This is a genomic window from Bradyrhizobium sp. LTSP857, from assembly GCF_000938285.1.
Classification (GTDB): domain Bacteria; phylum Pseudomonadota; class Alphaproteobacteria; order Rhizobiales; family Xanthobacteraceae; genus Bradyrhizobium.
Map to the genome: position 1 here is coordinate 316,579 of NZ_JYMS01000027.1, position 55,539 is coordinate 372,117.

The window sequence follows — 55,539 nt, forward strand, 5'->3', positions numbered from 1 at the left end:
GACTCAAGGGGCGCGCAATCGCCGGGACGCATGACTATGAGCAGATTCCGGCGCTCGTCGAACGCGGACGGCTGCGTGTGACGGATTTCTACGCCGATCTTGAGGCGAGGCTTGCCGAGTTGCCCTTTGTTGCGGGCAACGAATTTAGCGCGGCCGACATTACCGCGATCGTCGCGATCGATTTCGCCGGTAAGGCACTGAACCTGCCCATGCCGGAAAGCCATCAGGCTTCCAAGCGCTGGTATGCGGCGGTCGCTGCCCGGCCGAGCATGTCGGCATAGCGTCCGGACCCGAGCCGTTGTCAGCCCTGCGTTGATCTCCTGAGACCGGTCTCCCTCCGCATGGATTAAGATGCCATGGGTCGTACTATCGATGTGGCCATAATTAATAGCGACGCCGTTTGCACCCGGTCCACTCAGGCCGGACGACTCATCCGCGTCTACGCGCGCTCCTGAATTCCCGATTTGAAATCGGTCTGCACTGGCGACTATCCCTTCGGAAGGGACGACATCGCCGTTCTGACCGCGGCAAGGAAACGCCAGTTCCGGACCGCATCGTTTGCGCAGAAATCCCAACGCCGGATTCTCCCCAGCTTCTCTAACGTTTTCCGCGCGAATAAATCTTGTTTGAGTGAGTCATCGTGGTTTCGGGGGTCTCTCGAGGGCTCGCAACATGCCAACGGCTCCCTCCATCTAGCGACAACAAGTTTGGCGAGGTGATTTCTCACGCGCGACGTCCGCTTTGGGTGGCGGCCATCGCGCACCAGGCTGCGATAGGTCTGCTACGGGCCAATAGAAGACGTTGTCGTGCGCTGAAGTCAATTTATCGGAAATACCGACGATCGCGGCAAGGCCGTGTCGCCAAGGTAAGGGGACCTCCGCGCTCACAACGCTCACGTGAGCGCTGGAGGGTGCTAAGTGCCAACAATCGTGTACGTTCGGCAACTAAATTAACCTCGTTGGTAGCCTGTAAGACCTCACCGGAACAACCGACGTCGACGAAGGTTTGGCTTTCGTGAAATTGCCCCCGCAACCATCACGAGGCCTCGCGATAACCTGGTTTGATTGGCGACGGCCCGAAGCCAGAGACGCCGTCGTCCTTGTTACGGCGGCAGTGCTCGCTTACGTTGTCGCCCATATCTACGATCTTGCTCCCAAGCTGTTTCAACTCGGCATTGACTACGCCGAATGGGAGCTCGACGACGCGATTTTCGTCGTGTTCGTCATGAGCATTGGCATGATGATTTACGCGTTTCGGCGTTATCGCGACCTTTCCCGGGAAATAAAATCTCGCATCGGCGCGGAACTCGAAGCACGCAAACTTGCCCGTCACGACCCGTTGACGGGGCTGCCGAATCGCCGATTCTTCGAGGAAAGGCTTGAAGAATATCTTGGCACCGCCAGTGCCACGCATCAGGTGGCCGTTCTCATGATGGACCTCGATGGTTTCAAGGTCGTCAACGACACCCACGGCCACGCCGTCGGTGACAAAGCGCTGAACGAATTTGCCCGGCGGGTCTCTGTCATTGTGCGCGCGGACGCATTTCTTGCCAGAATTGGCGGGGACGAATTCACGATCGTCATGCCCAAAATCGACACCCTTGATGACCCCACAAATCTGGCGCGACGCATCGCGGCAGCCGTTGCCGAGCCCTTCGTCGTCGAGCACGTCACAGCGGAGTTCGGTGTCGGAATTGGTATCGCCATCGCTCCGAATGATGGCGTTCATGCTGACGAGTTGGTCAGGCGCGCAGACCGCGCACTCTATCGCGCCAAGGCCGCTGGGCGATCATCGGTTCGTTTCTTCGAGCGGGAGATGGACACCCATGTCGAGCGGCGCATCCAGATCGAGCAAGCGCTCCGATGCGCCATTGCGTCCAATGGCATTGTGCCACATTACCAGCCTCTGGTGTCGCTGGACGGCAATCGCATCATCGGGTTTGAGGCGCTGGCGCGTTGGGAGAATGCCGATTTAGGATTCGTTCCGCCCGACGTGTTCATTCCGATTGCGGAGGAAACCCATCTCATTAACGGGCTCAGCGATCAACTTTTCCGGCGGGCGTGTCTTGATGCAAACACGTGGCCTACAACCTTCGTACTCGCCTTCAACGTCTCACCGGTTCAGTTACGCGATCCGACGCTCGGGCTGCGCCTTCTATCGATTCTGGCACAGACCGGATTCAACCCGCGCCGTTTAGAGATTGAAATCACCGAGAGCGCGCTCGTTGAAAATATCGAGGTTGCGCAGACCGTGATCGATCAGCTTCGTCAGGTCGGTGTGCGTATCGCGCTCGATGATTTTGGCACAGGTTACTCTACGCTGAGCCAATTGCTCTCGTTTCACCTCGACAAGATCAAGATTGACAGGAGCTTTGTCTCGCGTCTCGAACAGAGCGAGGAAAGCCAAGTGATCGTCCGCGCAATTCTCGGTCTTGCAAAAGGATTTGGCCTGACGACCACAGCCGAGGGCGTCGAAGACGCCGGGCAGTTGGCATATCTCCAAGCCAACGGCTGCACCGAGGGTCAAGGCTATCTCTTCAGCAAGGCCATCCCTGCGGCGGATATTCCCGCACTTCTGAACCGTTTGCCCTACGACGCTGCCGCTGCCTGAATCGGTGTTGGAGAACAGGACGATTCGAGCGCGAATGTCCGTTTCGGGTCAAACGCGGCGATCATCGGTCGAACCCAGAGCCATCTGCTATACCTTCGACACCGGACATTTTGCCAGGCACAGCGAAACCTGCTCCCCCAACGACCACGGCAAGAACCGCTGCATCCCGGTCACCGGCCACAAGCAGGTCTGCGTCCCGCGCTAGAATACCGAAGCGGCGCCGCAGTCGCGCCTATCAGAGATCATCCAACCGCGTCCCGCGGTCTCCCGAATAGCGGACGAATGTCACAAGACCTCTTCCACGAGACCGAGGGTTTTCGCTTCGTGTGCCTCCAGATACCAATTTGACGGCGCTTTTCTGAGGACCTCCTCGAGCGTCACGCTGGATCCGACGATAAGGTTTTCGAAGCCTTCGTTCTGGATGGCAATCGAACACTCGATCTCATTGAGAGTTGCCTTCACGACCGCGATGCAAGTGGTCAGAGGCCCATCGATGACCAGTTTCTTCGAAAGCTTTCGCTCGTGGATCATGAGACGCGTTCCTCGGGCGAGGTAGCGGTTCTGCCGGGCGAAAAAGCTCATGAACGTCGTGCCGGCTGAATAGATGGCAGCCTTGCCAAGGAACACGAACCGCCGCTGCGGCTCCATCTCGCTCGCAAAGCGAATGTCTTCCCCCATCATGCGCGCCACCTCCGGGTCACCGCCAAGGGTCGAAAGCTCGGTGACCACGATGTCCTCGTCCGAGGCCTTATCGAACTGTGTCCTGAATTTTGTGTACATGTCGTAGTCGACAACGCCTGAAAGCGCGATCGCGGGTGATTTGAATGCGGTGGACGGAAGTCTTTCCAGCTGCATGACCAGTCCTCTCGTTTCACTCAGAGCATGCAGATAACGTGCCCCGACCTCACATGATGCCAAGGGTGACTGCCCAAAAAGGATGCGTCCGACCATAGGAACGAGGGGTGATGTGCGGAGATTGACTTTGTGGGATCGCCATCCATCGCCCCCACCCGCCTTTTGCATAGGACAGGTCCCGCGACGACCGCCGCGCTCGCGGGAGATACTCAAAGATGGTGATTTCGGTTGCCACTTGTCTCGCAACGGAGCGGACAATGTTCTTGATGTTTGAATCACTGTCTACCAGGACGATGCGCCATCAAGAGTTCAGGTGCCCGCGGTGTGAGCGATGGCCCCGGCTTGTCAGACTCGACCCGAAACCATTTGGCTCTGACAGCCTGTACGAATGCCGGTGCGGCGTTCAGATCTGGTATCGGGGTCCAGGCGAAGCGACTTCCCGTTAGAGGGCCAGCCCCCTACGGCACCGGCAACGAAACCTGCTTTAGCCCCCGCCGACGACGGCAAGAACCGCTACAACCCCGCCACCGGCCACATGCAGGTCTGCATCTCGCGCTAACCACGCCCGCGCTCCGGATGCCCCCACTGCGAACCTGAGCCGAGCGTCGCGCGATGGCGGCTAAGGGCCATGAACAGTCATGCGCATGCGAGACGAGCGACTTCATATTCGGTGACACCTTCGCTATCAGCTTGGGCAAACGCGGCAACCGTGCGGGGCGTGGTTAGGCTGTTGAAGTGATAGACCGCGCTGACACTTCCGGGGCCGGCACCGGAATGGCCGAAGGTGGCGCCCGCTGATGCCATTCGACCGATCATCAAACCAAGCCCGTAGCCAGTCGTCTCCCATGGCCGATCAGGCAGAGGCCCACCAAGCGGGACGCATTTGGTCATTTCAGCTAGAAGCTCACCTGGTAAAACCTCACCCAACATCAGCCTGTGTAGAAAGCGTGCCGCATCATCCGCGGTTCCGGCCAGAAGACCGTGGTAGACCCAACCTGGATCATAACCACCATGGTTGCCCCACGCGGTATTGGCGAGGTCGCCTGCGGTAGTGACGATGTGCACGGACTTTAGGCCGAGCGCATCGAAAACAAGATGCCGTAGAGCACTGCTGATATCATGACCGGTGGTTTCTTCGATTTTCCGGCGGATGAAAAAGTACCGACATTTGAATATCGCCAACTATGGCCCGGCTCAAAGTCGAGGCGGTCAGCCCCGACCCGGTCAAGCAACTGCCCAACATCCCACGGCTTCTCGCCGCGCTGAACGGCTGCATGATAGGATGGAAGGCCGCCATAGTCTGGCACACCGGCCTGGTGCTGGAGCAGTTGACGAAGTGTGTAGGGTCGACCGTCGAAAGGTTCATCTAGTCTCAAGCGTTCTTGCGCGACGAGGCGCAGAGCCGCCGTTGCAAGCGCGGTTTTTGTGAAGCTCCACCAAGGAATGCGCGATTGCTGGGCGCAATCTACCTGCCCTTCGGTTGAGTCAATTCGCGCGGTTATGAAGCTCGGGTTCATACAGCCGAGCTTAGCAGCGACGAGTGACGACGTCGAAGGTAGATGTCGCCTTTGGGTCACAAGTGGAAGTGAAGCAGATGAATGACAACGTCCGCTTTACCCTTAGAAGCAGACCTCCATTACCCAAAAAAGAATCCAGATATCGCCATCATTGACCAATGAGCAGTGCCTGCGCTGTTCTTACCCGCCACGCCTAGTGGCTTTCCTCGGACGAGATTCGGGATGATCATACGGAATGTCCCCTCGCATCATACCCATCCCGCTGTCCGGCGACCTGAGGAAAGCCCAAGCCAAAGGCGTTCGGTATGCCGACGGGCTGCACAACACCTATTTCGAGCAATCGAAGCTGATCCGGAGCGCCGCGGAGACAAAGATCCGTGAAGCTGACAGACTGGAATGTGAGGCTTGGAATGCATTGATGTGGGCTTGGGCCACTGGTGAAATGCGTCCGGTGATCGATGATCAGCAGGCCAACCCCACGATCGGCAAGGCGATCAACGCCGGTTACGACCTGCTCGAGGCTAAGTGCAAACGCTGCCGTCGTCTTTCGTTAGTGTCATTGCGTGCCGTGAAGCGCCCGGGACGCACGCCGATCTTGATGCTCGAGGACGCGTTATTCTGCGAGCCGTGCAGCGAGGGCAAGCACTATACCCATCGCCAGCGCGCGTTTATTGTGGGCCTCACGTATGCCAAACCGGACGACCCGTCGGCCGGCAAAGCAACCGTTGGGAAGCGACGACCATGACGATCTTCCGATTAGCCCCGATCGACATCCGCGCCAACGACGAGAAATGGGCGACCTCCACGATACAGGAGACCGTGTGGGTCGAAGCGAGCGACGACCTTCATGCTCGACATCTTGTGGAAAATGCGACCCTCAAAATGGCCGAGAGACAGCCCGAGCGTAAAATCCTGTATTCGCCCTGGCTTGATCCGGTCATCACAACGTGCTTCCCAGACAAAGACGAGAAGCATCCGCCTAAGGGCAAGTTGCTGACAGCCGAAGGCAAAGCGATTGAAATTCCGGGCGTCGAGACTGACTGACCGTGTGCAATCTTTATAGCATCACCACCAACCAGGCCGCGATCAGTGCATTGTTTCGAGTCGTCAATCGCTATGTCGGCAACCTTGCGCCTATGCCTGGCATCTTCCCGGATTACAAGGCGCCGATCATTCGGACCGGTAAAGAGGGCCGCGAGCTCGCTACTGCACGATGGGGCATGCCGTCGTCGTCCAAGGCGCTCATGGATGCCACCAAGAAGCGAGCCGAGAAGTTGCAAGCCAAAGGCAAGACAGTCGACTTCAAGGGATTGCTACGGATGGAGCCTGACGGCGGCACGACCAACATCCGCAACGTGAAGAGCAAACACTGGACGAGGTGGCTGGGGCCGGAGCACCGCTGTGTGGTGCCGTTCAACTCATTTAGCGAGTTCAACAAGGCCGAAGGCGGCGACATCTGGTTCGCGCTTGACGAAACCCGACCTCTCGCCTGCTTTGCCGGCATCTGGACCAACTGGACGTCGGTCCGAAAGGTCAAGGAAGGCGAGACGACGAACGATCTCTATGCGTTCCTGACGACGGAGCCGAACGCCGAGGTCGGGGCGATACATCCGAAAGCGATGCCGGTGATCCTGGCGACGCCGGCCGAGGTTGAGACTTGGATGACCGCGCCATGGGATGAAGCTAAGGCCCTACAACGCCCTTTTGCAGACGGCGCGCTGCGAATCGTGGCACGAGGGGTGAAAGAGGATCAAGCTGCTACATGAAACACGCTGAGGCACGTCCGTACGCCGATCCAGAAGCCGCCGCGCGCAAGCTCGTCGAACTCGCCACGAGCGCTCCACCGGTCCAGGACGGTCGCATCCACATCGAGAAGATCAACGCGCCGTTTCTGTCCACGTTCAAGGCGACAGGGCCGGAGTTCGGAGCAGGCATCAAATACGCGATTGAAAAGGGTTGGCTCGAGCTGCACGAGAGCGGCACCTATGTGCGGCTACTCGCGCCCGAGGGTCTGCTCGCAAACTAAGCCGAATCTTTCGGCGGCGATTCGGTCTTCTTCGTCTGCTGCTTCTGAAGTTGCTCCTCCGCATAAGCCACGATCATCGTCGTATATCCGGATCGCTTATTTTCTGAAACGTCTTGATCAAGCGAAGCATCTGCAAATCTTCGACGCCGTTCGGCATGGCAAAGACCCATCGTTGGGAAACGGCTACAGCTAAAATGCGAAAATTATGCAGCGGTTATTCCTCAAAGGGAACGTGGAACTCGGCAGAAGGTTAAACCGTGCCAGCCTAGCTGGCGGAGCGGCCCACTGAATGGCAGCTTGCCCGTAAAGACGCCTTTTCAATCGCGTCGGCGACGGCGCCAGACGGCCCAATCAGCCAGAACACCAACCTCACAAAAATGATCGCGGCCGTGATCTGGATCCAAACGAAACCTCCGAGCTCACGCAAAACAATCTCGGCCTGGGCACCCCAATAACTTGGAAGCGCATCGCCGACTGCTTCAATACCATGCGTGCCAGTGCGCAAAGCCCATCTGATCCACTCAGGCTTGTAGAAAAGCGCAGCGCCGAGCAAAACCCACGTCAGGATAGCAGTGCTGATCCTAAAGGAGTGCACCTTGGCGTGATGTTTGAAAGCCGAGAACCTCTCGCTTTTGTCGGCCCGAACCATGTCGCTTTCCGGGACCCACGCTTGAATGGCCTTGAGAGCTTCTGGAACGAATCAGCCCGCGTCAAATTGAATCCCGGTTCCGTTACGTGGAGTTGGATATGCGTCAGTCCCGTTGGACCCCGTCTATCATCCCGGCCGACGAGCCGACCGTTTACCTGGTGGCGGATGATTTTGGGCGAGCGGGGAGCGCGTGGCGTGAAGCTGACTTAGAGACCGCGGACCTCGAGACGGTCATCCAAGATCTGATCGCCGGGGAATATCGCAGGCCGATCAGGATCATTGCTTTCAACACGGACGAACGCTGGTCAGAAGACGTCTCCGAAGATGTTGCCCGCGAGATCCAGCGCCGCTGCAATCTGCAACTGAGCGATGTCCCTTTATCTACAGGAGTTCGTCGATCGCGACGCCGCGCAGGACACGCGGCAGTTTAGCTTGCGCCTGGTTTAGCCGAAGCGGTTCAGTGAAGCACGCAGCGTCAATGCGTCATTTTTCTGAGTTCGGTGTCGCAAAGGCTGCACTCATTGACTCACAGCAGGTCCCTTAGGACGTCTACGACTAGTCCTGCCGATAGGAGAGCAATCGCAATGTCGGCAAGGACGATCAGAACTCGACGCTCGTCGTCTTCAATAACCTCAAAGAACTTCCGCATTCCAATTCCAGCAGTCGGCCCCTCTTGTCCGTCTCAACAAGCGTCACTGAGGTTCAACAGGAACCAACTCGCTAATTCGCGGCTTGGTCTTCTTTAGGAGGAACCTATGGCCGTCAACAGACCCACTGGAGACAACGCACGCAAGGGCGCGGTGAAGAAGCGCACGCAGCTCAAGAACCCGCTGACGAAAACATCGACCAAGCGCAACAAGAAGGGCGGGCAGTTCATGGCCGTCAAGAAGAGCGCGAAGAAATTCAAGGGCGTCCGACGAGAGAAGTAGTGGGAAAATTCCTCATCATCTTTGCGATCATCCTCACCGTGCTCATTGCGTTTTCGGCTTGGGTGATTGCTCTATGACCTCAGAAGTGTCGGGCTCGTCGACGCCATTCAAGTCGCCTTGACATTCCCAGGGCATTCCCGCGCCGCACTGACAGCTGAATTCGTAAGACCACGCCAGTTTGGGATGGTTCTCGCAGACCCATCCCAGGCCGCGGCAAGACGCGGCAAGCGGGATTCAGCAAACGACGACCTCCAGCCCTTTGCGCTCCGCCCGGAATTTCCTGTAGTCGCTAATGGCGGTGTTCGAGAGCATCAGCATGCGACGCTCGCCTGTTCTCACCCTTGCCTCCACCGAACTCAGCAGGACGCGACTGGCGGTTTCGGGATCCCCGAGATCGCCTGTCCGTTCGAGAAAATCCCAAGCGATTTGGATGGAGTTTTCCATCATGACTGCTAGCGGCTGTGACATGCAAGGAAAACCCGATCGGAAACGCCTTGTTCCCTGGAATGGGGCGGCGTCTGAGAGACACATTTTTCTTCGACGGACTCCCGTCGGAGGAACGGCAAATCTCCAGTCCCGTTGGCTTTGATAACTCAACTCAGGAGGAACACCCATGAAGACAATCACTGCCGCCACCGCCGCTCTCGCCTTGATGTTCGGCTCTGCCTTTGCCCAGACCAGCACTGGCCCCGCCCCGCAATCCGACAGCATGAACAAGCCCGGCACGTCCAACGGCATGGACAAGGGTTCGATGGAGAAGGGCTCAATGGACAAGAGCACCACCGGCATGAATTCGGGTAGCTCCACGGGCGGCGCGAGCGCGCCGACCACCCCGAGCGGCGGCAGCTCGATGCAGGGCGGTCAGGGCAAGGCCGGCGTCGCGGGCGGAAAGTAACAGGCAAGACACCAGGGCGGCCTTCAACAGAGGCCGCCTCACCTTCCTTTGGACAGTCCCTTGAACGAACTCGCCCGCAGCAATCCTTCTGATGTGATGTCCCGATACTCGATGTCTGCGTAAAACGTCGGCTCTACCCATGTTGCCTTGGGCTTCTTGATTGCCCGGGTCAGCTTGGCTTTCGGACTGACAACGGTATCGAGCTTCTTGCGGATCTCGCTCGAAACTGTGCGCGACCAACCCGTGCCGACTTTGCCAATGTAGACCAGCTCCTTCCCCTCCTTCTTCCCCAGGTAGAGAGCGGCAACTCCTGTAGGGTCTTTGATGAATCCTACCACGGGGAATTTGCCCGTCTGGATGGTTTTGATTTTGAGCCAAGCCTCATTGCGATCGGAGCGGTATGGCGCGTCCGTCCTCTTCGACACGATACCCTCGTAGTTCAGCCTCGCAGCGGCCTCGAATAATTCGTGCCCATCCCCTTCAAGGTGCTCGCTGTAAAGGACCAGGGGTTCGAGCATGTCGATCAGCTCCTTCAAAATCTCCTTGCGCTTGATCTGGGGCTTGCTCCGAAGGTCCTCGCCGTTGTGGAAGAGGATATCGAAGGCATAGAACAGCATTCTGTCCTGACGGCCTTTGGCAAGGTCTGCTTGCAGTTCGGAAAAGTTTGTCCGTCCTTCGTGAATGACGACGACCTCGCCATCGAAGATGGTCTGGCTACGGGGTTTGAAAGAGCCGGCGATGGCCGAGAACCGTTTGGTCCAGTCGTGGCCGTTGCGGGTGAATATCCTAGCGGTGCCTTTGTCCACGTGCACCTGAGCCCGATAGCCGTCGTATTTGATTTCGTGAATCCAGCCCTCAGAGGGGGCTTTCATCTTCAGGGTCGCGAGCTGGGGCTTGATGAATCCCGGCATCGCCGCCTTTGCACGCTTATCCATACGCAACTCGAACTCAACAAATGATACGGAGGGCGACTAAAATCGGGATTATTGGGCAATCCCATGAACGATGATTTTAACAAAGAGCGGGCAGTTTTGATCCGTGACCTGGCGGACAAAGCCGACCCAATCACCAGGAAGTGGCTGCTCGACCTGTCGATCCGATATGAAGCTGGCCTGTCGGCCAAAACCGGACCACTGCCGTTACAGACGAAAACGAAAAGAATTCCCAAGCCCCGCGATTCGGTTGGACGACAAGGAAACGGCCTCAGCGGCACCGGGGGGTATGCTGAGGCCGGATCAAAGTCTCCCGCACGTGGGAAGCTGAAACAGAACGCCGGTTGCCGCAGCTTGTTCCGCCGCCATTAGCTCGTCATCGGAAAGACGGTCGAGACTAAGACTAGGCGAAGCGCTGGTCGACGCGCAGTGCAGCTTTAGACGTGGCCTCACCATTCGCCTCAGTGGGAAATGTCTTTCGGCACATAGCAGCCTAGCGATTTCGTTGGGGCAGATAGGAGCATCGACCCAAGTCGAACACGAATAAATACCTCGACATCCCAGCACTGTTTCTAAACCGTGACCTCTGAGAAAGAGCAATCGCGGAAACCCGGTGGGCTGGGACACCGGTCGGAGCATCGGACTCATCGTCCGGTTCACTCCTGGAAATGCACGACCCAAGCAGGCAGCGGTCGCTAAACGAAGCCTGACGAGAGACGGGGAAGCTTTAGACCGTCGAGGGTGGCACGATCGTCGGATCGGTCTTGCCGAGACCCTGCGCAGACAAGCAGAGAGTAACGGGGCTCACCGCACTGCCGGTCCCGACCACAGAAGTGGTTCCTCTGGTCCGATGATGCCGATGCCGTTACACGCACGGGTCATTTTGCCGGCAAGGCAAAGTGATGACCTCCTCCGTAACCGCACGTCGAGCTTGGTCGTGAAGTCAAAGATACAAGATTCAATCGGTGGTCCGAAGGCTCGCCCGAACGAAGTGAGGGCGAGAAGGCAGAGCTAATGGGTTGCTTGTTTGTCTACCGCTCGAATTCCTTCGAGTCACCGAAGTGATCAAGCGCTTCGTCGAGGTACTTCTTTATCGTCTTTTCGTTGCCTTCGAGTTTCGCCCCGCTCAATCGAGGTCGTAGGTCATCCAGCACACTAGCAATTCGTGTAGCCACGCTGAAGGTAGAGTGCCGAGGTGATCCGAGATGATGATGTCGCCACGCGAGGGCATAAATGATTCCCAACAACGTCCGGTGCTGGCGAAGGTCCGAGCCGCCCGGTTGATCTTCCGGCTGGCTTGCGCGAGCAGGTAAGCGTGGTGTTCGGTAATGGGTGAGTTCCGAGGTTTGGCCGAGGTTGGGACTGCGACTTGGCTCGGAGCCCTTATTGCTGGCTTCGGCTGAATCCTCGGATGCCTCTTCTGTCTCGGCCCCATTCATCCGAACGATCATTTTATTGAAGTTCGATCGAACCTTTTCCGCCAGGACGGGCGGAAAAGGCACACGGCACCCCTCCGTCCAGTCAATATACATTTTAGCCGGGATCGGAGTGGCGAGCGTGCCGGCGGACTGAGCCGCTAGAATGGTCTCCCTTAAACGACAAAAGTAACTCGCGAACTCCGAAGAACCGTCCATCTCCCGCATGTACTGGTCGTAGCGTACGACTGAGGGCGATCGACCAAAGGAGAGTGCGGCGGCTTCATCGACCGACCAGAAGAATTTGTAGGTCCATTCGTCTTCCCATACGGTGTCGGTTAGAAATTCGGCATCCGGGTGGCCGTAACCGAATTCAAGTTCGTAGCGATACTCACCCGCTTCGTCATACATCCAGTAATTCCAGACCGGCCAGTTTTCCATCACCAAGTGACTCCTGCTTGGAACGATAACGTTACGCCGTGAACTATTGGAACGACTCTCGGTCAAGTGGAAGTGGGTGAGCGAAGATTTTCGGTAATTGGCGTCCAATTACCGAAACGCCGGCAGCTCTAGGTCTAGCAGTACGGCCGTCGGAAACCATCCGACTCACCTATTGCATGGAGATAGAACATGTCGTCGAATACTTCTCTTTCGTCATCTGAATCTAACGCGACTGACGGGGCACTTGACGTGCGTCCCGAACGGGCATCGCTGGTTAAGCATAGCATCCAGATGCCCGACAGCGATCACGCTTACGACGAGCATAGGCTGAGGCAGCTCAGCGAGCGTGACTTGTACGATGCAAGCCGATTCGAAACCGAGCTTAAAGACACTTTCGGCTTTGGATGGGTCGACGATGAAGTGCGCGAGCCACTCGAGGACGCGATCAATCAATTCATTTCAATGAGCGAGCAGGGAGACGCCACGCCGGCTGGGATCTTTGCAACTGCCCTGAAGGTGTTTCTTAAGGCGCACCCGCGTGGGTTTGGCAGGTACTATAGCGGTCATGATCCCTGGCCTCGCTCGCCCGAGCTTATCCGGGCGGAGATCGACGCTCGCATGCCGATCGCGCTTAGTTGGTTGCAGGACGAACTGGATGAGGCGCTTGAGCGGGCGTCGTTTAAGGGGAGCGATGACCGACCCTACGAAGAAAAGCCTTTCGACAACGAGGCTACTACGATGCTGCGAATGCGCAGCGAGAAGCCTGATCCAACCGATGGCATGATTGTGGTTGCGGCGAATCGAGCGAGGCACACTGGTGATCCCGCGATTATTTCTCGCGAACGCCTAAACCACTGGTGGGCCGATTGCTGCGCTCGTTTCTCTCGTCCAGACGTCGATTGGTGCAAGGCAGGTGCAGTAATGTGGGACCATGTGCAGATCGAGGTGCCGCCTGATTGGATCGCGTTCATGATGTCACTCAAAAGCGTCGACGCGGACCTGGCCCGTGCAACGATGGCCGGACTCTTCGGCGCAGTGGCGACCACCGTCGGCCCAGTGGACATGGATTCCATCATGCATGGAATCACAACCTTCGTGCATACGCACCCGGCGTTCAGCGCCATCACCAAAGAGGGGGAGTGGCATCTCCCATATGGGGAAAACACAGCATACAGCGTACTTGTTGCGCCGGGGCAAGACGAGAACCAAAGCTGATCGCACCCGACTTTCGATGAACTCCATCGCCGCCCGTAGGGCGGCGATTTCATTAGAGCACGACTCAACGGATCGTCATCATGTCTACCGACAGAAAAAGGTATTCGATTAGCGTTAACAAGAGCATCGTAGATAAACCAGCGCAATCCGAACGCGCCGGCTTCGGCGCTGGCTTCGAGCCGGTCGAGGTGACGATCGACGAATTCATGAACCACATTCAATCAGGACACGCCTACGCTCCGCAATTCAAGAACGGCCGGCGCAAGGCGACCCATTTCTCGCGCGCTGGCTTCCTGGCCGCGGATGTCGACGGCGGCATGACGATCGAGGAAACCAAGGAGCACGCTCTCGTCCGCCATCATGCCGGCTTGATCCACACCACCGCGTCGCATACTCCGCAGAGCCACCGCTTCCGAATCATCGTTCTGCTCGACGAGGCCATCCAGGTCGCCCCGGACTGGGCCGACGCGCAGCTCGGCCTCGCCGTGACGCTGGACAGCGACCGTTCCGTTTCAGATGCGGCCAGAATGTTCTTCGGCAACACGAAGGCGGTGTTCTTTAAAATCTCCCGCTCGATGCCGCCATCGATCGTGGCGGACTTGATCGCTCGGGGGCGCGACGCCCGCGCCCAAACGGCGGGTATCAAGGGCCGCCTGCCGGTCGATTCAGCTAAGCAGATAGGGCCGGGCGCCTTGATAAAGCTCGCAGGCGGCGACCAGTGCCGCATGGACGAGCTCAGCGTCGGCGCGAGCGTACATTGCCCCTATCACGACGACACGAACGCCAGCGCCTTCGTTACCCGATCGAAAGCCGGGGCGCCCGTCATCCACTGCTCGGCCTGCAAGGTCACGTTTTGGCCGGATAACAAGCGCGACGAGTATGATTTCGAGGCGTTTGAGAAGCTAGTTGAGCAGCGTCGGCTGTCGGAAGCGCCGACGAATGATGACGCCGTCGGCCTTGAGCGCTTCTTTCCGCCGAAGCCGAAGCTCGTGAAGTTGAACCAGCCGTTCCTTCCGCCGATCGACTACGCGCCGGGCATCACGATGGTCAAGAGCTGGAAGGGCTCGGGCAAGACAGCGTCGTTAGAAGTCATGATATTGAAAATCCGTTCCGGCATGATGGCCGGGATCGACGCCAAGGATCGGCCGAAAAGGATACTTCTCGTCGGGCACCGGCGCACGTTGATACGGGAGGCCGCTGAAAAGCTCAGCTTGCGTTGCTACTTGGACCCAGACGACGGAGACCCGGACGGTCTCCTGACGCTAGCAGTGTGCTTGGATAGCTTGCCCAAGTTTGGCGAATCCTTTGCTGCGGACCGAGGCGTATCTGGTTGGCGGCGAAGGGGCCCATTCGATCTCGTGATCATCGACGAGGTCGAACAGGTCTTGAAGCACCTCAGGAGCGATACTATCGAACAGAAGGCAGGGCTGGAGCGCTGCTACGACGCGCTCGCTTATGAAGTAACCCACGCGAAGGCCGTCGTGGTGCTCGATGCTGACCTCGGGCTGCTCACCGCCCACGCTATGAGGCTGTGGCGGCCGCGAGACTGGGAATCGCGGTGCCGCATCATCTACAACGAACCGGTCACTTCGGCGGCACGTAGGACGATGCGTCTGTTTAAGGATCGGAAGAGGCTCGAACGTGAAGTCATCGATGCCATTCGATCGGGGCAGCGCTGCTTCATCACCAGCAACTCAAAGAACTTCGTGAACGTCATGGAGCGCATGATCCGCAAGGAGTGCGGGGAAGACGTCGTTATGCGCGTGGTCACGGGCGACAACTCTCAGGAAGACGCCGTCATCAACTTCGTCAAGAATATACGGACGGACTTTTTGAGGGTGCAAGTCGTGCTGGTCACGCCGTCTATGGGGACGGGCGTGGATATCACGTTTCCCAACGGGGCGTGCCACGTCGATCGTGTCTTCGGCTTCTTTTACTCGATGATCAACGCGCACACCGATATCGATCAGCAGCTCTGCCGCGTCCGCAACCCCGGGGCTGTCGATGTCTGGATCGACGGGGCGACGTACAATTACACCTGCAACGTCGAGATAGTTAAGGATGATCTGGCTCGGGCGTATACTGTTAAGCGCGCCGTAAGGGGTAAGCGGCCTGACGGCATGGTCGACTACGAACGAGACGATCCGTTATTGATGTTATGCGCGCATGTGACCGCACTTGAACGAGCGTCCAAGAATCGTTTAGTCGAGTTGTTCTGTAAGATGCGCGAGGCGAACGGCTGGGACATACAACGTGTCGGCGAGAAGGACCGGGATAGTGCTTATGACGACGCTCGTGACGAGCTTCGACAAGAGCGGGCGGAAAGGCTGCTAGGCGCGCCTCGCTTGAACCAGTCGGATTTCATTGATCTGGACATGCAGGTCAGTGCGCGGGCAAATCTCAGCCTTGAGGAGCGAGCCGCCTACGAGAAACACGTCTTCGAGAGTGACGTCGGGGTAGAGCTGGACGCCGATATCGTCGCATTGAATGTAGATGGTCGGCTCAAACAGCGTATCGCGACGCTGGCTGAGATGGTTTCGTTCTGGGATCGACCCCAATTCGATGTCACTGAGGCGTTGATCGAACCGACCACCGAAGCCGAAGGGCGCCTCCAGAAGATGACAGCCCCCTGGATGCTGGGAGTCTTGATGCGCATCGCAGGGCTCACGACGGCTTCGGGACTTAAATCCGAACTTTTGCTCTCAACGGGGGATTTATCGGAATTCGTTAGTGTGTGCCGGATCAATCGAACGGTGATCGAGGAAATCTTCTCGGAGGCGCTGAGGTCTGATCTCGAACAGAAACCAGTTCGGCAACTGAATCGGTTCCTAGCGCGCATCGGGTTTAGTCTAAACGTCACGCGCTCGCTGAAACGCTCGGGTGAAAAGGTCCGTTACTACGCACTCGATCTCGATATGGTTAACCAAATGTTACGCTTGGCTCGTTCGTATCTCGTGGTGCAGGAACGCAAGGAGACAGAACGAGAGATGGCGGGCGGTAAGATGCGCGCCGGGCCGGGCCAGGACCCACAACAGGGGACAAAAGAAAATTCACCGTATATAGCCACAAATACGGGGCTATTGTCCCTCCTGCCTCCAAAAACTGGGGGTTAATTTTCCCCACTATTGCGAAGGCCGGCAGGCCCGGGGCGACCTGCACCTGCACGTCGACCGCGCGGGCCTCGATCCCCTCAAAGGCGACGGTAGAAACCCGCTGAACCATACCCAAACCAGCCTGCCCTCTTGCACAATCGAGGGTAGCAGAGCCCGACACACTCTGCAAGAACAATACGGGAACATTTCCGGAGGCCCGGCAAGTCCTAATCAATCGTAAACAAGGCGCAGACACTACGCCTCGAATGCGAGCGGCTCCGATCAGCACATTCCAACGAATGTCCGCTACTCCTAGAGCCGCGGGATGGGCCGTGATCTAACAAGTGAACAATCAAAATGCTTGCAAATCGCCGCAGAAGCGAACGTCGGGGATGCACTCGGCTCGCCAAGATTCATTTTGGCGCGGGCTCGCTGCCGAGGGACTGCACGATCACGGATATCTCGGACGGGGGCGTGAAAGTGGTGGCGGAATTTCTCGAAGTGCCCCCGCAGTTCACCATCATCTTCGCGCCGGACTATTCCCGCCAGTGCCGCCTGCGCTGGCGCATCGGCTGCGAATTCGGTGCTGAATTCACCGACTGACCCCGACCGGCGCGTTTCCTTAACGGGAATTTAGCGTTAATCGGCAAAGCATCTCTGATCAGTCCGCCGGCGGTGATCAGAGTATGTCCAAGCGTTCGTGCCTCGCCTGTCCCCCGGCGAGATTACTGTTTCCCGCGCTTCTGGTGCTCGTTCTCGGCGGTTGTCAGACCACGAGCCTCGAGGACATCACCGGTGCGCTCGGCAGCAAGCCGGAATCAGCTAGCAAGGCCGACGCGAAGCCGGACATGGATGCCCTGCGCGAGCGCTATCGTGCCAAGCCGAGCGATGCCAACGTCGCCCTCGACTACGGCAAGGCGTTGCGCGAGACCGGCCAGCGCGCTCAGGCGGTCGCGGTGCTGGAGCAGGCCGTGCTTGCCCATCCCAGCAACAAGGCGCTGCTCGCCGGCTATGGCCGCGCGCTCGCCGACAATGGCAATTTCCAGCAGGCCTACGATGTGCTCAGCCGCGCGCATACGCCGGAGGATCCCGACTGGCGCATCCTGTCGGCGCAGGGCGCGGCGCTCGACCAGCTCGGCCGCAACGAGGAAGCGCAGCAATATTATGCGACCGCGCTGAAGATCGTGCCGGACGAGCCGCAGGTTTTGTCCAATCTCGGCCTGTCCTATGTGCTCCAGAACAATCTGCCGAGGGCCGAGGATACCATGCGCCGCGCCTACGAGCGCAACGCCGCCGATCCCCGCGTGCGCGCCAATCTCGCGATGGTGCTGGGACTGGAAGGAAAGCAGGCCGAGGCCGAGACCATTGTGAAGGCCGATCTGCCGCCGGATCAGGCGGCGGCAAAGGTCACGGCGTTGCGGCAGCTGCTGACGAAGAAGCAGCAGCAGCGGGCGGACAAATAATCCGCTAGCTGCATTGATTCTCGGTTGACGCGTTTTCTTGACGCGAACCGGTATCCACTTCGCTCGAAAACGCTCCGGCGCCTACGACGCCTTGCGATGTGGCGCAGACGGGCGCCCCGATTTGCCCTTCAGCTTCTTCAAGAGCGGTCCGAGCAGCGAACGCTTCGGCTTCTTCACCTCGCCGCGCCCGGCGAGGCGGTTCGCCATGTTCTGAAACAGCTCGGTGGTGCGGTGGCTCTTGGAGACCTCTGCGATCATCTGGCCGTTATTGGCCGCGGTCGAGAACAGCTTCGAATCGAACGGGATCACCGCGAGCGGCTGGCTCTCCATGGTCTTGGCAAACGACTTGACGTCGATCTCCGCCCGCTTGTGCATGCCGACCTGGTTGATGCAGTAGAGCGGCGGCCGGTCGTTCGGCCGCGCCGCCTTCAGCACCGTGAGCATGTTCTTGGTGTTGCGCAAGTTGGCGAGATCGGGCTCGGCCACGATCACGATGTCGTCGGCATTGACCAGCGCGCGCCGCGTCCAGCCCGACCATTGATGCGGCACGTCGAGCACGATGCAGGGCGTGGTCATGCGCAGCGTGTCGAACACTGCGTCGAAGGCTTCCGCGCCGAAATCATAGACGCGATCAAGCGTGGCGGGCGCCGCCAGCAGGCTCAGGCGTTCGGTGCATTTGGAGAGCAGGCGCTCCATCAGCGCCGTATCCGGCCGGTCCTGCGACAGCACCGCGTTGGCGATGCCCTGCGCCGGGTCCTGGTTGTAATCGAGGCCCGCGGTGCCGAAGGCGAGGTCGAGATCGATCACGACTGAATCCAGCGCCAGGTCGCGCGCGATGGTCCAGGCCACGTTGTGCGCGACGGTGGAGGCGCCGACGCCGCCCTTGGCGCCGACCACCGCGATGACGCGGCCGGTGATGATGGTCTCGGAAGCCGAGAACAGGCTACAGATCGAGCGCACCACGTCGATGGTCTCGACCGGCCCGATCACGTAGTCGTTGACGCCGCGGCGCACCAGCTCGCGATAGGGCGCCGTGTCGTTGGGATTGCCGATCACGACCACGCGGGTGCCGGGATCGCAGACGCCGGCGAGATCGTCGAGGCCCTCGAGAATGTCGCGCGTGCCGTCGGATTCGATCACGATCACGTTCGGCGTCGGCATCGTTTCATAGACTTCGATCGCCGCGGCAAGGCCGCCGTCTTTGGCGGTGAGATGCGCCTTGGCGAGACGGCGGTCCTGGCCCGCCGCGGTCATTGCGGCGAGCGTCTGCTCGGTCTCGCAAAATGCCTGCACCGAGATGCGAGGCACCGGCGCAATGTGTTCCTCGGGGTGCTGCGGATCGCCCGCTTCTTCGTCGTGGACGCTTGTCATTTGCCTGTGTCGCTGAGTTTGGCCTTTTCAGCCTCGGGATAGGTGGTCGTGGTTGCCGCGCCCTTGCGGTAGCGCTCGAAGGCGATGTCGCGGCGTGCGGTGTAGGCCGGCGTCTCGGCGCGCGGCTGCTCGAGGTCGGCGGGGTTGTCGATCATCGCCGCGAGATTGCGCTGGGTGGCGCAGCCGAGATTGAAATAGGGCCGGTTCTCGTTGTAGCCGGGGTTGAGGATGGACGGACCCACGTCCTCAGGCCACAGCCCGCAGGGGCCGGCGACCGCGGCGATCCTGGAATAGCTCAGGCGGATGGTCGGCAGCAGCCCGGGATCTTCGGGACGATAGGGATGCTGGACGATGGCGCGCGACGGCACGCCGCTGGCGCCGAGCACGGCGCGGATTTCGTGATAGGTCGCAGCAGCCGCGCGCGAATTCGCTGTGTCGATGGGCACGTCGACGATGACGGAGCCGGTGCCTTCGCGCGTCCAGTCCTGGGCAATGCCCGCGACGTCCGAGTGCTGCGCGGCCGAGAGGCCGCCTCTGGCCTTGCCGACGAAGATCACGATCGAACGCTTGGCTTCCTGCACCGCGATCGGGTGGCGCTGGCGATAATCGGTCGGCACCGTCTGGGTGGTGACGACGTCGCCGGTGGTGTTGCACGCGCCCAGCATGACGGAGAGCCCCGTCAGTGCGAGCGCGACGCGCAAATTGCGGCGTCGATCAGCTGTCGTCTTCGTCATCGGCTTGTCCCCACTTGCCCCGTTTCTCGCCCCGTTCCCCAATCGCCCGTTCGCGTCAGTCGATGATGAAGCCGAAATCGCCCTGGTTGCCGTCCATCGGATCGGCGCGGCGCGCAATGCCATAGAGGCGGTTCATGCGGCCGAGCAGTGCGGACTGCGAATCCGACGACGGCGCGAAGCCGTCATCGGGCCGCGACAATTCCTTCTGGGCGACCGCGCGCACCACATAAGGCGTCACGATCACCATCAGCTCGGTCTCGTTGTTGACGAAGTCCTGGCTGCGGAACAGCGCGCCAAGGATCGGCAGCTGATCGACGCCGGGCAGGCCGTTGACCGCCTGCTTGGTCTGCTGCTGGATCAGGCCGGCCATCGCCATCGAGCCGCCCGAGGGAATTTCAAGCGTCGTTTCGGCGCGACGGGTCTGGACCGATGGGATGGTGATCGAGTTGGTCGTGCTCGAAGACAGCGCCTGCGACACCGTGATGGCGTTCTGGCTCGACAGCTCCGAGACCTCGGTCATCACGCGCAGGCTGATCCGGCCCTCGCTCAGCACGACCGGGGTGAAGTTCAGCGAGATGCCGAACTTCTTGTAGGTGATCTGGGTGGTACAGACATGCGTGGTCGGATCGCAGGCATAGCCCCCGGGGATTGGAAATTCGCCGCCGGCGATGAAGGTCGCCGATTCACCGGAGATCGCCGTCAGGCTCGGCTCGGCCAGGGTGCGCATCACGCCCGCGCTTTCCATCGCGCGCATCGTGGCGCTGACGGTGGCGACGCCTTTGGTGAGGCCGCCAACGCCGAGCCCGTTGCCGCTGACCAGCGGTCCGCCGCTGGCCGAGAACGGGTTGGAATTGTTGAAGTTCACGACCGCGGTGCCGGCATTCAGGCTGGCGCTGAGATCGACGCCCAGCTGCTTGACGATGTCGCGGCGCACTTCGCCGACGACGACTTTCAGCATCACCTGGTCGCGGCCGCGCACGATGATGTTGTTGACGACCTTGTCTGCTCCGCCGACCAGCTTGGCGGCGACATCGCCGGCCTGCTGAGCCTCGACCGGGCTCGACACCGAGCCGGTCAACATCACGCTGTCGCCGACGCCCTCGATCTGCACGCCCGGCAGCGATGAGCGCAGCGCCGCGCGCATGCCGTTGAGGTCGCGCTTCACCGCGATATCGTAGGCGGCGACCTGCTGGCCGTCGGCAGAGAAGAACACGACATTGGTCTGTCCGACCTGGCCGCCGATGATATAGGCGCGCTGCGCCGAGCGGATCACCGCATTGGCGATCTTGGGATCGGCCACCAGCACGTCCTTGACCTCGCGCGGCAGGTCGATCACGGCCGACTTGCCGACGCCAAGCGACAGGAAACGCGTCCGGGCCGGCGCGATGGTCGCGACCGGCGCCACGCCGAGATCCGGCGCCTGCATCGGCGCCTGGTCTCCGACCGGCGCATCCGCGGCGCTGACCCGGTCAGGGGCTGCGACCAGCCCCAGCATCAGCATTGCCCCCGTCCAGAACGAGCGCACGCGCTTCCCCCGAATGCGCAGGCCCGTCTGATTATCCCCGTAGTTCATCTTGGGTGTCCCCATCACTTCTGTGACGTTAGTTGCCGCGCCTGCACGCCGTAGCGGATCACGTTCACGCCGCCGGCACGCCTGGCTGCTTGGTCTTCGACCGTAATCTCCGACGCGTTGGCATCGGCGATGCTCCGCAGCGCGAGCGTCAGCGTGCCGGCCTGGCGCGAGACCGATAGCGTGGCGACCTGGTCGGGCTTGAGCTCGAGCGTGACGGTCTTGCCGAGCACGGCGTTCTGGCCGTCCTTTTCCTTCGGCGCCTGGTCGATCGCGAGCACGCGGATGTTGGTCAGGACGATTTCGGACAGGATGAGGTCATTGCCGCCGGCCGGGCCGTTGGCGCCTTCGGGATTCTTCAGGCGGCGCGTCATGACGATGTCGACGCGGTCGTTCGGCAGGATGAAGCCGCCCGCGCCGGTCTCGGCTGAAATTTCGGTGGAGACGGCCCGCATGCCGGACGGCAGGATCGCGGCCATGAAGCCGGAGCCGTCGGCCTTCACCAGCTTCTGCTCGCGGATCGGTTCGCCCTGCATCAACGGCACGCGCGCGATCGAGCCTGCGATCTGCGTCTGTGCGTCGGGCCTGCTGTCACGGCGGATGAAGGCGCTGCTCGCGGTGGCTGACGGCCAGGTCTGCCATTGCAGGTCCTCGGCCTTCACGGCCTGGCCGAGCTGGATGTCGGATTTGGCGACGAGCACCTCGACCGTCGGCAGCTTCTCGGCCACCGGGAGGACGGGCGCGGGCTTGTTGTCATAGCCGCTCGCCAGATATGCGGCGACGCCGCCGGCGCCCAGCGCAATGACGAGAACGACAATGCGTGCGGTATTCATACGCCTCTACTCTTACGCGGGGCACTCGAACCGCACGTGGCGGGTTCCCCGGCATCGATGAGTAGGGAGTAAAAGTATAAGGGGTGTTGCGAGGCCGAGTGTGATGGTCAGTGACGGTGCTGGTTTTGGCCAGATGGTGAATGCCGCGTTATTCGGACGGCGCCGGCCCCGTAGTTCACGCAAGCGCACTCCTGCGTTCGAATGAGACGCGGGGCGTCATGGTGAATGGGTGGTTAGTGATGTCAGGTGCCGAGCGATGTCGCAGCGGTGAGACGGAAACATCGCGACACATTACCAGTGTCGTCCCGGCGAAGGCCGGGACCCATACCGCGTGATCTTTCGATTGCAGGAAGGCAGAAGTACCAACGACAAGTCTTCGCCAAACCACGCCCTGTGGTTATGGGTCCCGGCCTTCGCCGGGACGACGTTGGAGAGAGACCGCGCGCGTAGCCCTTACTTCGCCCGCTTCTGCTCGATTACGTCCCAGACCTTGGCCGCAACATCCGGGCCGCCCAACCGCGCGATTGCGCGGATGCCGGTTGGCGAGGTCACGTTGATCTCGGTGAGGTTGCCGTTGATGACGTCGATGCCGACGAACAGCAGGCCGCGTTCGCGTAGCGCCGGTCCGACGGTGGCGCAGATCTCGCGCTCGCGCGGGGTGAGCTCGGTCTCATGCGCGGCGCCGCCGCGCACCATGTTGGAGCGGAGATCGTCCGCGGCCGGCACGCGGTTGACCGCGCCGGCGAACTCGCCATTGACCAGAATGATGCGCTTGTCGCCGTGCTTCACCTCGGGGATGAACTGCTGAATCACCCAGGGCTCCTTGAAGGTAACCGAGAACATGTCGAACAGCGAGCCGAAATTCATGTCCTGCGGCATCACGCGGAACACCGCCGCGCCGCCATGGCCGTGCAGCGGCTTCATCACCACGGCGCCATGCTTGTCGCGAAACGCGTTGATCTCGTCGAGGTCACGCGAGATCAGGGTCGGCGGCATCAGCTGCGGAAAATTCATCACGAACAGCTTTTCCGGCGCATTGCGCACCGACGCCGGATCGTTGACGACCAGCGTCTTGGGATGGATGCGCTCAAGCAGATGAGTCGAGGTGATGTAGGCGAGGTCGAACGGCGGATCCTGGCGCAGCAGCACCACGTCAAAGCCGTTGAGCGCCTCGCGCTTGGGCTCGCCGAGGGTGAAATGATCGCCGGGCTCGTCGCGCACGGTCAGGAGCTGAACCGGGGCGACGATCTCTTCGCCCACCATCGAAAGCTTGTCCGGCGTGTAATAGGACAGGCCATGGCCGCGCTTCTGCGCCTCCAGAAGCAGCGCAAAGGTGGAATCGCCCTTGATGTTGATGCGGGCGATGGGGTCCATCTGGACGGCGACGTTCAGTTTCATGGTCTGCCTTTCAGGTCGAGGCGTCGAATGCCGCCAACACATGGCGTGGAAGTGACCGCGGCGCAATCAGCATGGCGTCGAATCGCAGTTCGAATTCCGCATGCTCGGGATGCGCGACGAGCCAGCCCTGCGCGGCATTGATGATCCGCTGCTGCTGGCGCGGCGTCACGGCGAAAGCGGCGTCATCCAGCGTCGCGCGCGCCTTGACCTCGACGAAGGCGATCAGGTTGCGGCGGCGGGCCACGATATCGATCTCGCCATGCGGCGTGCGGTAGCGTTTTGCCAGGATACGGTAGCCCTTGGCCATCAGATAGGCGGCGGCGCGGCTCTCCGCGGAGATGCCGGTGCGGAACGCCGCGACGCGTTCGGGCGAGGCGATCTTCGGTTCCTGTTTCGATTCCTGGGCGCCCTCACGCTTCGCCATCGCCGCCTCGCATACTTTTTGCGAGCTCGAGCGCGCGAGCATAGACCTCGCGGCGCGCCCGTCCTGATAGCTCGACCGCATGAGCGACGGCGTCCTTGACGCTGTGCGCGGCAAGTTGCTCGCGCAGGAGGTCGTCGAGCGCGTCCGCCGTCATCACCTCGGCGTCGGCTGCGGGCGGAGCGATCACCAGCACGAATTCGCCGCGCGTCTCAAGCGTGGCAGCCTCGCGCGCAAGCTCGCTCAGCGGCGCGCGCGAAATCTCCTCGTGCAGTTTTGTCAGCTCGCGGCAGATCGCGGCTTCGCGCGTGCCCATGATCTCAGCGAGCTCGGCGAGCGTGTCCTGCACGCGGTTGCCGGATTCGAACATCACCAGTGTCGCATCGATGCGGGCGAGCTCGGTGAGCCGGGTACGCCGGGCCGCGGATTTCGGCGGAAGAAACCCTTCGAAGAAGAAGCGATCGGTCGGAAGTGCTGCGACCGAAAGCGCCGCCAGCACCGAGGACGGGCCGGGCAGCGCGAACACCGCATAACCCGCGGCGCAGACCTCGCGCACCAGCTTGAAGCCGGGATCCGAGATCAGCGGCGTGCCGGCATCCGACACCAGCGCGATCGAGCCGCCCTGCGAAAGCCGCTCCAGGATCTTCGGACGCGCGGCCTCGGCATTGTGCTCGTGATATTGCTTGAGCTGCGCAGAGATGGCGTAGCGCTCGGTCAGGCGCCGCGTGATGCGGGTGTCCTCGCAGGCGATGACGTCGACCCCGGCGAGCGTCTGGAGTGCGCGCAGCGTGATGTCGCCGAGATTGCCGATGGGGGTCGCGACCAGATAGAGGCCCGGCGCGACCTTCGGCGCCACGAGCCTATAGGCGTCGATGGAGAAACCGCGCGGGGCGGCGTCCGTGTTTTCAGGTGTATTTATCGGGGCCGGCTTTGCGCGCATAATGAGACGAACTTAGGCATGATCCCGAGGGCTGGGAACCGGTCCTCCGAAAAAGATCGTACCGGGGCAAGATACGAGCGACGGGGCGGGGAAGGACTGGAATGTGATCCATCCGGTATCACATTCGAGGGGGAATGAAGCGCCAGCGCCATATTCGCGGCGGAAACGCCGCCTTGATGCTGCGAGAGCGTCGGCGAACAGCTTGCCAGGACCAGGAGACGGCCGCGTTAAGCGTTCCTTATCCTTTTGTTTTGGTTAACTATTTGCCGACAATATGCCTGAATCCGCGGCTTCTGTCGCGGGCATGAGTTGGTGTGATCGGCCGCAGACGGCTGGTCAGAAGAAGAGTTGCCATGGTGGGCCCGCGTACTCCCAGATCTTCCTTTTCGGAGGAGTCTCCCGTTCCGGGGCCCCAGACGTCGGGGGCGACCCGGCGGAGCGCGCTTGGGCTGTTGCTGGGTGCACCGCTGCTGTCGGCCTGCGCCGGCGTGCAGCAGAGCCTCAGCCAGTTCTCCAATCCGTTCAGCAGCTCCTCCCCGCCCCCGGCCCAGCCAGCCGGCCCGCCGCAGCAGGCGACGACCGCCGGTACCGGCGGCGTGAAGGTTGCCGTGATCCTGCCGCTCTCGGCCGCCGGCAATGCCGGGCTCGCCGCGCAATCCATGCGCAACGCCGCCGAGATGGCGCTGGCCGAGTTTCAGAATCCCAACATCCAGCTCTTGATCAAGGACGACAACGGCAGCCCGCAAGGCGCCCAACAGGGCGCACAGCAGGCGGTCGACGAAGGTGCCGAGATCATTTTGGGGCCGCTGTTCGCGCAGTCGGTGCCGGCGGTGGCGCAGGTCGCGCGCACGCGCGGCATCTCGGTGATGGCGTTCTCGACCGATTCCAGCATCGCCGGCCGCGGCGTCTATCTGCTCTCCTTCCTGCCGGAGTCCGACGTCAACCGCATCATCGAATATTCCGCCAGCATCGGAAAACGCTCCGTCGCCGTGCTCGTGCCCGACAATGCCTATGGCAATGTCGTCGAGGCCGCGGTGAAAGCGGCGGTGCCGCGGCGCGGCGGTCGCATTGTCGCGTTCGAGAAATACGGCGCCGATCGCGCCACGCCGGCACGCACCGTGGCGCAGCAGCTTGGTGGCGCGGATGCGCTGTTCATTGCCGATGACGGCGATGCCGTCGTCGCTGTGGCCGATGCGATGACTGCGGCGGGCGCGAATTTGCGCAACATCCAGTTGCTCGGCACCGGCCTCTGGGACAATCCGCGCGTCTATGCCAACGCAGCGCTGCAGGGCGGCCTCTATGCCGCGCCGGATCCGGCCGGCTTCCGCGCCTTCTCCGGCCGCTACCGCACCAAATACGGTGCCGAGCCGGTGCGCACCGCAACGCTCGCCTATGATGCGGTGGCGCTGGTCGCTGCACTCGCGCGCACGCAAGGCACCACGCGCTTCTCGCCCGACGTGCTCACCAATCCCTCAGGCTTTGCGGGCATCGACGGCCTGTTCCGCTTCCGCGCCGATGGCACCAATGAGCGCGGGCTTGCGGTGATGAAGGTGACGACGGGTGGCGGTGTCGCTGTCGCGGGCTCGCCGAAGAGCTTTGGGGCTTGATGGCTTCGTAGCCCGGATGGAGCGCAGCGAAATCCGGGACCGGTCCCTCATTTCGCGCAACCCGGATTACGCTGCGCTCCATCCGGGCTACAGCATTTCGCTACGCCGCCAGATCCGCGACCACCGCATCCAGCACCGGGAATCCGCTGCTCGTCACGCGCAACCGTCCTGTCGCATCAACCGTGATCGCGCCTTCTTCGCGCAGCAGCGCGATGCGTTTGGGGTCGAGCGGGCGGCCGGACAGGGCGGTGTAGCGCTCGGGGTCGATGCCCTCGGCGAGGCGCAATCCCATCAGCAAGAATTCGTCGGCGCGCTCCTCGCTGTTGAGGAGGTCGTCGGTGACGATGCCATTGCCGTTGGTCTCGACCCGCATCAGCCAGGCTTCGGGGCGCTTCTCGGTAGCGATGGCGTGGCGGATGCCATCGATATCGAGTCGTCCGTGCGCGCCGGGGCCGACACCGGCGTATTCATGGCCGCGCCAGTATACGAGATTGTGCCGGCACTCGGCGCCACGCCGCGCGTGGTTGGAGATCTCGTAGGCGGGCAGCCCGAGCTTGTCGCAGGTCTCTTGCGTGACATCGTAGAGCGCGCGGGCGACCGCTTCGTCCGGCGTCTTCAATTTACCGGCCTGGTGCAGGCCGAAAAACGGCGTGCCTTCCTCGATCGTCAATTGATAGAGCGACAGATGCTCGGCGGCTTCATCGATGGCGAGCCGCAGTTCATCCGCCCACATCTCCGGCGTCTGGTCGGGGCGGGCGTAGATCAGATCGAACGAATAACGGTCGAACGAACGGCGCGCGATCGCGACCGCGTCGAGCGCCTCGCGCGCGCTGTGCATGCGGCCCAGCGCCTTCAGCGAGGCATCATCAAGCGCCTGCACGCCGAGCGAAACACGGTTCACGCCGGCCGCGCGATAGCCGGCGAAGCGCGTGGCTTCGACGCTGGTCGGGTTTGCTTCCAGCGTGACTTCGACGTCGCTCGCGACTGTCCAATGCTTGCCGATCGCATCGAGCACCGCGCCGACAGTTGCCGGCTGCATCAGCGATGGCGTGCCGCCACCGAGGAAGATCGATGTGACCTCGCGGCCGGGCGCGCGCTGTGCAGTTGTTTCAATCTCGCGCGCGAAAGCTGAGGCGAAGCGTGCCTCGTCGATCGCGACGTGGCGGACATGGCTGTTGAAGTCGCAATACGGGCACTTCGACAGGCAGAACGGCCAGTGCACGTAGACGCCAAAGGCTTCCTTAGCGCGGCTCAAGGCAGATCTCCGCCAGTTTCACGAAGGCGCGGGCGCGATGCGACAGGCCAAGGCCAAGCGGCGGCAGGCCGTGCTTCTCGATGCTGGTCATCTCGCCGAACGTACGCGTGTGGCCATCGGGCAAAAACATCGGATCGTAGCCGAAGCCGGCCGTGCCGCGCGGCGGCCAGACCAGGGTGCCATCGACGCGCGCTTCGACCTCTTCGAGATGATCGTCGGGCCAGGCGACGCAGAGCGCGGAGACGAAATGCGCCGTGCGCTTGTCCGCCGTGGTTGCGCCGCGCTCCTGCAACAGGCGTTCGATCTGCGCCATCGCCGCTGCGAAGTCTTTGCTCGGACCGGCCCAGCGTGCGGAGAAAATGCCGGGCGCGCCGTCGAGTGCATCGACCACGATGCCGGAATCATCGGCGAAGGAAGGAAGCTTGGTCGCCTGCGCCGCTGCGATGGCCTTGATCGCGGCATTGCTGCGGAAATCGTTGCCGGTCTCTTCCGGCTCGGGAAGGCCGAGCTCACCGGCCGACACCGCCTCGATGCCGTAAGGCGCCAACAGCTCCTTCATCTCGGCGAGCTTGCCGGGATTGTGGGTGGCGATGACCAGCTTTCCGGTGATTCGGCGATGCATGGGCTTATTGACTACGCCACGGCCAGTTTCTGCAAGTCCACGAGACGCGCGACGCCCTTGCGGGCCAGCGCCATCAGCGCCAGGAACTCGGCTTCCGTGAACGGCTCGCGTTCCGCGGTGCCCTGCACCTCGATGATGCGGCCATCGCCGGTCATGACGAAATTGGCGTCGGTATCGGCCTCGGAATCCTCGGCATAGTCGAGATCCAGCACCGGTGTGCCCTTGTAGATGCCGCAGGAGATCGCGGCGACGTTGTCGCGCAACACCTTGGCCTTGATCATGTTGCGCGTCTTCATCCAGCTGATGCAATCGGCGAGCGCGACCCAGGCGCCGGTGATCGAGGCCGTGCGGGTGCCGCCGTCGGCCTGGAGCACGTCGCAATCGACCGTGATCTGGCGCTCACCGAGTGCTTCGAGATCGACGATGGTGCGGAGCGAGCGGCCGATCAGGCGCTGGATCTCGACGGTGCGGCCGCTCTGCTTGCCCGCGGCAGCTTCGCGGCGGGTGCGTTCGGAGGTTGCGCGCGGCAGCATGCCGTATTCGGCGGTGACCCAGCCGCGGCCCTGGCCCTTCAGCCACGGCGGCAGGCGGTCCTCCAGCGTGGCAGTGACCAGCACATGGGTGTCGCCGAATTTCACCAGGCAGGAGCCTTCCGCATATTTGACCACGCCACGCTCAAGCGTCACGGGGCGCAATTCATCGGGCGCACGGCGGCTTGGCCGCATGGGAAATCCTCCAAAACTCACGGGAATAGGCTGTTCGCGGTGCTTGTAGGGGGGGTGAGGGTGAGCAGCAAGGGCTTTTCGGTCCCCAAGCAACTATCGAGCAATCGCAAAACCCCGCTTGTCAGGGGGCTCCCGGATGGACAGATTAAAGGCAGCCGAGAGGAGTTACGTCCGTGGCCCATCACGATCCGATCCATCTGATCGCGCCGCGCGCGGGCCTTGCCCAGCTCAACGAGCGTTCTCGCGACATCTTTCGTCAAATCGTCGAGAGTTATCTCACGACCGGCGAGCCGGTCGGCTCACGCAATATCTCGCGCCTGATCGCCATGCCGTTGTCGCCGGCCTCGGTCCGCAATGTCATGGCCGATCTGGAACAGCTCGGCCTGATCTACGCGCCGCACACCTCCGCCGGCCGTTTGCCGACGGAACTCGGCCTGCGCTTCTTCGTCGATGCCCTGATGCAGGTCGGCGACCTCAACGAGGCCGAGCGGCAGTCGATCCAGAGCCAGCTGACGTCGGTGGGCCACGCCCAATCGGTGGAGGCGGCGCTGTCGGAAGCGCTGACGCGGTTGTCCGGCCTCACCCGCGCCGCCGCCGTGGTGCTGACGCCAAAATCCAATTCGCGGCTGAAACATATCGAATTCGTCCGACTGGAACCCGAGAAGGCGCTGGTGATCCTGGTCGGCGAGGACGGTCAGGTCGAAAACCGTGTGCTGACCCTTCCGCCCGGAGTTCCGTCCTCGGCGCTGACGGAGGCCGGCAATTTCCTCAATGCGCGGATTCGCGGCCGGACGCTGGCCGAGGCCCGGCTCGAGCTCGAAACTGCACTGGGCGAAGCCCGTGCGGAGCTCGACCAGCTCACCCAGAAGGTAATCGCAGCCGGTATCGCCAGTTGGTCCGGCGGCGAGAATGAAAATCGTCAGCTGATCGTACGTGGCCACGCCAATCTGCTGGAGGATTTGCACGCGCTGGAAGACCTCGAGCGGGTGCGGCTGCTGTTTGATGACCTTGAGACCAAGCGCGGCGTGGTCGATCTGCTCGGCCGCGCCGAGACCGCCGAGGGTGTGAGAATCTTCATCGGCAGCGAGAACAAGCTGTTCTCGCTGTCCGGCTCCTCCACCATCATCTCGCCCTATCGGGATGCCGCCGGCCATATCGTCGGTGTTTTGGGCGTAATCGGCCCGACCCGGCTGAATTATGCCCGCGTGATCCCGACCGTGGACTACGCTGCCCGCATCGTCAGTCGCCTCCTGGGCGGCTGACCGGCGGCTCAGACGATCACGGGCGCTTGATTTTCGGCGCCCGAAGCACGATATCCGGGCGAGAAAAATCCCTGAGACGAGTTTGAAAAGAGAGCCGATGACCGATCGAGACCGGCAACCCGAAGACACGACCGCTGCGACCGGCGAGCCCGTGGTGTCGAAGCCCTACATCATGCCCGACGATCCCGAGCCCGGCTCGGTCGAATTGTTGCAGAAGGAAGCTGCCGAGGCGCGCGACCGCATGCTGCGGACGCTGGCCGAGATGGAGAATCTGCGTAAGCGCACCGCCAAGGAGGTCGCCGACTCCAAGCTCTACGGCGTCACCGGCTTTGCCCGCGACGTGCTCGACATCGCCGACAATCTCCAGCGCGCGCTCGATGCCATTCCGGCCGAGACTCGTGCCGCGGCTGATCCCGGTATGACCTCGCTGATCGAGGGCGTCGAGCTCACCGAGCGCTCGCTGCTCAATGCGCTGGAGAAGCACGGCGTGAAGAAGTTCGACCCCTCGGGCCAGAAGTTCGACCCGAACTTCCAGCAGGCGATGTTCGAGGTGCCCGATCCGTCGGTGCCGTCAGGCACCGTGGTGCAGGTCATGCAGGCCGGCTACACCATCGGCGACCGCGTGCTGCGTCCGGCTCTGGTCGGTGTCGCCAAGGGCGGCGCGAAGGCTGCACCTGCGGCCAACAGCAACGAGGCGAACTGAAGCGGGCGTAAGCTCGCAATCCTCATGGTGAGGAGCCGCGCCCGAAGGGCGCGCTCCTCAGGATGCGGGTTTGGCGGAAGAGTCGCGTCGCCTTACGCGCTCACCGCGATATCCGCAGACTGAATCCGCTTCACCCCGGCCTTGGCCATATCGGCCCAGGCTTTCGCGAGCGAGCCCTGATTGTCGATGCCGCGGCAGGCGTCTTCCACGACATAGACCTCGAAGCCGGCCTTGCGCGCGTCGAGCGCGGTCCAGGCGACACAGAAGTCCGTCGCGAGACCCGCAACGAACACGCGCTTGATCTTGCGGCCCTTGAGATAGCCGGCGAGGCCGGTCGAGGTCTTGCCGTCGGCCTCGAGGAAGGCCGAATAGCTGTCGACGTCCTTGTGAAAGCCCTTGCGGATGATGAGCTCGGCCTGCGGGATCGAGAGATCCTTCGACAGCGAAGCGCCGTCGGTGCCCTGCACGCAATGGTCCGGCCACAGCACCTGCTTGCCATAGGGCAGGTCGATCGTTTCGAACGGCTTCTTGCCGGAATGCACCGATGCGAACGAGACATGGCCGGGCGTGTGCCAGTCCTGCGTCATCACCACGTTCGAAAATCCCTTGGCCATCTTGTTGATGACCGGCACCACCTGCTCGCCTTCCTTCACCGCGAGGCTGCCGCCCGGAAGAAAACAGTTCTGCACGTCGATCACGAGCAGCGCGGATGTGTCGTCCGGCTTGATCGAGGCCGCGGCCAACAGCGCGGTTGGAGCGAGGCTCGCGAGCGCCGTCGTCCCCAGCGCCGCCAAGATTTGTCGCCGATCCAGCATCGTTCGTCTCCCTCTGAATGATCCAACGAGGAAGGAGCCTAATTCCGTTCGTATACGAACAGAAGCCCGAAAATGCAGCCGGGTCTGGTGAGCGCTTGGGCGGGCTACTTTCTCGTCGTCCCGGCGAAGGCCGGGACCCATACGCCGCAGCAATAGTTTTGCGAAGACTCGGAGTTACCGGCTCGTCCTGCAACCACTCCCTGTGGTTATTGGGTCCCGGCCTCCGCCGGGACGACACCGAGTGTGCTGGACCGTTTTCGCTTAGCCCTTCGGCTGGATGCCGTCGCGCACTGCGCGGAAGCGGGTGAAGGCGTTCACCCACTGGTCGCGCGGCGCGCTGGCGATGATGCGCAGCGAGGCGCCGCCGGTTGAGAAGCGGATCCACTGCACCACCGTGACCGCGGTCTTGTCCTTGCCGCTGATGCCGTCGATCCGGGTCTCAAAGCCCTGCTGGCCATTGATGCGGATCGGCTCGGACATGGTGACGCGCGATTCGCGCACGCCGGGGATCTGGAGCGCGGCCTCCTGGGCGAAGCGGGCGCGATCGTCGGCCTGCTGCGGGGTCGCGCCGATCAGGCCGAGGATCATGAACGGCTTCGATTCATAGCCTGTGCTCTCGTTGCCGTCGGCCAGGATGATGCTGCTGCCCGGGACCAGCGTGCGAACGTCCTTGAAATCGGCGAGGTCGGTGATCTTGAACGGCATCAGCCCGATCTGTTCGTCGGCCGACACTTCCCTGCGGGTTACCGCGGTCGCAAACATCTGCCGCACCGCGTCGTCGGTGTAGATTTTCGATGCGTTCTCGGGGACCTGCACCGCGACATAGCCGGAGAAGCCGGCACCCGGCACGATCATCGAATAGCGCTTCACCGGAGTATCGCCGGCCTTGCCGCTCTCGGTGGTGAAATAGGCCAACCCCGCCGGCGTCTCGATCTTGTCCGGCTTGACGCCGTTGCTGCCGGCCGGATTCGCGTTGAAGGCGGCCACGACCTCGCCATAGGCCGCCGGCGGCAGCTCGGTGATCAGCACCTTGACGTTGCCGTCCTCGCTCTCGAAGCCGGGAAAGGTCTTGGCCGTGCTCAGCCCGACCAGTGGCGCCATGCCGAGGCGCAAGCCAGGCGGGAAAACGGCGTCGGCGGCGAAGGCCGGAAGTGCTGTGGCAGCGAGGAGGGCGAGCGCGGCGAGGGGGCGAATGAGCTTCATGGGCACTCTACTTGGTTCACATTGAGGCCGTTCGATGGTCGGCCATCGGGCCCCTTTGTCGCGTGGGGCAGCCTAGCGCGCGGTGGTCCGGCCGGTCCGCCTTTTAGCGGGTTTGGCCTTGCCGCAACAGGGTGGCGGCGGGGGGCAGGCCGAGCGCAGACCTGTTAATAATTCCTCACCCGCAAGGGCGGTCCAGCCCGGATATGTTCTTCCAAAACCCAATGTTTTCACGGCCGAAACTTGCGTTCGGTCCTTGCGGGGCCCACCCCCCCTCCTATATGAGCGTCAACCATCGCAATATCGCGGATGTTTGATCTTAGGGGGTTTCGGTTCGGGTGCCTTCTGGGCCCAGCCAACCTGCCGCAAAAACAAGGATATCTGGACCATGGGAAAGGTCATTGGGATCGACCTCGGCACCACGAATTCGTGCGTCGCCGTAATGGATGGCAAGAACGCCAAGGTCATCGAGAATTCCGAAGGCATGCGCACGACGCCTTCGATCGTCGCCGTCACGGATGACGGTGAGCGCCTCGTCGGCCAGCCTGCCAAGCGCCAGGCCGTCACCAACCCCGAGCGTACGTTCTTCGCAGTGAAGCGCCTCATCGGCCGCCGCTACGACGACCCGATGGTCGAGAAGGACAAGAAGCTCGTTCCGTACAAGATCGTGAAGGCTTCCAACGGCGACGCCTGGGTCGAGGCCGACGGCCAGACCTACTCGCCCTCGCAGGTTTCGGCGTTCATCTTGCAGAAGATGAAGGAGACCGCGGAAGCCCATCTGGGCCAGAAGGTCGACCAGGCGGTCATCACCGTTCCGGCCTACTTCAACGACGCCCAGCGCCAGGCGACCAAAGATGCCGGCAAGATCGCTGGCCTTGAAGTGCTGCGCATCATCAACGAGCCGACTGCGGCAGCCCTCGCCTATGGTCTGGACAAGACCAAGACCGGCACCATCGCGGTGTACGATCTCGGCGGCGGCACGTTCGATATCTCCATTCTCGAAATCGGCGACGGCGTGTTCGAGGTGAAGTCGACCAACGGCGACACCTTCCTCGGCGGCGAAGATTTCGACATGCGCCTCGTCGGCTATCTGGCCGACGAGTTCCAGAAGGAGCAGGGCATCAACCTGCGCAACGACAAGCTCGCGTTGCAGCGCCTGAAGGAAGCCGCTGAAAAGGCCAAGATCGAGCTGTCGTCGACGACGCAGACCGAGATCAACCTGCCCTTCATCACCGCGGACCAGACCGGCCCGAAGCATCTGACGATGAAGCTGACCCGCGCCAAGTTCGAAGCGCTGGTCGATGACCTCGTTCAGAAGACGGTCGAGCCCTGCCGCAAGGCGCTGAAGGATGCGGGCCTCACCGCCGCCGAGATCGGCGAAGTGGTGCTGGTCGGAGGCATGTCGCGCATGCCCAAGGTCCAGGAAGTCGTGAAGCAGTTGTTCGGCAAGGAGCCGCACAAGGGCGTCAATCCGGACGAAGTCGTGGCGATCGGCGCTGCGATTCAGGCTGGCGTGCTCCAGGGCGACGTCAAGGACGTGCTGCTGCTCGACGTGACCCCGCTGTCGCTGGGCATCGAGACGCTGGGCGGCGTGTTCACCCGTATCATCGACCGCAACACCACGATCCCGACCAAGAAGAGCCAGGTGTTCTCGACCGCCGAGGACAGCCAGAACGCGGTCACCATCCGCGTCTTCCAGGGCGAGCGTGAAATGGCGGCCGACAACAAGATGCTCGGTCAGTTCGACCTGATGGGCATTCCGCCGGCCCCGCGCGGCATGCCGCAGATCGAGGTCACCTTCGACATCGACGCCAACGGCATCGTCAACGTCTCGGCCAAGGACAAGGCCACCGGCAAGGAGCAGCAGATCCGCATCCAGGCCTCCGGCGGCCTGTCGGAAGCCGACATCGACAAGATGGTCAAGGACGCCGAGGCCAATGCGGCAGCCGACAAGCAGCGCCGCGAGGCGGTCGACGCCAAGAACCATGCCGACGCGCTGGTGCATTCCACCGAGAAGGCACTCGCCGAGCACGGTTCGAGGGTCGCCGAGACCGAGCGCCGCGCCATCGAGGATGCCGTCAGCGACCTCAAGGAAGCGCTGAAGGGTGACGATGCCGAGGCGATCAAGACCAAGACCAACACGCTGGCCCAGGCGTCGATGAAGCTTGGCGAAGCCATGTACAAGCAGCAGGCTGAGGCCGATGCGGCCAAGGACGCTGCGAAGGACGACGTCGTCGACGCGGAATTCACCGAAGTCGACGACGACAAGAACAACAAGAAGTCTGCATAAGCCCGCGAGGGTCATGATGCGGACGGCTTGGACCCCACACGCTGAACTGGCCTCTCCCCTCAGGGGGGAGGCCGTCGTGTCGGGCTCGACGGGGCGCGCTCCCGTTACGATCGATCAATTCCCAGCCGTTATTCTCAACGCTGCCGTGGTGCCCTCTGCCGCAAGGCGGAAGGGCGCTTATATCGTCGCGTGGCGGCGTTGTTTCGCCCCGACTTGAATCGCGATTGGATAGACCGGGTCAGACATGTCCACCAAGCGCTGCTATTACGAAACCCTCGAGGTCGAACGCTCCGCCGACGATTCCGTCCTGAAATCGTCCTTCCGCAAGCTTGCGATGAAATTTCATCCCGACCGCAATCCGGGGGATGACACCAGCGAAGTCCGGTTCAAGGAAATCAACGAGGCCTACGAGGTCCTCAAGGACAAGGACAAGCGCGCGGCCTATGACCGTTTCGGCCATGCTGCCTTCGAGCAGGGCGGTCCTGGCGGCGGTGCCGGTTTCGGCGCGGGCTTCGCCTCCTCCTTCTCCGACATTTTCGAGGATTTGTTCGGCATGGCCGGACAGCGCGGCCGTGGCGGCCGCGAGCGTGGCGCCGACCTGCGCTACAACATGGAAATCACGCTCGAGGAGGCCTTTGGCGGCAAGACCGCGCAGATCGAGATTCCGGTCTCGGTCACCTGCGATGCCTGCTCGGGCATCGGCGCCAAGGCCGGCACCAAGCCGAAGACCTGCTCGACCTGCGGCGGCGCCGGCCGCGTGCGGCAGTCGCAGGGCTTCTTCACGCTCGAACGCACCTGCCCGGGCTGTCAGGGCCGTGGCCAGATGATCGAGGACGCCTGCCCGTCCTGCTCGGGCCAGGGCCGCGTCACCCGCGAGCGGAATCTGTCGGTCAACATTCCCCCGGGCGTCGAGGACGGCACGCGGATCAGGCTCGCCGGCGAAGGCGAAGCCGGAGTCCGCGGCGGCCCGCCCGGCGACCTCTACATCTTCCTGTCGCTCGCCCAGCATCAGTTCTTCCAGCGCGACGGTGCTGATCTGCATTGCCGTGTGCCGATCTCGATGGTGACCGCGGCGCTTGGCGGCGAATTCGAGGTGCCGACCATCGAGAAGGGCAAGACCAAGGTGAAGGTCCCCGCCGGAACCCAGTCTGCCCGCCGATTTCGCATTGCATCAAAAGGCATGCCGGTGCTGCGCTCGCGCCAGATGGGCGACATGTACGTCCAGGTCGTGGTGGAGACCCCGCAGAATCTCACCAAGAAGCAGCAGGAATTGCTGGCCGAGTTCGAAAAACTCTCCTCCGGCAACACCCAGCCGGAATCCGAGGGGTTCTTCACCAAGGTCAAGGATTTCTTCGGTAATCGGGCGAACTGACCCGTCTTGACCGCATCGTTTTCGGCCTATACCTGTTTATGACCATTTTCTGACACGCCGCGGTCACGCGGTCTCGTCCCGTCCGGTCCAGACATGCCATTGCCGTCGTCCGCGCGTGCGTTGAAGAAGCCTCGTCTTGATGACGAGGTGCGCTTTCTCAGATCGTGGATCGAAAAGCCCCTCCACATGGGCGCGGTGATGCCGTCGGGTAAGCTGCTCGCCCGGACCATGGCCCGTTACGTCGATATGAACTCGGATGCACCGGTGGTCGAGCTCGGCCCCGGCACCGGCGCCATCACCTCGGCGCTGGTCGAGCGCGGCGTCGACCAGAAGCGCCTCGTCCTCGTCGAATATAATCCCGGCTTCTGCGCGCTGCTGCGCGATCGCTATCCGCAGGCCAAGGTGGTGCAGGGCGATGCCTATCGCCTGCGCGACACGCTCTGGAACGTGCTGAGCGCACCGGCCTCCGCGGTCGTCTCCGGCCTGCCGCTCGTCACAAAACCGATGCTGACGCGGCTGCGGCTGATCCGCGATGCCTTCACGGCGCTCGCGCCCGGCGCCCCCTTCGTACAGTTCACCTACGCGGTGGTGCCGCCGATCCCGAAATCGCTGCCCGGCGTGTCCACAGAGGCCTCGGAACGGATCTGGATGAACCTTCCGCCGGCCCGCGTCTGGGTGTATCGCAAGGACTAATTCCGCCGGCTTCCCTCTTTGCGCGGCGGGTTTGTTTCGCCGAACGCATGGAAGCGGATGTCCGCACCGAAAATCCTGGTCATTCCCGGCTCACTCCGCACCGGCTCGCACAATGCGAAGCTGGCGGCGGTCGTCGCTTATGAATTCGCCCAGGCCGGCGTCGACATCACCCGCATCTCGCTCGCCGATTTTCCGCTGCCGATCTACGACGGCGATCTCCAGGCCAAGTCCGGCGTGCCCAAGCACGCGGTCAATCTAAAGCGCATGATCGGCGCGCATCATGGCGTGCTGATCGTCTCGCCCGAATACAATGCCTCGGTGCCGCCGCTGTTGAAGAACGCGATCGACTGGGTCAGTCGCGTGCAGGATCCGCACGAGGCCCGCGGTGACGTCTTCCGCAACCGTACTTTCGCGCTCGCCGGCGCTTCGCAGAGCAGGCTTGGCGCAGCCCGCGCGCTTGGGGCGTTGCGATTGATCCTGACCTCCTGCCACGCCAATGTGATCGCCAGCCAGCTCACGCTCGCCTTTGCCGACCAGGCCTATGACGATATGGACAGGCTGAAGAACCAGGGCGATATCGACGCCATGAGGGAGATGGTGCGGCAGTTGATCGACATTTCTCAACGCATGATGTGAGGTGACATGACGCCAGCCGAAATCGCCCCGAACGACCGCCTGATCGTCCCGCTCGACCTGCCGAGCCCGGAGGCCGCGGAGGCGATGGTCGCAAGGCTCGGCGACAGCGTCACCTTCTACAAGATCGGCTATCAGCTCGCTTATGCCGGCGGCTTGCCGCTGATCGGCAAGCTCGCCGACAAGGGCAAGAAGGTGTTTGCCGATCTCAAGATGCACGACATCGGCAACACCGTGATGCGCGGTGTCGAGAGTGTCGCCAAGCTGGGGGCGACGTTCCTGACCGTGCACGCCTATCCGCAAACCATGAAGGGCGCCGTCGAAGGCCGCGGCAGCGCCAGCCTGAAGATCCTCGCCGTCACGGTGCTGACCTCCTACAACGACGACGATCTGCATGCGGCCGGCTATCGGCTCAGCGTGTCGGAACTCGTCGAAGCGCGGGCGCAGCAGGCGCAGGTGCTCGGCGTCGACGGCCTCGTCTGTTCGCCGGAAGAAGTGGGCGCCTTGCGCAAGATCGTCGGCCATCAGATGAGCCTCGTCACCCCCGGCATCCGGCCCGCGGGCGCGCCGACTGGCGACCAGAAGCGCATCATGACGCCGGGCCGTGCGATCGCCGCGGGGGCCGACTATCTTGTCGTCGGTCGTCCGATCCTCGAAGCCGCCGACCCCAGGGCGGCGGCTGACGCAATCCAGGCCGAAATCGCGCAAGCGCTCGGCTGATCAAGCTGATCAAAAAGGGAGAAGAACAATGGCAAAAGGCTACTGGATCGGACGCGTCGACGTGCACAGTGACGAGGGCTACAAGCCCTACGCGGTGGCGAATGGTGCGATCTTCAAGAAATGGGGCGCTCGCTTCGTCGTCCGCGCCGGCAAGTTCACCACTGTCGAAGGCGCCAGCCGCACGCGCAACGTCGTGATCGAATTCCCGGACTACGAGACCGCGATCGCCTGCTACAACTCGCCGGAATACCAGGCCAACATCAAGGTGCGCCAACCGCACTCGCTCGCCGACCTCATCATCATCGAGGGCTATGACGGCCCGCAGCCGTCAGACGGCTGAGGCGGGATCTGAGCGCGCGCCTCGTCCTTCGAGACGACCGCTCTGCGGTCTCCTCAGGATGAGGCTAAGCAGCATCGGCACCCGTCGAATTTGCTGCCATGTACTCCGACCTCATCCTGAGGGCCCGCCGTAGGCGGGCGTCTCGAAGGATGGCCGCAAGCGGCCGGCCCTCCAGGAGAGTTAGGCCTGCGCCTGCGCCTGCCCGATCCCCCTCGGTTGCCGGAACTGCGTCCCGCCGCTACAACGCACCTGAGAGGATCAGACCATGTCCGAGATGCGCTTGATTGTTGCTGGAGCCGGCGGCCGGATGGGCCGGGCGCTGACGCGGGCGATTGCCGACACCAAAGGTGCGGTCGTGGCCGGTGCGCTGGAGGCGCCGGGCTCGGAGCTGCTCGGCAAGGATGCCGGCGTGCTCGCAGGCCTGCCAGCCAACGGGATCAAGCTGTCCGCCGACCTCTGGGCGATGTCGAAGGATGCCGACGGCATTCTGGATTTCACCGTGCCGGCAGCGACCATCGCCAATGTCGCGATCGCGGCCGAGCGCGGCCTCGTCCATGTCATCGGCACCACCGGTCTTTCGGGCTCCGACAACGCCGTGATCAAGAGCGTCACCAACCGCGCCGTCGTGGTGCAATCCGGCAATATGAGCCTTGGCGTCAATCTGCTGGCCGCGATCGTCAAGCGCGTCGCCAAGGCGCTCGACGACAGCTTCGATATCGAAGTCGTGGAAACCCACCACCGCATGAAGGTCGATGCGCCCTCCGGCACCGCGCTGATGCTGGGCCAGGCCGCTGCTAGTGGCCGTGGCATTTCGCTCGAGGAGAACGCGGAGCGTGGCCGCGACGGCATCACCGGCGCGCGCAAGCCCGGCGCGATCGGCTTTGCCTCCTTGCGCGGTGGCACCGTGGCCGGCGAGCACAGCGTGACATTCCTGGGCCCGTTCGAGCGCCTGACGCTGTCGCATCTCGCCGAAGACCGCATGCTGTTCGCCCATGGTGCGCTGAAGGCGGCGTTGTGGGCGCATGGCAAGAAGCCGGGACATTACTCCATGGCCGACGTGCTCGGCCTCGCCGACATCTGAAGGGAACGGAAAGCAGTCAATGAGCGAACGTCTTCTCGTGCTCGTGCGCCACGGCCAGAGCGAATGGAATCTGAAGAACCTGTTCACGGGCTGGAAGGATCCTGATCTCACCGAGCTAGGTGTGAAGGAAGCCAGCGAGGCCGGCCGCAAGCTGAAGGCACAGGGCCTCGTGTTCGACGTCGCCTACACCTCGGTGCTGACGCGCGCGCAGCACACGCTTGATCTCATTCTCGGCGAACTCGATCAGAAAGGTTTGCCGACGTCGAAGGACCTCGCGCTAAACGAGCGCGACTATGGCGATCTCTCCGGCCTCAACAAGGACGACGCGCGCAAGAAGTGGGGCGAGGATCAGGTGCTGATCTGGCGCCGCTCCTACGATGTGCCGCCGCCCGGCGGCGAAAGCCTGAAGGACACCCTCGCGCGCGCGCTGCCGTATTACGTGCAGGAGATCCTGCCGGGCGTGCTCAACGGCAAGCGCACCCTTGTCGCCGCCCACGGCAACTCGCTGCGCGCGCTGATCATGGTGCTGGAAAAGCTCTCGCCCGAAGGCATCCTGAAGCGCGAGCTCGCGACCGGTGTGCCGATCATCTACCGGCTCAATGCGGATTCGACTGTGGCGTCGAAGCTGGATCTGGCGGGTTGAGCACGATCCCGTAGGGTGGGCAAAGGCGCACAGCGCCGTGCCCGCCATTCTTCCTACCGCTGACGCATGGTGGGCACGCTTCGCTTTGCCCACCCTACGGCCACTACGACCTAAGCAGCAAACCTACTGCACCCCCACCTGCCCGGCTTCCCAGCCCAGCATCGCCTGCTTGCGGGTGATGCCCCAGTGATAGCCGGTGAGCGTGCCGCTCTTGCCGAGCGCGCGGTGGCAGGGCACGACGAAGGAAACGGGATTCCTGCCGATCGCCGCGCCGACGGCGCGCGAGGCCTTCGGGTTGTCAATGTTGCAGGCGATGTCGGAATAGGACACCGCGCGCCCCATCGGGATCTTCAACAGCGTCTCCCACACCCGCACCTCGAAATCGGTGCCGATCATGACCACGCGCAACGGCTGATCCGGCCGCCACAGTTTTGTGTCGAAGATGCGTTGCGCGAGCGGAGCGGTGCCCTCGTGGTCCTCGACGTAAGTTGCGTTGCGCCAGCGCCGAGTCATGTCGGCAAGCGCTGCCTTCTCCTCGCCGGGATCGGCGAAGGCCAATCCTGACAACCCGCGATCGGTCGCGATCACGATCGCCGTACCGAAGGGCGAGGGATGGAAGCCGTAGCGCAAGGTGAGCCCCGCACCGCCATTCTTCCATTCGCCCGGCGACATCGCTTCATGGGTGACGAAGAGATCGTGCAGCCGGCCCGGGCCCGACAGGCCGGAGTCGAGCGCCGCGTCGAGGATGCTCGCGGAATCCCTGAGCAGCCCCTTGGCGTGGTCGAGCGTCAGCGCCTGCATGAAAGCCTTGGGTGTGATCGAGGCCCAGCGGCGGAACAGATGGTGGAGCTCATCCGGCGTGACGCCGGCCGCATCCGCCATCGCCTCGATGGTCGGCTGCGCGCGCCATTTCTCCGAGATGAAGGCGATGGCCCGGCGCACGGAATCATAGTCGCGCAGCGCGGCGTTCTGGGAGCCCGGCTTGGCCAGGCGCTGGTCATGTATGGCGAGTGTCATCATGACCGGAAATGTAGGAGAGGGGGCGGCGCGAAACCACCCGTTTTCCGATCCGGAATCAGGAGACCGGATTATAGATCGGGCCGCGCTTTGCGGCGTTGAGCGCATCAACCAAGGCTTTGTAAAAACTAGCCTTTTCGTTCGGTCCGAGAAAGCCGGCAATCTGGATCCGGCGGCCGCGCGAGATCAGATAGAGGTGCTCGATGCCGTACTCCTCGTCGATCTCCTGGTCGAGGCGGACCCAGAGCGGGTTGAAAGTCCATTCGGCGACCTGGCCGCGATGGCTGACGCGGCGCACGCGCAATTCGGTCGGGGTGACTACAATCTCCTCGCTCGCCCGCGCGGTCCGGAAATTGACCTTGACGGCCCACCAGACCACCAGCACGTCGAGGCCGAAGAAACCGAGCACCGGCCACGCCCCCATCATCAGGAAGACCATGCCGGTGACGAAGCTGACGACGCTCAGGAACAGCATCACGGCGAGGAAACCGGTGCGGTTCAGCGAGCGATGCGGCGTCAGCCGCGCAGAGAGGATCTCCACCTCGCGCGGATCTTCAGCGTCTTTGCGCTCAATTTCGTTGCCTGTGCTCATCGTCCCTCAGTATATCCCGATCATGGCGAAAATCATCCGCAAGCCGACCCCGCGCAAAGTGGCCGTGACGAAGAAAGCGGCAAAGACGGCCGCAGCGAAGCCGAAGGCGCCCGCGAAGTTGATGAAGACCAAGGCCCTCAAACCCAAATCTACAAAACCCTGGACCCCGACCGAGATCCACGAAGTTTTCAGCCGCTTCCGCAAGGCCAATCCCGAGCCGAGGGGCGAGCTCGAGCACGTCAATCCGTTCACGCTGTTGGTCGCCGTGGTGCTGTCGGCGCAGGCAACCGATGCCGGGGTCAACAAGGCGACGCGCGCATTGTTTGAGGTCGCCGACACGCCGCAAAAAATGCTCGATCTCGGCGAGGAGCGGCTGCGTGAGTACATCAAGACCATCGGCCTCTACCGCACCAAGGCCAGGAACGTGATCGGGCTGTCGGCAAAATTGCTCAGCGAGTTCGGCGGCGAGGTGCCGCGCACGCGCGCCGAGATCGAGTCATTGCCGGGCGCGGGGCGCAAGACCGCCAATGTCGTGCTCAACATGGCCTTCGGCGAGCACACCATGGCGGTCGATACGCATGTGTTCCGCGTCGGCAACCGCACCGAGCTCGCGCCTGGCAAGACGCCGCTCGAAGTCGAGCTTGGACTCGAAAAGGTGATCCCCTCCGAGTTCATGCTGCATGCACATCACTGGCTGATCTTGCATGGCCGCTACACCTGTCTCGCGCGCAAGCCGCGCTGCGAGGTATGCCTGATCAACGATCTTTGCCGGTGGCCGGAGAAGACGGTGTGAGGCAATATTCGCCGTCGTTCCGGGACGATGTGAAGCAAGTTGGTTTTGAGGTCGTGTCGTGAGTGAGCAGGAACAAGTCTCGTCGCCCCCGTCAGCCCCCGCACCAGCCGCGGCGCCCAAGCCGGCACCGCCGCCGGCGAGCTCGCTCTGGGGCCGACTCGCGATCCCGCTGTTCGCCGTGATCGTCGCGCTCGCCTTCGTCGCGCTGGCGACGATGCGCTTCGACGAATGGGTCGGCAATGCGGTGATCCAGACCACCAACGATGCTTACGTCCGCTCGGAGCTGACCCGTCTTGCGAGCCGCGTCTCGGGCGAAGTGCTGACCGTCGCGGTGACCGACTTCCAGCGCGTCAAGGCCGGCGACCTCCTGATCCAGATCGATCCCGCCGATTACGAGGCCCAGGTCGCGCAGTCCGAGGCGGCGGTCGCCGCGGCGCAAGCCGTGCTCGACAATCTCGCCAACCAGATCGAGCTGCAATATGCGACGATCGCGCAGGCCGAGGCCGCACGGCTGTCGGCGGAAGCCCTGGAGGTCGAAGCCAAGCAGGAGCAGGATCGCCAGCAATCGCTGACGCAGACCGAATCTGGCACCCGGCAGCGGTACGAACAAGCCGTCGCGGGCTACGCCAAGGCGCAGGCCGATGTGCGCGCCAGCCGCGCCGTGATCGCCGCCCAGCAGCATCAGCTCGAAGTCCTGCAAGGCACCAGGAAGCAACGCGCGGCCGATCTCGACGCCACCAAGGCGACGCTGGCGAGCGTGAAGCTCAAGCTTGGTTATACCAGGATCACGGCGCCGTTCGACGGTGTCGTCGGCGAGCGTCAGGTGCAGCCCGGCGATTACGTCAATATCGGCACCAATCTCATCAACGTGGTGCCGCTGCCAAAAGTCTATGTGATCGCGAACTACAAGGAGACCCAGCTCACGCACGTTTCACCGGGCCAGCCGGTCGAGATCACCGTCGACAGCTTTCCGCGCGAAAAGCTCCACGGCAAGGTCGAGCGCATCGCACCCGCAACCGGCGCGCAGGTCGCGTTGCTGCCGCCTGACAACGCCACCGGAAATTTCACCAAGGTGGTGCAGCGCATTCCCGTACGCATCCAGTTCGATGACAACCAGCCCTTGCTGACGCGGCTCGTGCCGGGCATGTCGGTTGTCACCAGCATCAACACCGCGGGCGCGAATGGCGGAAAATAACGACGCCGATCGCGGGCCGGTCTCGCGCGGCGGCGTCGCGCCACAGCCGCTGTTCGCCGTGGCGGCGGTGCTGCTCGGCTCGTTCCTCGCCAATTTCGACAGCCGGCTGACCACGGTCGGGCTGCCCGATCTGCGCGGCGCGTTCTCGCTCAGCTTCGACGAGGGCGCCTGGCTGTCCACGGCCGGCATCGGCTCGCAGATCTTCATCGCGCCGGCGGTGGCGTGGCTTGCGACCGTGTTCGGCCTGCGGCGTGTGCTAGGCATCCCGAGCCTGGTCTATGCCGCGGTCTCGCTGACGCTTCCGTTCGTGCGCGATTATCCGACGCTGATCGCGCTCAGCGTCGTGCATGGCCTGTTGCTCGGTACGTTCGTGCCGGCGACCTTGATGATCGTGTTCCGCAATTTGCCGATCCGCTGGTGGCTGCCGGCGATCGCGCTCTATTCGATCCGTGTCGGCTTTGCGCTCGATACCTCGTCATCACTGGTCGGCTTCTATGTCGATCATCTCGGCTGGCAGTGGGTGTATTGGCAGAGCGTCGTGATCGCGCCCCTGATGGGCCTGATGGTCTATTTGGGCACACCGAACGACCCGGTCAACCGCGCGTTGCTGCGCGAGGCCGATTGGGGCGGCATGCTGCTGCTCGGCGCCTCGGTCGGGATGATTTATGCCGGCCTCGACCAGGGCAATCGGTTGGACTGGTTCGGCTCGGGTACGGTGATGGCGCTGCTCGTTGGCGGGGCGGCGCTGTTCGTGGCCTTCGTCATCAACGAAGTGCTGGCTCGGCAGCCCTGGGCGCATGTGAACGTCCTGTTCTCGCGCAATATCGGGCTGTCGCTGGTCGTGATCCTGCTCTACACCCTGACGAGCCTCTCCAACTCATCGCTGGTGCCGAACTTCCTCGGCAATGTTATCCTGCTCAGACCGGAGCAGAGCGGGCTGCTGCTGCTTACCTATGGCGCGCTGCCGATGTTCGTGCTGGTGCCGATTTCGATCTGGCTGCTCCGGCATTTCGATGCGCGTGTGGTGACGGTGCTGGGATTTGCCTGCTTTGCCGCCGCCAATCTCTGGGGCACCCAGCTCACCCATGATTGGGCGCGCGAGGATTTTATCGGCATCGTGCTGCTGCAAGCGGTCGGTCAATCGACGACGCTGTTGCCGATCATCATCCTGGCGGTGTCGAACTCCGACCCCAGCCGGGCCACGGCCTTTGCCGCCTATATCCAGATCATGCGGCTCGGCGGCGCCGAGATTGGCGTGGCGCTGATGGGAACGTGGCTGCGCGTCCGCGAACAGATCCATTCCTTCTATATCGGCCAGAACCTGGAGGTCGGCGACGTCAACGTGGTGCGCGCGCTCAAGCAGCTTGCAGATCACTTCGCGGCCCACGGCGCGGGCTCCGCGCAGGCACGCGCGGTCGGCACGCTCGCAAGCTTCGTGCAGCGCGAGGCCAACGTGCTCGCCTATATCGATGGTTTCTGGCTGTGCTTCTGGCTGGCGATGGCCGCGCTCGGCTTCATCGCGCTGATCACCCGCGCACCGCCCGGCCTGTTCACGCCGGCGCCGTTCGGCTTCGCCAAGATGGTGCTGCGCAAATGCGGAGTGCGGGTCGCGTAGTCGCCGTCACCGCATCTGCCGCGCGGGCTCGATCAGCTCCGGCCGCGGACCTGACAACCGCTTGTGCATGTGGACCATGAAGGCCATGCCAAAAATCGGCGTCGCCAGATTGACGATCGGGATCGAGACGAAAGCCGCGATGATCAGGCCGGCGGTGAAGATGGTCGCGGCATTGTCGCGCCGCATCGCCTTGGCTTCCTCCGGCGAGCGGAAGCGCATCGCGGCGAGCTCGAAATATTCGCGGCCCAGGAGCCAGGCGGTGGCGAGGAAGAAGATCAGGAAGCCGGCGCCAGCCAGGAACACGAAGGGCAGCGCGATCAGATAGACCAGGATTGTCAACAGCCCGGTCTTGATGCCCTCGTAGATCGCCTGGTTGAACGGCAGAGCGACGCCCGGCCGCTCGGCGGGATAATATTCGCGCTCGACGATCTCGGCGACGTCGTCGACGAACAGGCTCGCCACCAGCGAGGTGATCGCGGGCATCAGGAAGACACTGCCGAACACCACGCCAAGACCGGCCGCGATCGAGATGATCCAGGCAAAAATTTCGAGCGACGAATGCCAGCTTGGCCCGAGCAGGCCCTCGAGCCAGACCTCGCCATAGGTGGCAAACCAGCTGAGCAGCCGCTGCAAGCCGATCGCCAGCACGACGATCAGCACCAGAGCAAGGCTGATCGATCGCCACAGGATCGAGCGCATCGGCGGCGAGATCATTTGCGACAGCGCCTTGACGGCGGCATCCAGCATGGAACTTCCCCTCACGAAATCACCTGCGAGAGGTAGACACCCCAGGGCGCTTCGGCAAGGGACGCTGACCTGTTGCGGCCTGCGGCCTACGGCTCGGCCACAATGCTGGCCCAGCAGGTGATGGCACTACAGACCGTGCTCCAGCGACCAAATCCCTTGTAGATCTGGGCAGCGATCTGCTCCTGCTGCTTCAGCGTGCCCTCGGCCTTGATCTGCGGATCGGAGACGTTGCGGATCGCGAGCCAGCGCGGCGCCTTGGCGCCCATCTCCTGGGCCACCAGCCCGAGGACGGCGTCGCCCATCTCGGAGACGTCGCCGAGGCCCTGGAGATGGAAATGATCGTCCGAGGTGTCGAAGCCGAAGAAGTCGGTGGTGACCACGGAGGACGACAGGTCGCTGGGCTTGGTGACGAAAATCTTCGGCGCCCTGGTGTTGTCCTTCGGCAATTGCCCGGCATTGGCCTTGAACAGCGTCTTGGCGACCGCGAATTTCGTCGTCTTGGCCGACTTGCTGGAGAAATGCTCCTGGGCAAAAGGCTGCTTCTTGAACTTCGACAGGCAGTCGAAGCGGACGATCGGGCTGACGATGACGTCGCCGACCTCGACCTGCTTGCCGATGCCGCCGGCTGTTCCCGTGGTGATGACGAGGGTCGGCTGTACCTCGGTGATGATCTGGCGCCAGACGTCGATGTTCGGCAGCTGCGGGCCGTCCTGCGACATGTGCGAGTCGGATTTGAAGATCACGACCTTTTTCTTGCCGATCGTCGTGGTCCAGTAGGTGCCGAGCCGCTTCGCCTCGATGGCCGGACAGCCGTTGCGCATCTTCTTGGAGATAGCAGCGTAATTGTGCGTGTAGGGCACGTAGTCGTTGCGGGAATCCTTGCCCGGCGTCAGCACGCGGCTGAGCGCGTGGCCTTCGTCGACGGTCCAGGTCACGACCAGCACGTCCGCGCGCGGCAGTGGGCCCTTGCCGTCGCCCTTCGGCTTCGGTCCGGTTTGCGGCGCCAAGCCCTTGGGCCAGGGAATGTCGGTGAAGCGCGATAGGCCGGTCGCGGTCGAGAAGGCAAGGAACGCGCGGCCCTCGCTCGATTCGGAATCGAAATCGATGATCTCGCGTTGAAAGTCCTCCGCATTGACCTTCGCGGTCTTCTTCACGGCGACGTCCGCGATACGCTTGACCGTAAAGGTCTCGCGCGGCGGCGGCGTCGTGATCGGATCGAACCCAAGATTTCTCTGAACCCATTTGCGATCGGCCGGCATTGCATCGTCTCCGCCAATTGGTTTTGACACGCGTCTGATTTTGACAAACGTCTTTCATTGGTCGGCCAAGGTGGCCGGCGGTTGCAATCTAAAATCGAATTCGTTGCCATCGAATGGTCGGGGCTACTGACCGATTCTGTGCCGACTTTGGCTCGTGGAGGATTTCACCTGTCAAAAAAGAACTATTCTGAAAAATTGTCGCTCAATATCTGAACCAATCCGGTTGTCAGATTACACCTATAGTTGAGATGCGGCAATCTGTCTTCCAATCACAAACGGAGGAAGTCATGGCAAGCTCGACCAAGCGTGTTGCGTTGGTGAACAGCGCGCGGAAATTACCGAAGGGGGCCAAGCTCGTCGGCGCGGCCGATCCCAAGCAGGAAATCGAGATCAGCGTTCGCCTGCGCGCGAAGCGTGCCGACGACGAGAAGGTGATGGCGCTCGGTGCGCAACCGCCGCGCGAACGGCAATATCTTTCTCGCGCCGAGTTTGCCGAAGAGATGGGCGCCGATCCCGCCGACATCGCCAAGATCGACGATTTCGCCCATCATCATGAACTCAACGTCAAGAGCGTGCACCTGGCCTCCCGCACGGTGAAGCTGACCGGTACAGTGAAGGCGATGAGCGCGGCCTTCGGCGTCAAGCTCGACAAGGTCAAGCATGACGGCGCGACCTATCGCATGCGCAAGGGCAACGTGCAGATCCCGGCCGAGCTCGAAGGTATCGTGATCGGCGTGCATGGTCTCGACAATCGACCCGTTGCTCAGCCGCACTTCCGCCGCAGGACGGCGACCAAGGGCGCGACGGCGCGCGCGGGGCAGGGCGGCAGCTTCTCGGTCGAGCAGATCGCCCAGCTCTACAACTTCCCGGGCGGCGAGACCGGCGCCGGCCAGTGTATCGCCATCATCGAGCTCAACGACATCGACCAGAAGGGCCACCCCACGGGTGCCGGCTACAAGACGTCGGACCTGAAGGCCTTCTTCAAGAAGGCGGGCATCCCGATGCCGAAGATCGCCCCCGCAAGTGTCGACGGCGGCGCCAACAAGCCCGGCCATTCCGACGCCGACGGCGAAGTCGTGCTCGACATCGAGGTCGCCGGGGCGGTCGCACCCGGCGCCAAGATCGTGGTCTATTTCGCGCCCAACACCACCAACGGCTTCATCGATGCGGTCAAGGCCGCGGTCCACGACTCCGCGCGAAAGCCCTCGGTGATCTCGATCAGCTGGGGCGGACCGGAAGATCCGGCGGGCTCGCAGCAATTCGTCGACGGCCTGAACGAGGCCATCCGTGATGCCGCCGCGATGGGCGTCACCGTCTGCGTCGCTTCCGGCGACAATGGCTCAGCCGATATGAGTGAAGGCTGGGACGGCAAGCCGCATGCCGACTTCCCGGCGTCCAGCCCATTCGCGCTGGCCTGCGGCGGTACCAATCTGAAGGCGCCGAACGGCCACATCAACGAGGTGGTCTGGAACGGCGGGACGCAGGGTGGCGCGGGTGGCGGCGGCGTCAGCATCGTGTTCCCGCGGCCGCAATACCAGGCCCACGCCCATGTGCCGAAATCGCCGTCGCATTCGGTCGGGCGCGGCTTGCCCGATGTCGCCGGCGACGCTGATCCCGCGACCGGCTACCAGATCTTCCTCAACGGCGTCATGACCACCATCGGCGGCACCAGCGCGGTGGCGCCCTTGATGGCCGGACTGATCGCCCGCATCAACGAGGCCACGACCAAGAAATTCGGCAAGACGGTCGGCTTCATCAACCCGCTGATCTACGCCTCGCATGCGCAGGGCGTGTTCCGCGACATCACGGTCGGCAATAACGACATCACCGGCTCCCTCCACGGCATGTACAAGGCCGGCCCCGGCTGGGATGCCTGCTCCGGCCTCGGCGTCCCCAACGGCGCGGCGTTGCAGAACCTGCTCGCGGCGTAAACGGCGGTCGCTCTTTTCCCTCTCCCCGTTCTTACGGGGAGAGGGCTACACCACGTCCAGCGGCTTGCCGCGCACATTCGGGCCGAACAGCGTCATTGCGATCACCACGATCAGCATCGCTGTGGTGATCAGGCCGAACACGCCGGTGACGCCGGCTTCCTTCAGCATGTAGGCGACGATGAAGCCCGAGAACGTCGCGGAGAGCCGGCTCATCGAATAGACGAGACCGGAGGCCTGCGCCCGGATCTGGGTCGGAAACACCTCGGTCTGATAGGCATGATAGGCGTAGGACATCGTGGTGTTGCAGGCCGTCAGCAGCACGCCGCAGACGATCAGCACACTGGGCTCGGTCAGTTGCGCGAACGCCATGCCGAAGACGATGATGGCGATGCAGGCACCCGCAATGATCCATCGGCGCTCGAATTTGTCGGCGAAGCTCGCGGCGAGCAGCGGCGCGATCGGATAGGCGAAGGCGACGATGAAGGAATATTGCAGGCTCTTGGTGACGGTGATGCCCTTCTCGACCAGCAGCGTCGGCACCCAATTGGCGAAGCCATAGAAGCCGAAAGCCTGGCAGAGGTTGAACACCATGAAGAGGATGACGAGCGAGAGATAGGGCGGCCGGAACAGATCGGCGAAGCTGACCCGCGCGGGCGCCTGCATCGCCTGGTGTGCGGATGACATCAGGGGGCGTGAGCCCGCGCCGCCGCTCGCGGCCTCCAGCGTCGCCATAATGCGGAGCGCCTCGTCGTTGCGCCCGTGGCGCGCGAGCCAGAGCGGGCTCTCGGGCAGGAACAGCCGCACCACCCAGACGATCATGCTGGCGGCGGCGCCGATCAGCACCACCCAGCGCCAGCCTTCGACGCCGTAAGGTGCGAGCGGCACCAGCCACCAGGCGAGAAAAGCGACCACGGGCACAGCCACGAACATGATCGACTGGTTGACCGCAAAGGCACGTCCGCGCATCCGGCTCGGCACCAGTTCGGTGATGTAGGCGTCGATGGTGATGACCTCGACACCGATGCCGATACCGGCGAGGAAGCGCCAGAACAACAGGCCTTCCGAGGAGGTCTGGCAGGCCATGATCACGGATGCCGCGGTGTAGCCGAGCAGCGCGTAGGTGAAGATCGCGCGCCGGCCGAAGCGGTCAGCGAGGAAGCCGAGGAAGAAGGTGCCGACGAACAGGCCGGCAAAAGTGGCGGCGACGAAGGCGCCAATGCCGGAGAAGCCGAAAAACGCCGTTGTCGTCGTGGAGAGCAACCCGCTGCGGCTCAGGCCCGGCGCGATGTAGCCGGTCAGGAACAGATCGTAGATCTCGAAGCAACCGCCGAGCGAGAGCAGGATCACGAGGCGCCAGACATAAGCTGTCCCCGGCATGGCCTCGAGCCGTCGCGAGATTTCGTCGGGTGCCGATGGCGCAGCGCCGAGCTCAAAGGCTGTGTCGATGCCGACAACGCTCATGATGTCCTCCCCGTGGCACGCGGATCGCGCGCGGTTCCCGGCGGCTCATCTCTGAGGTTTTCGTGAACCTTGCCGGGCCGCGCCATGTTGGCGGGTCGAAGCCAGAAATCCAGAAGAACATATCGATGGGAGCGTTCGAGATTTTCGAACTCGGCGCTCGCTTTTCACCCCGCCAGCGTGGCCTGCCAGCCGCCGCCCCGCACCTGCTCGGCGATCAGCGCCAGCATCAATCGGCGCATCTCTTCCATCGCATACGTCATCGGACGGTTGCGCAGGCGGCAGAGGTAGAGCGTGCGGGTCAGCTTCGGCTCGATCACCTCGCGTGCGACGAGGCGGCCGGCCGCGAGCTCCTCGCGTGCGAACAGTTTTGTGGCGATGGTGCAGCCCAGCCCTTCCACCAGCGCGCCGGTCATGCCTGTGATCGAGTTGGCGTGCAGGATGGCGCTGCCTTCCAGCCGTTTGAGCAGGACCGGATCGTCCAGCAGTGCGCGCGAGGACAGACCGAGGCCATAGCGCAACAGGATCAGCGGCAGCCGGTTCAGCTCCTCGAACCGGATCGGGGCCTTGCCCTTGCCGACCAGTTTTGGAATCCCGACGAGGAACATCTCTTCTTCGAGCACGGCTTCCGTGATCAGCTCTTTCTCCGACGGCGGATTGTAGACCAGCGCCAGATCGACGCTGGAGATCATCAGGTGCATCAGCGTCGCGCCGGACAGGCTCTCGGTCAGCGACAGCTTGAGCTTGGGATATTGGGTGAGCACTGTGCGCATCAGCTCCACGCCGATCGCCTTGACGCCGGAATTCGCCATGCCGATCGAAATATCGCCGGCAATGACGCGGGCGCCTTCGCGCACTTCGGTCTCGGCCTCGGCCATTGCGCGCAGGATGATGCGCGCGTGCTCATAGAGCCGCTCGCCGGCCGCCGTCGGTTCCATGCCGCGCGGCTTGCGCTCGAACAGGGGCGTTGCGAATTCGGCTTCCAGGTTCGAGATATGATGGCTGAGCGCAGACTGCGCGACGTTGACCTGGTCGGCCGCACGCGACAGGTTCCGCTGCTCGTAGACGGCAATGAAATAGCGGAGCTGGCGTGAATCCATGGGGTAAAGCGTTCTATAAGCGCGAAGGCAATCTTCGATAGATTATATTTTTCAGAAGGCTTGTGAAGACCTAGTCTTCCAGCGCCGAACGAACAGGGAGAGACGGATGGCTGAGGCCGGATTGCCGCTCGAAGGCGTGCGGGTCGTCGAGATGACCCACATGGTCATGGGTCCGACCTGCGGCATGATCCTCGCGCAATTCGGCGCCGAAGTGATCAAGGTCGAGCCGCCCGCCGGCGACAAGACCCGCTCTCTTGGCGGCATGGGGACGGCGTTCTTTCCGCTGTTCAACCGCGGCAAGCGCAGTGTCGTGCTGGACTTCGAGAAGCCGGAGGACCGCGACACCATGCACCGGCTGCTCGAGACGGCCGATGTGTTCTTGGAGAATTTTCGCGATGGCCAGCTCGAGAAACAGGGGCTTGGCACTGAGGAATTACGCCGCCTTCATCCGCATCTGATCATCGCCGGACACAAGGGCTTTCTCTCCGGCCCCTATGAGCATCGCCCGGCGCTCGACGAGGTCGTGCAGATGATGTCGGGACTGGCCGCCATGACCGGCACCAAAGAGAAGCCGCAGCGCGTCGGCTCCTCCGCCAACGACATCATGGGCGGCATGTTCGGCGTGATCGCGATCCTGGCAGCGCTGTATCAAAAGCGCGGAGGCAAGCGCGACGGGGCCGACATTCGCATCGGCCTGTTCGAGAACTGCCTGTTCCTGGTCGCCCAGCACATGGTCGAATACGAGATGACCGGCAACAAGCCGCGCTCGATGCCGGAGCGCGAGCACGCCTGGCCGATCTACGACATCTTTGATGCCGCCGGCGACGGGCGCATCTTCATTGGCGTCGTCACCGAGGGCCATTGGCAGAGTTTTTGCCGCGAGTTCGGGCTGGCAGATCTTCTCGACGATCCCGCTTTGCGCACCACGACCGATCGCATCCTGGCGCGGCCACGAATCCTTCCGCGCGTGGCCGAGATCATCAGGCCGTGGAACGTGGCGGAGCTGTCGCAAAGGCTCGACGCACTCAACATCTGCTTTTCGCCGATCAACCGGCCCGAGGATCTCCTGACCGACCCGCACGTGCTGCGGCCGGGCGGGCTCGTCAACAACACCACCGCGGACGGCAAGCCGTTCCATGTGCCGGCGCTACCGGTCGAGTGGAACGGCAGCCATTTCGGTGAGGGCCTGAAGGTCGCGCCGCTCGGCGCCGACACATCCGCCGTTCGCGCCGAGATCGACAAGGACGACGTCACATCAAAAGCCGCTGGGAGACGCGCATGAGCCGGATCGAGACAATTTACCCCACAGACCGCGTCAGCCTGCGCGAGGTCGGCTTGCGCGACGGGCTCCAGCTCGTGAAAAAGATTCCATCAACCGAGGCCAAGCAACGCTGGGTACGCGACGAATATGCCGCGGGCGTCCGGCATTTCGAGGTCGGCTCGTTCCTGCCGGCAAAGACCTTTCCGCAATTCGTCGACGTCCGCGATGTGATCGCGACGGTGGCGAGCCTGCCTGGCGCCCATGGTATCGCGCTCGCGCTCAACGAGCGCGGGGTCAATGAGGCGCTGGAGTCAGGCGTCGGCGAGATCGCCTCGGTTGTCTCGGCGACCGAAGAGCACAGCCAGGCCAATGCGCATCGCTCGCGCGAATCCGCAATCGCCAATGTGAAGCGGCTGTGCAAGATGCGCGACGCCAGCGCCCATAAACCGCTCGTCAATGCCGCGATCTCGATGGCGCTAGGCTGCTCCATCACCGGTGCGGTCGATCCCATCGAGGTGCTGCGTCTGGTCGACAAGTGCCTGGAGGCCGGCGTCGATTTCGTCGCGATTGCCGACACCGTCGGCTATGCCGGCCCGAAGCACGTGGCCGAACTGTCGCGTGCCGCAGTCAAGCTCGCGGGCTCGAAGCCGATCTGCATCCATCTCCACGATACCCGCGGCATGGGCATCGCCAACGCTGCGGCTGCTCTTGATGAAGGCGTCCGCATCCTCGACGGCTCGCTCGGCGGCCTCGGCGGCTGCCCCTTCGCGCCAGGCGCAACGGGTAACGTCGTGTTCGAGGATCTCGTGTTCCTGTGCGAGAGCAAGGGTCTTGCGACGGGCATCGATCTCGAGAAGCTGATCTCGGTGCGCAAGATCCTGCGCGAGGAGATGCCGAACGAAGCGTTGTACGGCGGTGTGGCGCGGGCGGGGTTGCCCGGCGGGAGTACGGCGAAAGCGGCGTAGAGCAGGATCTCTCGTGTCCCGGACGCGACGCAGAGCCGGGACCCAGAAGCTTGCGTTAGCGGCGAGATGGACCCCGGCTCAGCAGCGCATCACTTCGTGCTGCGCTGCGTCCGGGGCACGAGAGTCCCAACCTACTCATGCGGATGCCCGTGTTTCCGCGCCTTCGCCTGCTTGCCGTCCCCAGTCGGGATCATCACCACGCGCCCATAACGCACGCCGCGTTCGGCGATGATGTGGTCGGCGAAATGCTTGACCTCGGAAGCGTCGCCCTTCAGCGCCGTCATCTCCATGCAATTGTTGTCGTCGAGATGGACGTGCAGCGTCGCCAGCGCGAGGTCG

Annotated in this window: 57 protein-coding genes and 1 pseudogene (2 of these 58 cut by a window edge); 31 read left to right on the forward strand and 27 right to left on the reverse strand. The window is 62.7% G+C overall.

All coding sequences use genetic code 11. The features are described 5' to 3' along the window. On the forward strand, positions 1-281 hold the 3' end of the coding sequence (locus UP06_RS18940; protein ID WP_045004712.1) for a glutathione S-transferase family protein. The gene continues 367 nt to the left of window position 1, outside the view; only the last 281 of its 648 coding nucleotides appear in the window; its start codon lies beyond the left edge, outside the window; it ends in the stop codon at positions 279-281. A gap of 733 nt (positions 282-1,014) precedes the next feature. Further along, positions 1,015-2,610: a putative bifunctional diguanylate cyclase/phosphodiesterase gene (locus UP06_RS18945; RefSeq protein WP_245305504.1), complete on the forward strand. Its 1,596-nt coding sequence runs from the start codon at positions 1,015-1,017 to the stop codon at positions 2,608-2,610. A gap of 285 nt (positions 2,611-2,895) precedes the next feature. Here the strand turns inward: UP06_RS18945 and UP06_RS18950 are convergent, their stop codons facing one another. From UP06_RS18950 to UP06_RS42685, 3 genes are all read right to left on the reverse strand, one after another. After that, positions 2,896-3,465, reverse strand: coding sequence for a peptidase S14 (locus tag UP06_RS18950; RefSeq protein WP_045004714.1), 570 nt, complete (start codon positions 3,463-3,465; stop codon positions 2,896-2,898). A 636-nt stretch (positions 3,466-4,101) separates the two neighbouring features. Then, a complete protein-coding gene (locus UP06_RS40010) occupies positions 4,102-4,647 on the reverse strand; it encodes a serine hydrolase (protein WP_050031830.1) in 546 nt (181 codons plus the stop codon). Continuing rightward, a complete protein-coding gene (locus UP06_RS42685; protein WP_082081494.1) occupies positions 4,536-4,982 on the reverse strand; it encodes a serine hydrolase domain-containing protein in 447 nt (148 codons plus the stop codon). The genes UP06_RS40010 and UP06_RS42685 overlap by 112 nt, the downstream gene beginning before the upstream one ends. A 235-nt stretch (positions 4,983-5,217) precedes the next feature. On the opposite strand from UP06_RS42685, the gene UP06_RS18960 reads away from it, so the two are divergent. From UP06_RS18960 to UP06_RS18975, 4 genes are read left to right on the forward strand one after another with little or no spacing between them, the layout of a single operon-like run. After that, positions 5,218-5,727 carry a hypothetical protein gene (locus UP06_RS18960; protein WP_050031834.1) on the forward strand — a complete coding sequence of 170 codons (510 nt, stop codon included), beginning with the start codon at positions 5,218-5,220 and terminating at the stop codon, positions 5,725-5,727. Beyond that, positions 5,724-6,026, forward strand: coding sequence for a hypothetical protein (locus UP06_RS18965; protein ID WP_045004715.1), 303 nt, complete (start codon positions 5,724-5,726; stop codon positions 6,024-6,026). The genes UP06_RS18960 and UP06_RS18965 overlap by 4 nt, the downstream gene beginning before the upstream one ends. Before the next feature lie 2 nt (positions 6,027-6,028). Then, positions 6,029-6,748: an SOS response-associated peptidase gene (locus UP06_RS18970; RefSeq protein ID WP_045004716.1), complete on the forward strand. Its 720-nt coding sequence runs from the start codon at positions 6,029-6,031 to the stop codon at positions 6,746-6,748. Further along, on the forward strand, positions 6,745-7,008 hold the full coding sequence (locus tag UP06_RS18975) for a hypothetical protein (RefSeq protein ID WP_045004717.1): 264 nt from the start codon (positions 6,745-6,747) through the stop codon (positions 7,006-7,008). Before UP06_RS18970 ends, UP06_RS18975 begins: the two co-directional genes overlap by 4 nt. Before the next feature lie 265 nt (positions 7,009-7,273). On the opposite strand, the gene UP06_RS18980 is transcribed toward UP06_RS18975, so the two are convergent. Then, entirely contained in the window at positions 7,274-7,657 is a 384-nt protein-coding gene (locus tag UP06_RS18980; protein WP_045004718.1) for a hypothetical protein, read from the reverse strand. A gap of 98 nt (positions 7,658-7,755) precedes the next feature. Here UP06_RS18980 and UP06_RS18985 point away from each other — a divergent pair, with 98 nt between their 5' ends. Continuing rightward, entirely contained in the window at positions 7,756-8,088 is a 333-nt protein-coding gene (locus tag UP06_RS18985; protein WP_045004719.1) for a hypothetical protein, read from the forward strand. A gap of 324 nt (positions 8,089-8,412) precedes the next feature. Continuing rightward, positions 8,413-8,586: a hypothetical protein gene (locus tag UP06_RS41565; protein ID WP_197087312.1), complete on the forward strand. Its 174-nt coding sequence runs from the start codon at positions 8,413-8,415 to the stop codon at positions 8,584-8,586. A 234-nt stretch (positions 8,587-8,820) separates the two neighbouring features. Here UP06_RS41565 and UP06_RS18990 read toward each other — a convergent pair whose 3' ends face one another. Next, complete coding sequence (locus UP06_RS18990; RefSeq protein ID WP_349509936.1) at positions 8,821-9,033, reverse strand: hypothetical protein; 213 nt, start codon at positions 9,031-9,033, stop codon at positions 8,821-8,823. A 166-nt stretch (positions 9,034-9,199) separates the two neighbouring features. Between UP06_RS18990 and UP06_RS18995 the strand changes: the two genes are divergently transcribed. Then, positions 9,200-9,481 carry a hypothetical protein gene (locus tag UP06_RS18995; RefSeq protein ID WP_045004721.1) on the forward strand — a complete coding sequence of 94 codons (282 nt, stop codon included), beginning with the start codon at positions 9,200-9,202 and terminating at the stop codon, positions 9,479-9,481. A gap of 38 nt (positions 9,482-9,519) precedes the next feature. On the opposite strand, the gene ligD is transcribed toward UP06_RS18995, so the two are convergent. After that, the gene (gene ligD / locus UP06_RS19000; RefSeq protein WP_045004722.1) at positions 9,520-10,416 is read right to left on the reverse strand and encodes a non-homologous end-joining DNA ligase; all 897 of its coding nucleotides are present in this window, start codon (positions 10,414-10,416) and stop codon (positions 9,520-9,522) included. A gap of 63 nt (positions 10,417-10,479) precedes the next feature. On the opposite strand from ligD, the gene UP06_RS19005 reads away from it, so the two are divergent. Then, positions 10,480-10,785 carry a hypothetical protein gene (locus tag UP06_RS19005; protein ID WP_045004723.1) on the forward strand — a complete coding sequence of 102 codons (306 nt, stop codon included), beginning with the start codon at positions 10,480-10,482 and terminating at the stop codon, positions 10,783-10,785. 659 nt (positions 10,786-11,444) lie between these two features. On the opposite strand, the gene UP06_RS41570 is transcribed toward UP06_RS19005, so the two are convergent. Next, positions 11,445-12,272, reverse strand: a complete 828-nt coding sequence (locus UP06_RS41570; protein ID WP_197087314.1) for a hypothetical protein — start codon at positions 12,270-12,272, stop codon at positions 11,445-11,447. A 186-nt stretch (positions 12,273-12,458) separates the two neighbouring features. On the opposite strand from UP06_RS41570, the gene UP06_RS19015 reads away from it, so the two are divergent. Continuing rightward, the gene (locus tag UP06_RS19015; protein ID WP_156163066.1) at positions 12,459-13,484 is read left to right on the forward strand and encodes a hypothetical protein; all 1,026 of its coding nucleotides are present in this window, start codon (positions 12,459-12,461) and stop codon (positions 13,482-13,484) included. An 80-nt stretch (positions 13,485-13,564) separates the two neighbouring features. After that, on the forward strand, positions 13,565-16,597 hold the full coding sequence (locus UP06_RS40890; RefSeq protein WP_045004728.1) for a plasmid replication protein, CyRepA1 family: 3,033 nt from the start codon (positions 13,565-13,567) through the stop codon (positions 16,595-16,597). A gap of 4 nt (positions 16,598-16,601) precedes the next feature. On the opposite strand, the pseudogene UP06_RS42690 reads toward UP06_RS40890, so the two are convergent. Beyond that, positions 16,602-16,706, reverse strand: a pseudogene (locus UP06_RS42690) (ATP-binding protein); the annotation flags it as partial. Positions 16,707-16,933: 227 nt separating this feature from the next. Here UP06_RS42690 and UP06_RS19025 point away from each other — a divergent pair. Together UP06_RS19025 and UP06_RS19030 are read left to right on the forward strand one after the other, a co-directional pair. Then, positions 16,934-17,179 (forward strand): PilZ domain-containing protein, encoded by a 246-nt coding sequence (locus tag UP06_RS19025; RefSeq protein WP_045004729.1) that lies wholly within the window; start codon positions 16,934-16,936, stop codon positions 17,177-17,179. 83 nt (positions 17,180-17,262) lie between these two features. After that, positions 17,263-18,039, forward strand: coding sequence for a tetratricopeptide repeat protein (locus tag UP06_RS19030; RefSeq protein WP_045004730.1), 777 nt, complete (start codon positions 17,263-17,265; stop codon positions 18,037-18,039). Positions 18,040-18,120: 81 nt separating this feature from the next. On the opposite strand, the gene UP06_RS19035 is transcribed toward UP06_RS19030, so the two are convergent. From UP06_RS19035 to rsmI, 7 genes are all read right to left on the reverse strand, one after another. After that, on the reverse strand, positions 18,121-19,410 hold the full coding sequence (locus UP06_RS19035) for a CpaE/TadZ family protein (protein ID WP_045004732.1): 1,290 nt from the start codon (positions 19,408-19,410) through the stop codon (positions 18,121-18,123). Then, positions 19,407-20,144: a CpaD family pilus assembly protein gene (locus tag UP06_RS19040; RefSeq protein ID WP_045004733.1), complete on the reverse strand. Its 738-nt coding sequence runs from the start codon at positions 20,142-20,144 to the stop codon at positions 19,407-19,409. Before UP06_RS19040 ends, UP06_RS19035 begins: the two co-directional genes overlap by 4 nt. A 55-nt stretch (positions 20,145-20,199) precedes the next feature. Beyond that, positions 20,200-21,717, reverse strand: coding sequence for a type II and III secretion system protein family protein (locus UP06_RS19045; protein WP_045004734.1), 1,518 nt, complete (start codon positions 21,715-21,717; stop codon positions 20,200-20,202). 14 nt (positions 21,718-21,731) lie between these two features. Next, positions 21,732-22,547, reverse strand: a complete 816-nt coding sequence (gene cpaB / locus UP06_RS19050; RefSeq protein WP_045004735.1) for a Flp pilus assembly protein CpaB — start codon at positions 22,545-22,547, stop codon at positions 21,732-21,734. Positions 22,548-23,000: 453 nt separating this feature from the next. Continuing rightward, on the reverse strand, positions 23,001-23,945 hold the full coding sequence (gene gshB, locus UP06_RS19055) for a glutathione synthase (RefSeq protein ID WP_045004736.1): 945 nt from the start codon (positions 23,943-23,945) through the stop codon (positions 23,001-23,003). 10 nt (positions 23,946-23,955) lie between these two features. Beyond that, entirely contained in the window at positions 23,956-24,369 is a 414-nt protein-coding gene (locus UP06_RS19060; RefSeq protein ID WP_045004737.1) for a YraN family protein, read from the reverse strand. Further along, entirely contained in the window at positions 24,356-25,306 is a 951-nt protein-coding gene (gene rsmI, locus UP06_RS19065; RefSeq protein ID WP_045004738.1) for a 16S rRNA (cytidine(1402)-2'-O)-methyltransferase, read from the reverse strand. Before rsmI ends, UP06_RS19060 begins: the two co-directional genes overlap by 14 nt. A gap of 353 nt (positions 25,307-25,659) precedes the next feature. Between rsmI and UP06_RS19070 the strand changes: the two genes are divergently transcribed. Continuing rightward, a complete protein-coding gene (locus tag UP06_RS19070; protein WP_197087316.1) occupies positions 25,660-26,913 on the forward strand; it encodes a penicillin-binding protein activator in 1,254 nt (417 codons plus the stop codon). A 100-nt stretch (positions 26,914-27,013) separates the two neighbouring features. On the opposite strand, the gene hemW is transcribed toward UP06_RS19070, so the two are convergent. From hemW to rph, 3 genes are read right to left on the reverse strand one after another with little or no spacing between them, the layout of a single operon-like run. After that, the gene (hemW, locus tag UP06_RS19075; RefSeq protein ID WP_045004739.1) at positions 27,014-28,168 is read right to left on the reverse strand and encodes a radical SAM family heme chaperone HemW; all 1,155 of its coding nucleotides are present in this window, start codon (positions 28,166-28,168) and stop codon (positions 27,014-27,016) included. Beyond that, a complete protein-coding gene (gene rdgB, locus UP06_RS19080) occupies positions 28,155-28,790 on the reverse strand; it encodes an RdgB/HAM1 family non-canonical purine NTP pyrophosphatase (protein ID WP_045004740.1) in 636 nt (211 codons plus the stop codon). The genes hemW and rdgB overlap by 14 nt, the downstream gene beginning before the upstream one ends. 11 nt (positions 28,791-28,801) lie before the next feature. Further along, positions 28,802-29,515: a ribonuclease PH gene (rph, locus tag UP06_RS19085; protein ID WP_045004741.1), complete on the reverse strand. Its 714-nt coding sequence runs from the start codon at positions 29,513-29,515 to the stop codon at positions 28,802-28,804. A gap of 173 nt (positions 29,516-29,688) precedes the next feature. Here rph and hrcA point away from each other — a divergent pair, with 173 nt between their 5' ends. Next, a complete protein-coding gene (gene hrcA, locus UP06_RS19090; RefSeq protein ID WP_045004742.1) occupies positions 29,689-30,777 on the forward strand; it encodes a heat-inducible transcriptional repressor HrcA in 1,089 nt (362 codons plus the stop codon). A gap of 97 nt (positions 30,778-30,874) precedes the next feature. After that, positions 30,875-31,480, forward strand: a complete 606-nt coding sequence (gene grpE / locus UP06_RS19095) for a nucleotide exchange factor GrpE (protein WP_045004744.1) — start codon at positions 30,875-30,877, stop codon at positions 31,478-31,480. 92 nt (positions 31,481-31,572) lie between these two features. Here the strand turns inward: grpE and pncA are convergent, their stop codons facing one another. Then, a complete protein-coding gene (gene pncA, locus UP06_RS19100) occupies positions 31,573-32,295 on the reverse strand; it encodes a bifunctional nicotinamidase/pyrazinamidase (protein WP_045004746.1) in 723 nt (240 codons plus the stop codon). A 261-nt stretch (positions 32,296-32,556) separates the two neighbouring features. After that, the gene (locus tag UP06_RS19105) at positions 32,557-33,498 is read right to left on the reverse strand and encodes a hypothetical protein (protein ID WP_045004748.1); all 942 of its coding nucleotides are present in this window, start codon (positions 33,496-33,498) and stop codon (positions 32,557-32,559) included. Positions 33,499-33,883: 385 nt separating this feature from the next. On the opposite strand from UP06_RS19105, the gene dnaK reads away from it, so the two are divergent. From dnaK to UP06_RS19145, 8 genes are all read left to right on the forward strand, one after another. Further along, positions 33,884-35,785: a molecular chaperone DnaK gene (gene dnaK / locus UP06_RS19110; protein WP_045004749.1), complete on the forward strand. Its 1,902-nt coding sequence runs from the start codon at positions 33,884-33,886 to the stop codon at positions 35,783-35,785. A 244-nt stretch (positions 35,786-36,029) separates the two neighbouring features. Continuing rightward, positions 36,030-37,157: a molecular chaperone DnaJ gene (gene dnaJ, locus UP06_RS19115; protein WP_045004751.1), complete on the forward strand. Its 1,128-nt coding sequence runs from the start codon at positions 36,030-36,032 to the stop codon at positions 37,155-37,157. Positions 37,158-37,250: 93 nt separating this feature from the next. After that, a complete protein-coding gene (locus tag UP06_RS19120) occupies positions 37,251-37,850 on the forward strand; it encodes a class I SAM-dependent methyltransferase (protein WP_045004753.1) in 600 nt (199 codons plus the stop codon). Between the two features lie 57 nt (positions 37,851-37,907). Beyond that, positions 37,908-38,486, forward strand: a complete 579-nt coding sequence (locus UP06_RS19125; protein WP_045004754.1) for an NADPH-dependent FMN reductase — start codon at positions 37,908-37,910, stop codon at positions 38,484-38,486. Positions 38,487-38,492: 6 nt separating this feature from the next. Further along, on the forward strand, positions 38,493-39,203 hold the full coding sequence (pyrF, locus tag UP06_RS19130) for an orotidine-5'-phosphate decarboxylase (protein WP_045004756.1): 711 nt from the start codon (positions 38,493-38,495) through the stop codon (positions 39,201-39,203). Positions 39,204-39,231: 28 nt separating this feature from the next. Continuing rightward, positions 39,232-39,543: a DUF1330 domain-containing protein gene (locus UP06_RS19135; protein ID WP_045004758.1), complete on the forward strand. Its 312-nt coding sequence runs from the start codon at positions 39,232-39,234 to the stop codon at positions 39,541-39,543. A gap of 265 nt (positions 39,544-39,808) precedes the next feature. Continuing rightward, positions 39,809-40,624 (forward strand): 4-hydroxy-tetrahydrodipicolinate reductase, encoded by an 816-nt coding sequence (dapB, locus tag UP06_RS19140; RefSeq protein ID WP_045004760.1) that lies wholly within the window; start codon positions 39,809-39,811, stop codon positions 40,622-40,624. A gap of 19 nt (positions 40,625-40,643) precedes the next feature. Then, a complete protein-coding gene (locus UP06_RS19145; protein WP_045004762.1) occupies positions 40,644-41,267 on the forward strand; it encodes a 2,3-bisphosphoglycerate-dependent phosphoglycerate mutase in 624 nt (207 codons plus the stop codon). A gap of 123 nt (positions 41,268-41,390) precedes the next feature. On the opposite strand, the gene UP06_RS19150 is transcribed toward UP06_RS19145, so the two are convergent. Both UP06_RS19150 and UP06_RS19155 read right to left on the reverse strand, forming a co-directional pair. Further along, positions 41,391-42,287 (reverse strand): methylated-DNA--[protein]-cysteine S-methyltransferase, encoded by an 897-nt coding sequence (locus tag UP06_RS19150; RefSeq protein WP_045004763.1) that lies wholly within the window; start codon positions 42,285-42,287, stop codon positions 41,391-41,393. Positions 42,288-42,342: 55 nt separating this feature from the next. Beyond that, the gene (locus tag UP06_RS19155) at positions 42,343-42,876 is read right to left on the reverse strand and encodes a DUF2244 domain-containing protein (protein WP_045004765.1); all 534 of its coding nucleotides are present in this window, start codon (positions 42,874-42,876) and stop codon (positions 42,343-42,345) included. Positions 42,877-42,898: 22 nt separating this feature from the next. Here UP06_RS19155 and nth point away from each other — a divergent pair, with 22 nt between their 5' ends. The 3 genes from nth to UP06_RS19170 are packed head-to-tail and all read left to right on the forward strand — an operon-like array spanning position 42,899 to position 46,479. Beyond that, positions 42,899-43,669 carry an endonuclease III gene (gene nth, locus UP06_RS19160; RefSeq protein WP_045004767.1) on the forward strand — a complete coding sequence of 257 codons (771 nt, stop codon included), beginning with the start codon at positions 42,899-42,901 and terminating at the stop codon, positions 43,667-43,669. Positions 43,670-43,727: 58 nt separating this feature from the next. Next, the gene (locus UP06_RS19165; protein ID WP_045004768.1) at positions 43,728-44,864 is read left to right on the forward strand and encodes an HlyD family secretion protein; all 1,137 of its coding nucleotides are present in this window, start codon (positions 43,728-43,730) and stop codon (positions 44,862-44,864) included. After that, the gene (locus UP06_RS19170; protein ID WP_045004770.1) at positions 44,851-46,479 is read left to right on the forward strand and encodes an MFS transporter; all 1,629 of its coding nucleotides are present in this window, start codon (positions 44,851-44,853) and stop codon (positions 46,477-46,479) included. Before UP06_RS19165 ends, UP06_RS19170 begins: the two co-directional genes overlap by 14 nt. 6 nt (positions 46,480-46,485) lie before the next feature. On the opposite strand, the gene UP06_RS19175 is transcribed toward UP06_RS19170, so the two are convergent. Continuing rightward, positions 46,486-47,226 (reverse strand): sulfate transporter family protein, encoded by a 741-nt coding sequence (locus UP06_RS19175; RefSeq protein WP_045004772.1) that lies wholly within the window; start codon positions 47,224-47,226, stop codon positions 46,486-46,488. 86 nt (positions 47,227-47,312) lie between these two features. After that, on the reverse strand, positions 47,313-48,485 hold the full coding sequence (locus tag UP06_RS19180) for a phosphorylase family protein (RefSeq protein ID WP_045004774.1): 1,173 nt from the start codon (positions 48,483-48,485) through the stop codon (positions 47,313-47,315). 287 nt (positions 48,486-48,772) lie between these two features. Between UP06_RS19180 and UP06_RS19185 the strand changes: the two genes are divergently transcribed. Beyond that, positions 48,773-50,416 (forward strand): S53 family peptidase, encoded by a 1,644-nt coding sequence (locus UP06_RS19185; protein ID WP_045004776.1) that lies wholly within the window; start codon positions 48,773-48,775, stop codon positions 50,414-50,416. Between the two features lie 45 nt (positions 50,417-50,461). Here UP06_RS19185 and UP06_RS19190 read toward each other — a convergent pair whose 3' ends face one another. Together UP06_RS19190 and UP06_RS19195 are read right to left on the reverse strand one after the other, a co-directional pair. Then, entirely contained in the window at positions 50,462-51,877 is a 1,416-nt protein-coding gene (locus tag UP06_RS19190) for an MFS transporter (protein ID WP_045004777.1), read from the reverse strand. Positions 51,878-52,041: 164 nt separating this feature from the next. Beyond that, positions 52,042-52,974, reverse strand: a complete 933-nt coding sequence (locus UP06_RS19195) for a LysR family transcriptional regulator (protein WP_045004779.1) — start codon at positions 52,972-52,974, stop codon at positions 52,042-52,044. 106 nt (positions 52,975-53,080) lie between these two features. On the opposite strand from UP06_RS19195, the gene UP06_RS19200 reads away from it, so the two are divergent. After that, positions 53,081-54,256, forward strand: a complete 1,176-nt coding sequence (locus tag UP06_RS19200) for a CoA transferase (RefSeq protein WP_045004781.1) — start codon at positions 53,081-53,083, stop codon at positions 54,254-54,256. Continuing rightward, positions 54,253-55,200, forward strand: coding sequence for a hydroxymethylglutaryl-CoA lyase (locus UP06_RS19205; protein ID WP_045004782.1), 948 nt, complete (start codon positions 54,253-54,255; stop codon positions 55,198-55,200). Before UP06_RS19200 ends, UP06_RS19205 begins: the two co-directional genes overlap by 4 nt. A gap of 131 nt (positions 55,201-55,331) precedes the next feature. Here UP06_RS19205 and nikR read toward each other — a convergent pair whose 3' ends face one another. Then, positions 55,332-55,539: the end of a nickel-responsive transcriptional regulator NikR gene (gene nikR / locus UP06_RS19210; RefSeq protein ID WP_045004784.1), read on the reverse strand. The gene runs 239 nt beyond the window's last position; the window shows 208 of its 447 coding nt (coding positions 240-447); its start codon lies off the right edge, out of view; it ends in the stop codon at positions 55,332-55,334.

What these genes read in the sequence shown, in the direction of transcription:
- UP06_RS18950 (WP_045004714.1), bottom strand. Translation starts at nt 3,465, where the DNA reads ATGCAGCTGGAAAGACTTCCGTCCACCGCATTCAAATCACCCGCGATC.
- UP06_RS42685 (WP_082081494.1), bottom strand. Translation starts at nt 4,982, where the DNA reads ATGAACCCGAGCTTCATAACCGCGCGAATTGACTCAACCGAAGGGCAG.
- UP06_RS18960 (WP_050031834.1), top strand. Translation starts at nt 5,218, where the DNA reads ATGTCCCCTCGCATCATACCCATCCCGCTGTCCGGCGACCTGAGGAAA.
- UP06_RS18965 (WP_045004715.1), top strand. Translation starts at nt 5,724, where the DNA reads ATGACGATCTTCCGATTAGCCCCGATCGACATCCGCGCCAACGACGAG.
- UP06_RS18975 (WP_045004717.1), top strand. Translation starts at nt 6,745, where the DNA reads ATGAAACACGCTGAGGCACGTCCGTACGCCGATCCAGAAGCCGCCGCG.
- UP06_RS18980 (WP_045004718.1), bottom strand. Translation starts at nt 7,657, where the DNA reads ATGGTTCGGGCCGACAAAAGCGAGAGGTTCTCGGCTTTCAAACATCAC.
- UP06_RS18985 (WP_045004719.1), top strand. Translation starts at nt 7,756, where the DNA reads ATGCGTCAGTCCCGTTGGACCCCGTCTATCATCCCGGCCGACGAGCCG.
- UP06_RS41565 (WP_197087312.1), top strand. Translation starts at nt 8,413, where the DNA reads ATGGCCGTCAACAGACCCACTGGAGACAACGCACGCAAGGGCGCGGTG.
- UP06_RS18990 (WP_349509936.1), bottom strand. Translation starts at nt 9,033, where the DNA reads ATGATGGAAAACTCCATCCAAATCGCTTGGGATTTTCTCGAACGGACA.
- UP06_RS18995 (WP_045004721.1), top strand. Translation starts at nt 9,200, where the DNA reads ATGAAGACAATCACTGCCGCCACCGCCGCTCTCGCCTTGATGTTCGGC.
- ligD (WP_045004722.1), bottom strand. Translation starts at nt 10,416, where the DNA reads ATGGATAAGCGTGCAAAGGCGGCGATGCCGGGATTCATCAAGCCCCAG.
- UP06_RS19005 (WP_045004723.1), top strand. Translation starts at nt 10,480, where the DNA reads ATGAACGATGATTTTAACAAAGAGCGGGCAGTTTTGATCCGTGACCTG.
- UP06_RS19015 (WP_156163066.1), top strand. Translation starts at nt 12,459, where the DNA reads ATGTCGTCGAATACTTCTCTTTCGTCATCTGAATCTAACGCGACTGAC.
- UP06_RS40890 (WP_045004728.1), top strand. Translation starts at nt 13,565, where the DNA reads ATGTCTACCGACAGAAAAAGGTATTCGATTAGCGTTAACAAGAGCATC.
- UP06_RS19025 (WP_045004729.1), top strand. Translation starts at nt 16,934, where the DNA reads ATGCTTGCAAATCGCCGCAGAAGCGAACGTCGGGGATGCACTCGGCTC.
- UP06_RS19030 (WP_045004730.1), top strand. Translation starts at nt 17,263, where the DNA reads ATGTCCAAGCGTTCGTGCCTCGCCTGTCCCCCGGCGAGATTACTGTTT.
- UP06_RS19035 (WP_045004732.1), bottom strand. Translation starts at nt 19,410, where the DNA reads ATGACAAGCGTCCACGACGAAGAAGCGGGCGATCCGCAGCACCCCGAG.
- UP06_RS19040 (WP_045004733.1), bottom strand. Translation starts at nt 20,144, where the DNA reads ATGACGAAGACGACAGCTGATCGACGCCGCAATTTGCGCGTCGCGCTC.
- UP06_RS19045 (WP_045004734.1), bottom strand. Translation starts at nt 21,717, where the DNA reads ATGAACTACGGGGATAATCAGACGGGCCTGCGCATTCGGGGGAAGCGC.
- cpaB (WP_045004735.1), bottom strand. Translation starts at nt 22,547, where the DNA reads ATGAATACCGCACGCATTGTCGTTCTCGTCATTGCGCTGGGCGCCGGC.
- gshB (WP_045004736.1), bottom strand. Translation starts at nt 23,945, where the DNA reads ATGAAACTGAACGTCGCCGTCCAGATGGACCCCATCGCCCGCATCAAC.
- UP06_RS19060 (WP_045004737.1), bottom strand. Translation starts at nt 24,369, where the DNA reads ATGGCGAAGCGTGAGGGCGCCCAGGAATCGAAACAGGAACCGAAGATC.
- rsmI (WP_045004738.1), bottom strand. Translation starts at nt 25,306, where the DNA reads ATGCGCGCAAAGCCGGCCCCGATAAATACACCTGAAAACACGGACGCC.
- UP06_RS19070 (WP_197087316.1), top strand. Translation starts at nt 25,660, where the DNA reads ATGGTGGGCCCGCGTACTCCCAGATCTTCCTTTTCGGAGGAGTCTCCC.
- rdgB (WP_045004740.1), bottom strand. Translation starts at nt 28,790, where the DNA reads ATGCATCGCCGAATCACCGGAAAGCTGGTCATCGCCACCCACAATCCC.
- rph (WP_045004741.1), bottom strand. Translation starts at nt 29,515, where the DNA reads ATGCGGCCAAGCCGCCGTGCGCCCGATGAATTGCGCCCCGTGACGCTT.
- grpE (WP_045004744.1), top strand. Translation starts at nt 30,875, where the DNA reads ATGACCGATCGAGACCGGCAACCCGAAGACACGACCGCTGCGACCGGC.
- pncA (WP_045004746.1), bottom strand. Translation starts at nt 32,295, where the DNA reads ATGCTGGATCGGCGACAAATCTTGGCGGCGCTGGGGACGACGGCGCTC.
- UP06_RS19105 (WP_045004748.1), bottom strand. Translation starts at nt 33,498, where the DNA reads ATGAAGCTCATTCGCCCCCTCGCCGCGCTCGCCCTCCTCGCTGCCACA.
- dnaK (WP_045004749.1), top strand. Translation starts at nt 33,884, where the DNA reads ATGGGAAAGGTCATTGGGATCGACCTCGGCACCACGAATTCGTGCGTC.
- dnaJ (WP_045004751.1), top strand. Translation starts at nt 36,030, where the DNA reads ATGTCCACCAAGCGCTGCTATTACGAAACCCTCGAGGTCGAACGCTCC.
- UP06_RS19120 (WP_045004753.1), top strand. Translation starts at nt 37,251, where the DNA reads ATGCCATTGCCGTCGTCCGCGCGTGCGTTGAAGAAGCCTCGTCTTGAT.
- UP06_RS19125 (WP_045004754.1), top strand. Translation starts at nt 37,908, where the DNA reads ATGTCCGCACCGAAAATCCTGGTCATTCCCGGCTCACTCCGCACCGGC.
- pyrF (WP_045004756.1), top strand. Translation starts at nt 38,493, where the DNA reads ATGACGCCAGCCGAAATCGCCCCGAACGACCGCCTGATCGTCCCGCTC.
- UP06_RS19135 (WP_045004758.1), top strand. Translation starts at nt 39,232, where the DNA reads ATGGCAAAAGGCTACTGGATCGGACGCGTCGACGTGCACAGTGACGAG.
- dapB (WP_045004760.1), top strand. Translation starts at nt 39,809, where the DNA reads ATGTCCGAGATGCGCTTGATTGTTGCTGGAGCCGGCGGCCGGATGGGC.
- UP06_RS19145 (WP_045004762.1), top strand. Translation starts at nt 40,644, where the DNA reads ATGAGCGAACGTCTTCTCGTGCTCGTGCGCCACGGCCAGAGCGAATGG.
- UP06_RS19150 (WP_045004763.1), bottom strand. Translation starts at nt 42,287, where the DNA reads ATGATGACACTCGCCATACATGACCAGCGCCTGGCCAAGCCGGGCTCC.
- UP06_RS19155 (WP_045004765.1), bottom strand. Translation starts at nt 42,876, where the DNA reads ATGAGCACAGGCAACGAAATTGAGCGCAAAGACGCTGAAGATCCGCGC.
- nth (WP_045004767.1), top strand. Translation starts at nt 42,899, where the DNA reads ATGGCGAAAATCATCCGCAAGCCGACCCCGCGCAAAGTGGCCGTGACG.
- UP06_RS19170 (WP_045004770.1), top strand. Translation starts at nt 44,851, where the DNA reads ATGGCGGAAAATAACGACGCCGATCGCGGGCCGGTCTCGCGCGGCGGC.
- UP06_RS19175 (WP_045004772.1), bottom strand. Translation starts at nt 47,226, where the DNA reads ATGCTGGATGCCGCCGTCAAGGCGCTGTCGCAAATGATCTCGCCGCCG.
- UP06_RS19180 (WP_045004774.1), bottom strand. Translation starts at nt 48,485, where the DNA reads ATGCCGGCCGATCGCAAATGGGTTCAGAGAAATCTTGGGTTCGATCCG.
- UP06_RS19185 (WP_045004776.1), top strand. Translation starts at nt 48,773, where the DNA reads ATGGCAAGCTCGACCAAGCGTGTTGCGTTGGTGAACAGCGCGCGGAAA.
- UP06_RS19190 (WP_045004777.1), bottom strand. Translation starts at nt 51,877, where the DNA reads ATGAGCGTTGTCGGCATCGACACAGCCTTTGAGCTCGGCGCTGCGCCA.
- UP06_RS19195 (WP_045004779.1), bottom strand. Translation starts at nt 52,974, where the DNA reads ATGGATTCACGCCAGCTCCGCTATTTCATTGCCGTCTACGAGCAGCGG.
- UP06_RS19200 (WP_045004781.1), top strand. Translation starts at nt 53,081, where the DNA reads ATGGCTGAGGCCGGATTGCCGCTCGAAGGCGTGCGGGTCGTCGAGATG.
- UP06_RS19205 (WP_045004782.1), top strand. Translation starts at nt 54,253, where the DNA reads ATGAGCCGGATCGAGACAATTTACCCCACAGACCGCGTCAGCCTGCGC.